56 protein-coding genes, 1 tRNA gene, 1 other RNA gene and 1 riboswitch (2 of these 59 cut by a window edge) are annotated in these 56714 nt (G+C 51.9%); of the genes, 26 read left to right on the top strand and 32 right to left on the bottom strand.

Annotated features, from left to right (window positions below):
• The 3 genes from B152_RS0102775 to B152_RS0102785 all read left to right on the top strand — a co-directional run.
• Positions 1 to 676 carry the 3' end of a leucyl aminopeptidase family protein gene (locus B152_RS0102775; RefSeq protein WP_020590855.1) on the top strand. Its footprint begins 701 nt before the window's first position, so the window shows 676 of its 1377 coding nt (coding positions 702-1377); the start codon falls outside the window, past its left edge; the stop codon is at positions 674 to 676.
• Positions 677 to 796: 120 nt separating this feature from the next.
• Entirely contained in the window at positions 797 to 1243 is a 447-nt protein-coding gene (locus B152_RS0102780) for a universal stress protein (RefSeq protein ID WP_020590856.1), read from the top strand.
• Positions 1244 to 1317: 74 nt separating this feature from the next.
• Positions 1318 to 1662: a MarR family transcriptional regulator gene (locus B152_RS0102785; RefSeq protein ID WP_020590857.1), complete on the top strand. Its 345-nt coding sequence runs from the start codon at positions 1318 to 1320 to the stop codon at positions 1660 to 1662.
• 50 nt (positions 1663 to 1712) lie between these two features.
• Here B152_RS0102785 and B152_RS0102790 read toward each other — a convergent pair whose 3' ends face one another.
• From B152_RS0102790 to B152_RS0102820, 7 genes are all read right to left on the bottom strand, one after another.
• Positions 1713 to 2642: a 2-hydroxyacid dehydrogenase gene (locus B152_RS0102790; protein ID WP_020590858.1), complete on the bottom strand. Its 930-nt coding sequence runs from the start codon at positions 2640 to 2642 to the stop codon at positions 1713 to 1715.
• A gap of 112 nt (positions 2643 to 2754) precedes the next feature.
• A complete protein-coding gene (locus tag B152_RS0102795) occupies positions 2755 to 4416 on the bottom strand; it encodes an ABC transporter ATP-binding protein (protein WP_020590859.1) in 1662 nt (553 codons plus the stop codon).
• Complete coding sequence (locus tag B152_RS0102800; RefSeq protein ID WP_020590860.1) at positions 4413 to 5480, bottom strand: ABC transporter permease; 1068 nt, start codon at positions 5478 to 5480, stop codon at positions 4413 to 4415. The genes B152_RS0102795 and B152_RS0102800 overlap by 4 nt, the downstream gene beginning before the upstream one ends.
• A 2-nt stretch (positions 5481 to 5482) precedes the next feature.
• A complete protein-coding gene (locus B152_RS0102805) occupies positions 5483 to 6580 on the bottom strand; it encodes a microcin C ABC transporter permease YejB (protein WP_020590861.1) in 1098 nt (365 codons plus the stop codon).
• A gap of 3 nt (positions 6581 to 6583) precedes the next feature.
• Positions 6584 to 8683, bottom strand: a complete 2100-nt coding sequence (locus B152_RS0102810) for an extracellular solute-binding protein (protein ID WP_020590862.1) — start codon at positions 8681 to 8683, stop codon at positions 6584 to 6586.
• 163 nt (positions 8684 to 8846) lie between these two features.
• Positions 8847 to 9644 (bottom strand): histidinol-phosphatase, encoded by a 798-nt coding sequence (gene hisN / locus B152_RS0102815; protein WP_020590863.1) that lies wholly within the window; start codon positions 9642 to 9644, stop codon positions 8847 to 8849.
• A gap of 110 nt (positions 9645 to 9754) precedes the next feature.
• Positions 9755 to 10297, bottom strand: coding sequence for a c-type cytochrome (locus tag B152_RS0102820; protein ID WP_020590864.1), 543 nt, complete (start codon positions 10295 to 10297; stop codon positions 9755 to 9757).
• Positions 10298 to 10581: 284 nt separating this feature from the next.
• On the opposite strand from B152_RS0102820, the gene B152_RS0102830 reads away from it, so the two are divergent.
• A complete protein-coding gene (locus B152_RS0102830) occupies positions 10582 to 11334 on the top strand; it encodes a 3-deoxy-manno-octulosonate cytidylyltransferase (RefSeq protein ID WP_020590866.1) in 753 nt (250 codons plus the stop codon).
• Positions 11335 to 11460: 126 nt separating this feature from the next.
• Positions 11461 to 12321: a prephenate dehydratase gene (locus B152_RS0102835; protein ID WP_020590867.1), complete on the top strand. Its 861-nt coding sequence runs from the start codon at positions 11461 to 11463 to the stop codon at positions 12319 to 12321.
• Positions 12322 to 12378: 57 nt separating this feature from the next.
• Here B152_RS0102835 and B152_RS0102840 read toward each other — a convergent pair whose 3' ends face one another.
• Together B152_RS0102840 and nudC are read right to left on the bottom strand one after the other, a co-directional pair.
• The gene (locus B152_RS0102840; RefSeq protein WP_020590868.1) at positions 12379 to 12696 is read right to left on the bottom strand and encodes a DUF2834 domain-containing protein; all 318 of its coding nucleotides are present in this window, start codon (positions 12694 to 12696) and stop codon (positions 12379 to 12381) included.
• A gap of 88 nt (positions 12697 to 12784) precedes the next feature.
• Entirely contained in the window at positions 12785 to 13693 is a 909-nt protein-coding gene (gene nudC, locus B152_RS0102845) for an NAD(+) diphosphatase (RefSeq protein ID WP_020590869.1), read from the bottom strand.
• A gap of 138 nt (positions 13694 to 13831) precedes the next feature.
• Here nudC and ffs point away from each other — a divergent pair.
• From ffs to B152_RS0102870, 6 genes are all read left to right on the top strand, one after another.
• Positions 13832 to 13929: signal recognition particle sRNA small type (gene ffs / locus B152_RS25740), an RNA gene on the top strand.
• Positions 13930 to 14080: 151 nt separating this feature from the next.
• On the top strand, positions 14081 to 16000 hold the full coding sequence (locus B152_RS22265) for a DNA polymerase III subunit gamma/tau (RefSeq protein WP_020590870.1): 1920 nt from the start codon (positions 14081 to 14083) through the stop codon (positions 15998 to 16000).
• Positions 16000 to 16323, top strand: a complete 324-nt coding sequence (locus B152_RS0102855; protein WP_020590871.1) for a YbaB/EbfC family nucleoid-associated protein — start codon at positions 16000 to 16002, stop codon at positions 16321 to 16323. Before B152_RS22265 ends, B152_RS0102855 begins: the two co-directional genes overlap by 1 nt.
• 13 nt (positions 16324 to 16336) lie before the next feature.
• Positions 16337 to 16933, top strand: a complete 597-nt coding sequence (gene recR, locus B152_RS0102860) for a recombination mediator RecR (protein ID WP_020590872.1) — start codon at positions 16337 to 16339, stop codon at positions 16931 to 16933.
• Positions 16934 to 17077: 144 nt separating this feature from the next.
• Complete coding sequence (locus B152_RS25930; RefSeq protein WP_157230783.1) at positions 17078 to 17638, top strand: hypothetical protein; 561 nt, start codon at positions 17078 to 17080, stop codon at positions 17636 to 17638.
• Positions 17639 to 17811: 173 nt separating this feature from the next.
• The gene (locus B152_RS0102870; RefSeq protein WP_425402022.1) at positions 17812 to 19176 is read left to right on the top strand and encodes a DUF4139 domain-containing protein; all 1365 of its coding nucleotides are present in this window, start codon (positions 17812 to 17814) and stop codon (positions 19174 to 19176) included.
• A 97-nt stretch (positions 19177 to 19273) separates the two neighbouring features.
• Here the strand turns inward: B152_RS0102870 and B152_RS0102875 are convergent, their stop codons facing one another.
• On the bottom strand, positions 19274 to 20791 hold the full coding sequence (locus tag B152_RS0102875) for a DNA recombination protein RmuC (protein WP_020590875.1): 1518 nt from the start codon (positions 20789 to 20791) through the stop codon (positions 19274 to 19276).
• A gap of 234 nt (positions 20792 to 21025) precedes the next feature.
• Between B152_RS0102875 and def the strand changes: the two genes are divergently transcribed.
• The 3 genes from def (at position 21026) to truA (ending at position 23405) form a co-directional block, all read left to right on the top strand.
• Positions 21026 to 21535, top strand: a complete 510-nt coding sequence (gene def, locus B152_RS0102880) for a peptide deformylase (protein WP_020590876.1) — start codon at positions 21026 to 21028, stop codon at positions 21533 to 21535.
• 125 nt (positions 21536 to 21660) lie between these two features.
• Positions 21661 to 22608: a methionyl-tRNA formyltransferase gene (fmt, locus tag B152_RS0102885; protein ID WP_020590877.1), complete on the top strand. Its 948-nt coding sequence runs from the start codon at positions 21661 to 21663 to the stop codon at positions 22606 to 22608.
• Complete coding sequence (gene truA, locus B152_RS0102890; protein WP_020590878.1) at positions 22608 to 23405, top strand: tRNA pseudouridine(38-40) synthase TruA; 798 nt, start codon at positions 22608 to 22610, stop codon at positions 23403 to 23405. Before fmt ends, truA begins: the two co-directional genes overlap by 1 nt.
• A gap of 18 nt (positions 23406 to 23423) precedes the next feature.
• Here the strand turns inward: truA and B152_RS0102895 are convergent, their stop codons facing one another.
• The 6 genes from B152_RS0102895 to B152_RS26605 all read right to left on the bottom strand — a co-directional run bounded on the left by B152_RS0102895 (position 23424) and on the right by B152_RS26605 (position 28360).
• On the bottom strand, positions 23424 to 23999 hold the full coding sequence (locus B152_RS0102895) for a hypothetical protein (protein WP_020590879.1): 576 nt from the start codon (positions 23997 to 23999) through the stop codon (positions 23424 to 23426).
• Positions 23996 to 25153: a succinyl-diaminopimelate desuccinylase gene (gene dapE / locus B152_RS0102900; protein WP_020590880.1), complete on the bottom strand. Its 1158-nt coding sequence runs from the start codon at positions 25151 to 25153 to the stop codon at positions 23996 to 23998. Before dapE ends, B152_RS0102895 begins: the two co-directional genes overlap by 4 nt.
• 38 nt (positions 25154 to 25191) lie before the next feature.
• The gene (gene dapD, locus B152_RS0102905; RefSeq protein ID WP_020590881.1) at positions 25192 to 26034 is read right to left on the bottom strand and encodes a 2,3,4,5-tetrahydropyridine-2,6-dicarboxylate N-succinyltransferase; all 843 of its coding nucleotides are present in this window, start codon (positions 26032 to 26034) and stop codon (positions 25192 to 25194) included.
• Between the two features lie 137 nt (positions 26035 to 26171).
• The gene (locus B152_RS0102910; RefSeq protein ID WP_020590882.1) at positions 26172 to 26843 is read right to left on the bottom strand and encodes a pyrimidine 5'-nucleotidase; all 672 of its coding nucleotides are present in this window, start codon (positions 26841 to 26843) and stop codon (positions 26172 to 26174) included.
• A gap of 103 nt (positions 26844 to 26946) precedes the next feature.
• Positions 26947 to 27957: a phosphoethanolamine transferase gene (locus B152_RS26170; protein ID WP_211212097.1), complete on the bottom strand. Its 1011-nt coding sequence runs from the start codon at positions 27955 to 27957 to the stop codon at positions 26947 to 26949.
• A gap of 22 nt (positions 27958 to 27979) precedes the next feature.
• Positions 27980 to 28360: a phosphoethanolamine transferase domain-containing protein gene (locus tag B152_RS26605; protein ID WP_211212098.1), complete on the bottom strand. Its 381-nt coding sequence runs from the start codon at positions 28358 to 28360 to the stop codon at positions 27980 to 27982.
• Between the two features lie 432 nt (positions 28361 to 28792).
• On the opposite strand from B152_RS26605, the gene B152_RS0102920 reads away from it, so the two are divergent.
• Together B152_RS0102920 and B152_RS0102925 are read left to right on the top strand one after the other, a co-directional pair.
• The gene (locus tag B152_RS0102920; protein WP_020590883.1) at positions 28793 to 30523 is read left to right on the top strand and encodes a sensor domain-containing diguanylate cyclase; all 1731 of its coding nucleotides are present in this window, start codon (positions 28793 to 28795) and stop codon (positions 30521 to 30523) included.
• Positions 30524 to 30558: 35 nt separating this feature from the next.
• The gene (locus tag B152_RS0102925) at positions 30559 to 31803 is read left to right on the top strand and encodes a DUF2336 domain-containing protein (protein ID WP_026261229.1); all 1245 of its coding nucleotides are present in this window, start codon (positions 30559 to 30561) and stop codon (positions 31801 to 31803) included.
• A gap of 126 nt (positions 31804 to 31929) precedes the next feature.
• On the opposite strand, the gene argB is transcribed toward B152_RS0102925, so the two are convergent.
• The 6 genes from argB to rpmH all read right to left on the bottom strand — a co-directional run bounded on the left by argB (position 31930) and on the right by rpmH (position 36478).
• On the bottom strand, positions 31930 to 32838 hold the full coding sequence (argB, locus tag B152_RS0102930; RefSeq protein WP_020590885.1) for an acetylglutamate kinase: 909 nt from the start codon (positions 32836 to 32838) through the stop codon (positions 31930 to 31932).
• Between the two features lie 134 nt (positions 32839 to 32972).
• Positions 32973 to 33665, bottom strand: a complete 693-nt coding sequence (gene yihA, locus B152_RS0102935; RefSeq protein WP_020590886.1) for a ribosome biogenesis GTP-binding protein YihA/YsxC — start codon at positions 33663 to 33665, stop codon at positions 32973 to 32975.
• A gap of 164 nt (positions 33666 to 33829) precedes the next feature.
• Positions 33830 to 35620 carry a membrane protein insertase YidC gene (gene yidC, locus B152_RS0102940; RefSeq protein WP_020590887.1) on the bottom strand — a complete coding sequence of 597 codons (1791 nt, stop codon included), beginning with the start codon at positions 35618 to 35620 and terminating at the stop codon, positions 33830 to 33832.
• A gap of 11 nt (positions 35621 to 35631) precedes the next feature.
• Entirely contained in the window at positions 35632 to 35901 is a 270-nt protein-coding gene (gene yidD / locus B152_RS25745; protein WP_245549925.1) for a membrane protein insertion efficiency factor YidD, read from the bottom strand.
• A gap of 27 nt (positions 35902 to 35928) precedes the next feature.
• The gene (gene rnpA, locus B152_RS0102945; RefSeq protein WP_020590888.1) at positions 35929 to 36339 is read right to left on the bottom strand and encodes a ribonuclease P protein component; all 411 of its coding nucleotides are present in this window, start codon (positions 36337 to 36339) and stop codon (positions 35929 to 35931) included.
• 4 nt (positions 36340 to 36343) lie between these two features.
• Positions 36344 to 36478, bottom strand: a complete 135-nt coding sequence (gene rpmH / locus B152_RS25750) for a 50S ribosomal protein L34 (RefSeq protein WP_083921781.1) — start codon at positions 36476 to 36478, stop codon at positions 36344 to 36346.
• A gap of 436 nt (positions 36479 to 36914) precedes the next feature.
• Here rpmH and B152_RS0102950 point away from each other — a divergent pair, with 436 nt between their 5' ends.
• The 3 genes from B152_RS0102950 to B152_RS22275 are packed head-to-tail and all read left to right on the top strand — an operon-like array spanning position 36915 to position 40565.
• On the top strand, positions 36915 to 37649 hold the full coding sequence (locus B152_RS0102950; RefSeq protein ID WP_051082940.1) for a TVP38/TMEM64 family protein: 735 nt from the start codon (positions 36915 to 36917) through the stop codon (positions 37647 to 37649).
• A gap of 42 nt (positions 37650 to 37691) precedes the next feature.
• Positions 37692 to 39107, top strand: a complete 1416-nt coding sequence (locus B152_RS0102955; RefSeq protein ID WP_020590890.1) for a dihydrolipoyl dehydrogenase family protein — start codon at positions 37692 to 37694, stop codon at positions 39105 to 39107.
• Positions 39108 to 39140: 33 nt separating this feature from the next.
• Positions 39141 to 40565 (top strand): sensor histidine kinase, encoded by a 1425-nt coding sequence (locus B152_RS22275; protein WP_020590891.1) that lies wholly within the window; start codon positions 39141 to 39143, stop codon positions 40563 to 40565.
• Here the strand turns inward: B152_RS22275 and B152_RS0102965 are convergent.
• Together B152_RS0102965 and B152_RS0102970 are read right to left on the bottom strand one after the other, a co-directional pair.
• Entirely contained in the window at positions 40550 to 41035 is a 486-nt protein-coding gene (locus B152_RS0102965) for a GNAT family N-acetyltransferase (RefSeq protein ID WP_020590892.1), read from the bottom strand. The genes B152_RS22275 and B152_RS0102965 overlap by 16 nt on opposite strands.
• A gap of 23 nt (positions 41036 to 41058) precedes the next feature.
• A complete protein-coding gene (locus B152_RS0102970) occupies positions 41059 to 42264 on the bottom strand; it encodes a class I SAM-dependent rRNA methyltransferase (protein ID WP_020590893.1) in 1206 nt (401 codons plus the stop codon).
• On the opposite strand from B152_RS0102970, the gene B152_RS25935 reads away from it, so the two are divergent.
• Together B152_RS25935 and panC are read left to right on the top strand one after the other, a co-directional pair.
• Positions 42251 to 42505 carry a hypothetical protein gene (locus tag B152_RS25935; RefSeq protein WP_157230785.1) on the top strand — a complete coding sequence of 85 codons (255 nt, stop codon included), beginning with the start codon at positions 42251 to 42253 and terminating at the stop codon, positions 42503 to 42505. The genes B152_RS0102970 and B152_RS25935 overlap by 14 nt on opposite strands.
• A 35-nt stretch (positions 42506 to 42540) precedes the next feature.
• Positions 42541 to 43398, top strand: coding sequence for a pantoate--beta-alanine ligase (gene panC, locus B152_RS0102975; protein ID WP_020590895.1), 858 nt, complete (start codon positions 42541 to 42543; stop codon positions 43396 to 43398).
• 30 nt (positions 43399 to 43428) lie between these two features.
• Here panC and gpt read toward each other — a convergent pair whose 3' ends face one another.
• A complete protein-coding gene (gene gpt, locus B152_RS0102980; protein ID WP_020590896.1) occupies positions 43429 to 43905 on the bottom strand; it encodes a xanthine phosphoribosyltransferase in 477 nt (158 codons plus the stop codon).
• A 122-nt stretch (positions 43906 to 44027) separates the two neighbouring features.
• Complete coding sequence (locus tag B152_RS0102985; RefSeq protein WP_020590897.1) at positions 44028 to 44783, bottom strand: TSUP family transporter; 756 nt, start codon at positions 44781 to 44783, stop codon at positions 44028 to 44030.
• A 215-nt stretch (positions 44784 to 44998) separates the two neighbouring features.
• On the opposite strand from B152_RS0102985, the gene B152_RS0102990 reads away from it, so the two are divergent.
• Complete coding sequence (locus B152_RS0102990; RefSeq protein WP_020590898.1) at positions 44999 to 46591, top strand: gamma-glutamyltransferase family protein; 1593 nt, start codon at positions 44999 to 45001, stop codon at positions 46589 to 46591.
• A gap of 74 nt (positions 46592 to 46665) precedes the next feature.
• Here B152_RS0102990 and B152_RS0102995 read toward each other — a convergent pair whose 3' ends face one another.
• Entirely contained in the window at positions 46666 to 47811 is a 1146-nt protein-coding gene (locus B152_RS0102995) for a hypothetical protein (protein ID WP_020590899.1), read from the bottom strand.
• A 299-nt stretch (positions 47812 to 48110) separates the two neighbouring features.
• On the opposite strand from B152_RS0102995, the gene B152_RS0103005 reads away from it, so the two are divergent.
• Positions 48111 to 48187, top strand: a tRNA-Arg gene (locus B152_RS0103005).
• Between the two features lie 114 nt (positions 48188 to 48301).
• On the opposite strand, the gene B152_RS0103010 is transcribed toward B152_RS0103005, so the two are convergent.
• Genes B152_RS0103010 through B152_RS22280 form a run of 3 tightly spaced genes read right to left on the bottom strand, consistent with a single transcriptional unit; the run spans position 48302 to position 51115 of the window.
• Complete coding sequence (locus B152_RS0103010) at positions 48302 to 49345, bottom strand: FecCD family ABC transporter permease (protein WP_020590900.1); 1044 nt, start codon at positions 49343 to 49345, stop codon at positions 48302 to 48304.
• A 17-nt stretch (positions 49346 to 49362) separates the two neighbouring features.
• Positions 49363 to 50325, bottom strand: a complete 963-nt coding sequence (locus B152_RS0103015; RefSeq protein WP_020590901.1) for an ABC transporter substrate-binding protein — start codon at positions 50323 to 50325, stop codon at positions 49363 to 49365.
• Positions 50312 to 51115 carry an ABC transporter ATP-binding protein gene (locus tag B152_RS22280; protein ID WP_020590902.1) on the bottom strand — a complete coding sequence of 268 codons (804 nt, stop codon included), beginning with the start codon at positions 51113 to 51115 and terminating at the stop codon, positions 50312 to 50314. Before B152_RS22280 ends, B152_RS0103015 begins: the two co-directional genes overlap by 14 nt.
• Before the next feature lie 172 nt (positions 51116 to 51287).
• Positions 51288 to 51498, bottom strand: a riboswitch (cobalamin riboswitch).
• A gap of 203 nt (positions 51499 to 51701) precedes the next feature.
• Between B152_RS22280 and B152_RS22285 the strand changes: the two genes are divergently transcribed.
• Entirely contained in the window at positions 51702 to 52148 is a 447-nt protein-coding gene (locus tag B152_RS22285; protein WP_020590903.1) for a response regulator, read from the top strand.
• Positions 52149 to 52271: 123 nt separating this feature from the next.
• Positions 52272 to 53363, top strand: a complete 1092-nt coding sequence (gene rfbB / locus B152_RS0103030; RefSeq protein ID WP_020590904.1) for a dTDP-glucose 4,6-dehydratase — start codon at positions 52272 to 52274, stop codon at positions 53361 to 53363.
• Between the two features lie 74 nt (positions 53364 to 53437).
• Here rfbB and B152_RS0103035 read toward each other — a convergent pair whose 3' ends face one another.
• Positions 53438 to 53836: a helix-turn-helix domain-containing protein gene (locus B152_RS0103035; RefSeq protein WP_020590905.1), complete on the bottom strand. Its 399-nt coding sequence runs from the start codon at positions 53834 to 53836 to the stop codon at positions 53438 to 53440.
• Positions 53837 to 54333: 497 nt separating this feature from the next.
• On the opposite strand from B152_RS0103035, the gene B152_RS0103045 reads away from it, so the two are divergent.
• Positions 54334 to 56076 (top strand): putative bifunctional diguanylate cyclase/phosphodiesterase, encoded by a 1743-nt coding sequence (locus B152_RS0103045; RefSeq protein WP_157230786.1) that lies wholly within the window; start codon positions 54334 to 54336, stop codon positions 56074 to 56076.
• A gap of 174 nt (positions 56077 to 56250) precedes the next feature.
• Here B152_RS0103045 and phaR read toward each other — a convergent pair whose 3' ends face one another.
• Positions 56251 to 56714, bottom strand: partial view of a polyhydroxyalkanoate synthesis repressor PhaR gene (phaR, locus tag B152_RS0103050; RefSeq protein ID WP_020590908.1) — the 3' portion only. It continues 139 nt past the right edge of the window; the window shows 464 of its 603 coding nt (coding positions 140-603); its start codon lies beyond the right edge, outside the window; it ends in the stop codon at positions 56251 to 56253.

Raw genomic sequence — 56714 nt, forward strand, 5'->3', positions numbered from 1 at the left:
GCTGGATCTGAAACCTGCCGCGGGCATGCTGTTGATGAAAAAGGATATGGGAGGGGCAGCCCATGTTCTGGGACTGGCGGCTGCAATCATGCAGAGCAACCTGCCCTGCCAGCTGCGGGTCCTTATACCTGCTGTGGAAAATTCCGTGTCAGGAAACGCCTTCCGTCCTTCAGACGTGATCAAGACACGCAAGGGTTTGACAGTGGAAATTGGCAATACTGATGCAGAGGGACGTCTGGTTCTCTGCGACGCACTTGCCGAAGCAGATCGTACCAAACCTGATCTTATTCTGGATTTTGCCACCTTGACCGGGGCTGCCCGGGTTGCGCTTGGCACTGATCTTGGTGCGATGTTCTGTAATGATGATGATCTGGCAGAGAAGCTCCGCAGACATTCTGTAGAGCAGGGCGATGAAGTCTGGCGCCTGCCTCTACATAAGCCCTATCGTAAATTGCTCGACAGCAAAATTGCTGATCTGAACAATGTCTCAGGTGGGCCCTATGCGGGGGCAATCACCGCGGCGCTCTATCTCTCAGAGTTTGTTGAGAAAGAAACTCCCTGGGCGCATTTTGATATCATGGCCTATAATATGTCTGCCCGACCTGGCCGACCTGAAGGTGGGGAGGCCATTGGTTTGAGAGCTGTTTATGCCATGATCAAAGAGATGGTCAGCTAGACCCCTGATATTTCTGCAGCTCTGGATTGTCGACAGAGATTGGGAAAATTCTCTTATCTTGTGATAGTCTCAATCTGGATGTGGTTATTGAAATGCCAAAACTAAAAATGGAGTATGGCAATGTTTGAAAAGATCCTGTGTGCCGTTGATGGTTCCGCCCATAGCATGCGCGCTGTTGAAAAAGCAGCCGCTCTGGCTGTCAAGTTCGAGGGTGAAATCATTTTCCTGACTGTCGCCAAGGCCGTAAAAATGAACGAAGGCCTGCGTCGTTTCATGGAAGTTGAGCATATCTCCGGCCAGGATGCCCAATATGTTCTTGATTCCTTCAGTCAGGAAGTGCTGGCAGAGGCCAAGGGAATTGCGAAAAAAGCAGGGGTCAAGAAAATCAAAACCGAAGTGAAAATCGGTCAGCCTGCGCGCTCCATTGTTGAGTATGCTGATGGCAACAAAGTTGATGTCATCGTCATGGGAAGTCGTGGCCATGGGGATCTGGAAGCCCTGTTGCTTGGTTCTGTTTCTCATAAAGTGGCGAGCCTGAGCAAGGTAACCTGCGTTACTGTTCGCTAAACCAAAGTTTGACTTGAGCTGTCCTCTGGTTTCGTTCTAGAATCATTACGAATGCGAAACATTCGGAGCGAACAATGGATATTGCGGCCAAGCAAGCGCTTGAATTATGGCGGGGTGTGATGGTTCTGGCTCTGCAGAGAGACTTGCCAGACCTCACCTCACGTCAGTTTACCTTGTTGCTGCACGTCTATCTGAAGGATCAGGCCCATACGGTTCGGGGGCTGGCTGAAGAGTTGAACATGTCCAAACCTGCGGTAACCCGGGCACTTGATCGCTTGGGCGGTCTGGATTTTGTCCGTCGTAAAACTGATGACAGGGATCGTCGCTCCATTCTGGTGCAGCGCACGGTTAAAGGATCTGTTTTTCTGAGAGAGTTTGGCGACATGGTGGAGATCTATGCCGCCGAGGTTTCAGGCTAGATCCGAATGCTGCGCTGCCGAGATTTGATGATCCGGTTGGCGGAAGAACCTCAATAACCGCGTTTCATATCCACACTGTTTAGCAGTTTCTCGCCCTTTTTATGCCTTTTGATCCCCTCGGCAATAATCCGTGATCCCGAAACCGGTTGGGTGAAACTGGCGGCATGGGGTGTGACGGTTATTTTGGGGTGGTTCCAGAAAGGATGGTCCTGATCGAGCGGCTCATGGCGGTAGACATCGAGGGTAGCCTCGGATAACTGGCCATCGTCAAGTGCAGCAACCAGATCTTCCTCGACCATATGCTTGCCACGGGCCGCATTGATGATGCTGGCCCCTTTGGGAAGCTGGTTGAACAGCTCACGGTTGAGAATATTGGTGGTCTCTTCGGTCAGCGGCAGGAGGCAGACAAGGATTTCTGTGTTTTTAAGAAACGCGGGAAGCTGCTCTTTTCCTGCGAAAGTCTTGATCCCCGGACGTTCCCGCCTGCTCCGGCTCCAGCCGGAAACATCAAAACCCAAATAGCTCAGCTTTTCAGCTGCATCTGATCCAAGCACACCCATACCCATTATACCAACCCGGCGATCCCAGGCGGCCGGGGGAATATGAGGCAGCCATTCTTTCTTTGCCTGCTGTTGTTGATAGACCCGCATGCCCTTGTGGTGATTAAGCACATTCATCACCACATACTCGGTCATGCCCGAGGTCAGAGCCGGATCAACCATACGAATGACGGGGATCTGGAGGGGGAGTTCAGGGTCGGAGGCAAGATGGTCTATTCCAGCGCCGATGGAAAAGATCACCTTGAGATTGGGCAGAGTTTTAAGTAATCCCGCTGGTGGCTGCCAGACCAGGGCATATTCGATATCTTCCGGGTTACCGATCTCGGGCAGGAGCCGCAGGTCCAGGTCAGGTATCTCGCGTTCGAGATGCTCTCGCCAGGAGGTGATACGATCCAGATCGGAAATGAAAAGCAATGCCATTAGTTCAGCCTGAACAGGAAGAAGACCAAATCAGTTTAGGGGATCAGACAGAGATCATGCAACTGTAACAGGGGTTTATTTTAAAGATGAATTCTGGTTGTCTTGCGAGATGTTAACTGCTTACAGCCTCAAGATGAACGGTTTTCAGGTCAAAGGCTGCCTTGATCAGTGCCTGGGTATAGGGCGTTTGCGGATGGTCAAATATCTGCTGTGCGGTACCGATTTCGACAGCTTGCCCATCGCGCATGACAATAACATCATCAGCCAGGGTACGAACGACCTTGAGGTCGTGGCTGATAAACAGATAGGTCAGGTTGTGGGTTTTCTGCAAGGCCCGGAGCAGGTCGACAATCTGGGCCTGAACTGACATATCGAGCGCGGATGTTGGTTCGTCCAGTACCAGAAAGCTGGGCTTGAGCACCATGGCCCGGGCAATGGCGATGCGCTGTCGTTGCCCACCGGAGAACTCATGAGGGTAGCGATGGCGGCTTTCGGGGTCGAGACCAACTTCGCGCAGTGCCTCGATAATCATCACTTCCCGGTTGCTTTTGTTCCCGCCGAGTCCGTGAACCTTGAGCCCTTCTTCAATAATCTGTCCAACAGAGAGGCGAGGGCTGAGAGAACCATAGGGGTCCTGAAAGACAATCTGCATTTCCTGGCGGAGCGCGCGGAGTCTGCCGCCGCTGATACCGTTGATAGTCTTGCCGTTGAACCTGATGTCACCCCGGCTGGAGATCAGACGCAACAGGGCGAGACCAAGAGTTGTTTTTCCCGAGCCGGACTCCCCGACAATTCCGATGGTGTGTCCCTGCCTGATTTTCAAAGAGATCCCGTCGACGGCTTTGATATGGTCTACGGTACGGCGAAGTACGCCGCGTTTTATCGGGAAATAGACCCGGATATTCTCACAAGCCATAATTTCTGGTGCATCTGGATCAGCAGAGGAAGGGTTCCCCTTTGGCTCTGCGGCAAGCAGATGTTTGGTATAGGGATGCTGGGCCTGGGTGAAAATGGTTTCCGGATCGCCCTTTTCGACAATCTGCCCCTTGGTCATGACACAGACATAGTCCGCCATCTTGCGGACAATGCCCAGATCGTGGGTGATCAGCAGGATCGACATACCGAGTTTTTTCTGCAGGTCTTTGAGCAGATCCAGAATCTGGGCCTGAATGGTGACGTCGAGGGCCGTTGTCGGTTCGTCCGCTATCAGAAGATCGGGCTCGTTTGCCAGTGCCATGGCAATCATCACCCGCTGGCGCTGTCCACCCGAGAGTTCGTGGGGGTAAGAGCGAAGTCGCTTTTCGGGAGCTTTGATCCCCACTAGGGTTAAAAGCTCGAGAGTCCGCTTGCGGGCTGCTTTGGCGTCCAGTCCCTTGTGGAGCAGCAGCACTTCGTTGATCTGTTTCTCTACCGTATGTAGAGGATTGAGCGATGTCATGGGTTCCTGAAAGATGATCGAGATCTTGTTGCCGCGGATATCGCGCAAGACCTTCTCATCAGCACCGATCAGTTCGGTTCCACGAAACTTGACCGAGCTGCCCTGGGGGTGATGTGCCAGGGGATAGGGCAGGAGTTGGAGGATGGAAAGTGCGCTCACTGACTTACCCGAACCGGATTCTCCCACCAGAGCGACAGTCTGTCCTTCCTTTATCTGATAGGTAATGCCTGCTACCGCATCGACGGTTCCACCTTCACCACGAAACTGGGTGGAAAGGCTGGTGATATCCAGCAGCGGTGTTTCTTCCTGTGCCGAGTGATCGACCAAGACTGTCATGATCGACCTCCATCAAAGAGTTTTCGGGGATCAAAGGCATCGCGTACCGCCTCGCCAATGAAGACCAGCAGGCTGAGCATGACCGCCAGAGAAATAAAGGCTGTTGCGCCCAGCCAGGGCGCCTGAAGGTTCGCTTTGCCCTGGGCAAGCAGCTCACCCAGGGAGGCGGAGCCAACAGGGAGTCCAAGCCCGAGAAAATCCAGAGACGTCAGGGCGGTGATGGAAGCCGTGAGGGTAAAGGGCAGGAAGGTCAGGGTTGCGACCATGGCATTTGGCAGCACATGGCGATACATGATCACAAAATCACTGACACCAAGAGCTTTGGCAGAGCGGATATAATCAAAATTGCGCACCTTGAGAAACTCGGCCCGCACCACACCAACAAAGCCGATCCAGCTGAAGAGCATCAGGATGCCCAGAAGAGTCCAGAAACTGGGAACCAGTACAGAGCTGACGATAATCAGGATGTAAAGTGTCGGTAGTCCACCCCAGATTTCAATAAACCGCTGGGCAATCAGATCCAGCTTGCCACCAAAATAGCCCTGTATTGCTCCGGCTGTAACACCAACAACGGCACTGATTGCAGTTAAGAGCAGGCCAAAAATAATTGATACCCTCATCCCGTAGATCAGGCGGGCAACCACATCTCTGGCCTGGTCATCTGTCCCGAGCCAGTGATCAAGATCCGGGGGTGTTGGAGCAGGGGCAGGCAGATCATAGGCAACAGTCTGGTAATTGTAGCGGATAGGAGGCCAGACCATCCAGCCTCTGTCTGTTATCAATTTGTCAACAAAGGGATCTCGGTAGTTAGCTTCGGTTTTAAACTCTCCGCCAAAGGTGGTTTCCGGCAGGGCCTGGACGATCGGAAAATAGGGTTTGTTATCGTAAACAATGAGAATTGGCTTGTCGTTGGCGAGAATTTCAGCGAGCAGGCTCAGGCCGAACAGGAGAATAAAGATCCAGAAGGACCAGTAACCCCGGCGGTTTTTTGTAAAGTTCTTCAGCCGTTTTTTGCCCATGGGGCCGGTTTCCATGCCGAGGAAGGTTGTGTGGTCGGATAGCATCTTCAGACCTCCCGGCTTTCGAAATCAATCCGGGGATCAACCAGCATGTAGGTCACGTCCCCAACGATGTTCATCAACAGCCCCACCAGGGTAAAAAAGTATAGCGTTCCGAACATAATGGGATAGTCCCGGTTAAAGACAGCCTCGAAGCCAAGTTTGCCCAGACCATCAAGCGAGAAGATCACCTCGATCAGCACTGACCCGGTAAAGAGAACACCGATAAAACTGGCGGGAAAAGCTGCGATCACAATCAGCATGGCGTTGCGGAAAACATGGCCATAGAGGATACGTTTTTCTGTCAGTCCCTTTGCTCTGGCTGTAACCACGTATTGCTGTCCGATCTGGTCGAGAAACGAGTTTTTGGTCAGCATGGTCAGACTGGCAAAACCGCCGACAACCATTGCGGTAACCGGCAAAATGATGTGCTGAAGATAATCCAGCACTTTTTCCAGCGGGGGAAGGTCGTTCCAGTTTTCCGAGGTCAGGCCACTGAGAGGAAGAATGGTGAGATAGCTGCCGCCGGCAAAAAGAACCAGCAGCAACACGGCAAAGATAAAGCCGGGAATGGCATAGCCGACAATGACAATACTGCTGGTCCAGATATCAAAAGACGATCCGTCCCGAACCGCTTTGCGGATACCGAGGGGGATCGAAATCAAATATACAAGCAGGGTGGTCCAGAGGCCCAGCGAGATCGAAACGGGCATTTTGTCCAGGACGAGATCAACTACTTTTCGATCCCTGAAAAAGCTCTCGCCAAAATCAAAGGTAAGATAGTTCCCCATCATGATCAGAAACTGTTCATGCAGCGGTTTGTCGAGGCCAAACTGGGCTTCAAGTTCTTTTATAAGGTCCGGGTCCAGGCCTTGTGCGCCCTTGTAGCGACTGTTGGTTGATACCTGGCTTCCGACGGAACTTCCGAGATCATCCCTGTTTTGAGTGATCCTTTCGGAAATTTCCGATCCCTGACCGCTGAGTTTTGACAGCACCTGTTCCACCGGGCCACCAGGGGCGAGCTGGATGATGGCAAAGTTGATAATCATGATACCCAGCAGCGTAGGGATCATCAGGAGCAGGCGGCGGATGATATAAGCCAGCATATCTTAGTTCTCCTCTACCCTGTTGCGCCGTCTGCGTCGCGCCAGCAGGAGCAACAGCAGCAGAGTTGCCGTCAAGGCATAGGGACGCCAGTTATCCTTCTGGAAAAAGGCTTCCGGATCGGTGAAAAGCTGAAAGGTGAAAAAACCCCGTACTTTTTCTGGTGGCAGTCCGAGCTCTTCCAGTCCGGCAAGGAAAGCATCAATAATTGCGGGGTTGAAGAGTGGTTCGCTGATGGTTTCTGGCGCGGCAGTTTCTGTTCCGTCCTTGTTATCTTCTGACAGACGGTTCCTGGCCATGTTTGTCGCAAGGGCTTCGGCTTTTTCCTGATCAAACCACCAGTAGGCTGTGCTGGTGCCGCGCCAGGGAGTGATCTCGGGGCGGGAGAACTTGTCCCAATAGAGTACACGGTCATCTTCGGTATGAAACTGGGGGATGACATAAAATCCCCAAAGCAAAGCACGATCCAGTGCTCTGACACTGGCGACCAGATCCTCACGATCTTTGGCACTTACAACGCGCTCGACCAGCGCATCTATGGCAGGGTCGTGGATGCCGGAAAAATTGCCACTGCCCTTGCGATCTGCTGTTTCACTGGTCCAGAAACCCCGCTGCTCGGTGCCGGGCGAAATACTTGCGGAAAGCTTTATAATGACAATATCAAAATCAAAATCGCTGATCCGGTTATAATATTGAGACTGGTCCACCAGTCGTGTGCGAACATCAATCCCAAGCTGTCGCAGGTTGTTGACGAAAGGGAGAACTGTTCGCTCCATACCTTTTGAAGCCAGCAGCATTTCGAAGGTCATCTGCTCGCCAGTCTGGGCGTTAACCAGCTTGAGATCTCGGACAATCCACCCGGCTTCTTCCAGAAGGATAAAGGCCTTGCGAAAGTTGTCACGGGGCCAGCCCATGCCGTCAGTTGTGGGGATGGTAAAGGGGTCGGTAAAAAGACGCTCGGGAAGCTGGTCTTTGTATTGTTCAAGAATTTCCAGTTCTCTGCCTTCGGGAAGACCTGTCGAAGCGAGCACGGAATTGCCAAAAAAATTGGTGGATCGGGTCAAAAGTCCAAAGGAAAGTGCTTTGTTACTCCATTCGAAGTCATAAACATACCCCAGGGCTTCGCGCACTTTAGGGTCTTTGAAAATCTCGCGGCGGGTATTGAGAAAAAACCCCTGAATGCCCTGTGGTCTCTTGTGCGGAATGGATTCCTTTTTCAGCCAGCCTTTTGCAATGGCCGGGACATCGTAATCCTGAGCCCAGGCACTGGAAGAACGCTCGTTTCTATAGTCAATCTCGCCTGACTTGATCGCCAGTTTGATGACGTCATCATCCTGATAATAGGTTGTCCGGATACTATCGAAATTGTCCTGTCCCCTGTTCACGGGCAAATCCTTGCCCCAGTAATCTTTTACCCGTTCCTGTATGACGTAGCGTCCCGCCTCAAAATCCTTGATTCGGTAAGGGCCGCTTTGTAGGGGGGGCTCCAGGGTGCTCTTGGCAAAATCCCGGCTTTCCCAATAATGCTTGGCAAGTATGGGCAGGGAACCTGCTGTGATCGGGAACTCTCTGTTGCCGATTTCTGCAGAGTAGAACCTAACCTGACGATCTCCAACTTTCTCGACGCTTTTGATAATGGCAAAAGCATTTTGAACATAGGGATCTGCCTTGGTGGAGATCGTCTCCAGCGAGAAAATCACATCCTCGACAGTGATGGGTTGTCCGTCGTGCCAGCGGGCTTCGGGGCGGAGCGTGAAGGTCACCCATGCACGGTTTTCCGGCCATTCAAGCGACTCTGCAATCAGACCGTATTCGCTGGCTGCTTCATCAGCACTGGCAGCTAATAGTGCTTCAGGCTGGAAACCGGGTCCGGCAACGCCTTTGATGATATAGGGGTTGAAGCTGTCGAATGTTCCCTCGCTGGCAAGACGCAGTTCTCCCCCTTTGGGGGCAGCGGGATTGACGTAGTTAAAATGAGTGAAGTCCGCGGGGTAACCGGGCTCCCCATGAATGGCTATTCCATGAGATTTTTGAGTTGTTTCGGCCAAAGCAGACAGCGGCAGAAATGCGCTAAGGACAAAGCTGACCAGAATGAAACTACGCATCTTCTCGACAAAACCCCCGGAGTCTTTAAAGGGACAAGGAATAGATCCCCAGCTGAGCCAGTTTGAGGGCTTTTGCTAAGACGGGCAAGAGCTGGATTCCTCTCTGGTCAGCAGAAAGAGCAGTCTCGCAGTCTTGTGATGAAAAATGGTTAATAAAATCGGATCAGCTGTTAAATAGTTCGAGGACTTCTTGGTGTAATCTGTGATCACCCGAGGTAATGACCTTGCCGTCGGAATGCATGCCCAGAGGTTTTCCCTCCCAGTCACTCATGATGCCACCTGCACCTGTAAGTATGGGAACCTGGGCCAGATAGTCGTAGACGCCCATACCTGCTTCGATGGTCAGATCAATGGAGCCGCTGGCGACCAGGCCATAGTTATAACAGTCGCCACCAAAGAGGTTCATTTTTGCCCTGGCTCTTGCAGCGTCGTACTTGGGAAACTGATCCGGCTTGAACAGTAGGGGAGAGGTCGTCGCCAGAGTCGCCTGGGCCAAAGCTGGACAATCTCTCACCCGGACTTCACTGGAGCCCCGGTGATCGCGAAAGAGCGTGGGTTTTCCAGCAGCACCGATCCAGCGTTCGTTGATCACGGGCATGGAGAGGATACCCATGACGGGCTGGTTGTTCCTCAGAAGGGCAACGAGGGTACCAAAGATGGCGTGGCCCGAGATAAAACTTTTGGTGCCGTCAATCGGGTCGAGAACCCAGACAAATTCTGCATCCTGTTTTTCACTGCCGTGTTCTTCACCAATGATTCCGTGATCCGGGTAGCGTTTGTTGATCATCTCGCGCATTGCAGTTTCTGCTGAGCGGTCCGCAATGGTTACAGGTGAAGCGTCGCTTTTACCTTCAACGGTTAGTGGGCTGCGAAAATAATCCAGAATGATTGATCGTGCTGCATCGCAAAGCTCTTCGCCCAGGTTGGTATATTCCGCAGGGCAATTAAAATCTGTGACCATTGTCTGGATTCCGTTTCAGGAGGGATCGTGTTAATCAATTTCTGACAAAGAAAAGGCGACCCGGAGGTCGCCTTTTCTCAAGTCGTGTGTCCAAGGCAGAACCGGGCAGATTATTGCGGCAGGTCTGCTGGATTGTCACTCTGCATCCGCAGATAGGCAATCATATCAGCGCGGTCTTCAACTTTCTTGATCCCGGCGAAGCCCATTTTTGTACCTGGTGCATAGTCTTTTGGCTTGGCAAGAAACTCGTTCAGAGCTTCGTAATCCCAAGCTTCACTGTTCATGCCCTGTAGCGCGTCAGAATAGCTGTAGCCATCAACTGCGGCGCGCGCCCGATCAACGACACCCCAGAGGGCTGGTCCAACCTTGTTGGAGCCGCCGCTTTCCACGGTATGACAGGAAGCACATTTCTTGAAACCTTTTTCGCCCGCCGCGATATCAGCAGCTGCCAAAAGGGCACTGACAGGCTCGATAGAGGGTTCCTCGGCTCCAGCAGAGGCGACTTCGACGCCACTGTCAGAAACTTCAATCTTAAAGGCGTTCTCTTCCAGGTCTTTTGGATGGTAGAGAGACTTGGCTGCAAAACCTGAAGCCATTAAGAGAATGCCGGCAGTTAGGACTGAGGCAAAGATCTTGTTGTTCTCAAGAGACATTCTTCCTGACCCTTTGGGCTTATTGTAAATTTCGGCCCGACAATACCGCTCTCGGGCCTTGCATTCAATAGCTGGAATTGATTTTTGACAAGTTTGCTCAGTATCTTTGTGTTTTTTCTTGCAGAAATCCCGCAGAAATTACATGGAAATCACTTTGATTGTTGAAAAACGTTCAAATGTGTTATGGCCTGATGCCAAACATTCTCCGGACAATATCATGGCATCTGCTGCGCCTGAACTGTCGGGGAGCTATAGTCTAGTGCAGTTATAATTTGAGGCTTCTCATGTCCTTGCCACTTAATCCTGTTGTCCTGATCCCCGCGCGGATGGCTTCTTCGCGTCTCCCCAACAAGCCGCTGGCGGATATCTGTGGCCTGCCGATGATTGTGCAGTGTTACAGGCGGGCTGTTGAAGCCGGTCTTGGACCGGTTGTTGTTGCCTGTGCCGAGCAGGAAATTATCGAAGCGGTGGAAAAAGCCGGGGGCAAGGCAGTACTGACTGATCCGGCACACCCCTCCGGGTCTGACCGGATTCACGAGGCTTTGCAGCTTTTTGATCCCGAGGGGAGCCACGATGCCGTGGTCAATGTCCAGGGAGACCTGCCGACTGTTGAGCCGCGCCTGATCCAGGCTGCCTTTGACGTTCTCGATAATGAGGACGTGGATATTGCGACGCTTGCAGTTGAAATCCGGGATGTGGAAGAGCGGCACAATCCGAATGTTGTTAAGGCCGTCGCTGGCTTTGAACCGGGGCAGACAGTTGCCCGGGCACTTTATTTCAGCCGCAGTACTGCCCCCTGGGATGATGGGGATGTTGCCAAGTCGCTCTATCACCACATCGGGCTTTATGCCTATCGACGGCAAGCACTGGAACGTTTTGTGGCCCTGCCAGCGTCACCCCTTGAAAAGCGGGAAAAGCTGGAACAGTTACGAGCGCTGGAAGCAGGCATGCGGATTGATGTGGCGCTCGTTGACACTGTCCCTCTGGGCGTCGATACTCCTGCTGATCTTGAACGGGCGCGCCAGCTTCTTTCCTGATACTCCCAGCTTATGCGCAGGAAAAGCACGCCATTCGTTCAAATGATCATCACAACAATTCTTGACCATAAATGATCTGTATAATTTAACTGATCTATATAATTTTTAGGATAAGGCCTGACTCTCATGACAGACGTCGATCATATTATCGCCTTTCAAGGTGCCAAAGGAGCAAACTCTGACCTCGCGTGTCATGCAGTGTTTCCCGAGATGGAATCCCTGCCCTGTTACTCTTTTGAAGATACCTTTGCTGCGGTACATGAGGGCAAGGCACGTCTGGCCATGATTCCAATCGAAAATTCCAGTGCCGGGCGGGTGGCGGATAACCATCACCTGATGCCTGAATCCGGGCTGCATATTATTGGTGAACATTACGAAAAGATCGAACATCGGCTGCTGGCGCCCAAGGGGGCGTCTCTTGCGGGTCTGAAACAGGTTCACAGTCACGTGCATGCCCTGGCTCAATGCCGAAAGTTTCTGCGTGCCCATAACATTGAACCGATTGTCGCTGCAGATACGGCGGGGGCCGCGCAGCAGATCGCCAAGTTGAATGACCCTTCAGTTGGGGCGATTGCGACCTCACTGGCAGGAAAGATCTATGGCCTGGATACTCTGAGCAGCGAAATCAGCGATGCAGAGGACAATACAACCCGCTTCCTGATCATGTCCAAGGACCCGATTGATCCGGATCCAGCCAAGACAAAGGTGATGATGACATTTGTCTTCAGGGTTCGCTCTGTTCCGGCTGCGCTTTACAAGGCTCTGGGCGGTTTTGCGACCAACGGTGTGAACATCACCAAACTCGAGAGCTATATAACGGATGGCAGTTTCTCTGTTGCGCAATTCTATGCCGACATCGAGGGACATCCCAATGAACGCCTTGTTCGTTTAGCGCTGGAGGAGCTGAGTTTCTTTTCCAAGGAAGTCAAAATCCTTGGGGTCTATCCAGCAAATTCTTTCCGCGAACGTGGCGTGGCAGCGGAATAGACTATAGCCCTAACTTGATCACAGAGGGCGAGCTGAAGCCGGGTTGGGAAACGGGCTTCAGCTTGATCTTTTCGGGGCTTCTTCTCGCAAAAACAAGTAGAGAGGGAGGGCGAGTGACAAACCGACACAAAAACCTGCAAGAATAACTGTCCACCATTTCGACACGTCGTGTGCTTTGCTATCAAAAAAAGACCAGACCCAAAAAACGGTAAGTGATATAAGAACATCGGCAGAAAAGCCGCTGGCAGCATCATTTGCAAAAAGTTGGGTCACGAACTTGATAACGTCGAAGCCGCTTGTGTTATAAAATGACCCGAAAAAAATCCACGGAACGATGGTTCCAACAATAGCTGAAATCAGATAAAAATTTCTCACTGATATCCCTCGATAGTGTTCATAAAAAATGCGGGGACCGGGTTGGTTTTTGCAAGTTGATCAGAGGGGATTCCAAACCAGGCTTGAATCAGGTCTCCTGAAGCCAATCCTCGACAAGAACACGTGAGATCGAATCCTTGCGGGGCAGGTTAAAGCTGTCGTTTTCAGGAGATGCCCTAAGCTCATCCCGATGGAACCAGCGGGCAGATTCAATCTCCTTGGGGTCAAGAACCAGAGGGTCGTGGCGATTACCCTCGGCTGTAAATCCAACCATCAGTGACGCCGGAAAAGGCCAGGGTTGTGAGGAGTGGTACCTGACGTTGCGAACGGTAATGCCGACCTCTTCCCTGACTTCACGGATGACGGTTTGTTCAAGGCTCTCCCCGATCTCGAGGAAGCCTGCCAAAACCGAATATCCTCCTGGTCGCCAGCCAGCATTTCGGGCGAGCAGGCACCAGTCGCCGTCTGTCACCCGCATGATCACAGCAGGGTCTGTTCGGGGAAAGTGCAAACGCCCGCAGCTCTCGCCAGTGCACTGGCGCACATGGCCGCCTTCGACAGATCTGGTTGGATTGCCACAGGAGCCGCAGAAGCAGTGCTGGCGATGCCAGTGAGCTAGTCCTCTGGCATAGGACATGATTGCGGCATCGTCTGGGTCGAGAAGGCTCCAGTGATCGCGTAAATCAAGGAAGACACCGTTCGCGAGGAGAGGAGGAGTCTCTGATTGCGGCAGGATGGCTCCGAGAATCGGCTGCTCGCCCTTTAGGCCAAGAAAGATGATCTCTTCAGCAAGCTTAAAAATTTCGCTGGCATCTGCTCCGGAAAGAAACAGGGGAGCAGGAGTCGTTTCAGATATAAATAGTCCCTGATGCCCCCAGACTGTCGTGACAAGGCTTTCCGGGGCACAGCGATAGCTTTGCAGCTGTTCGGGGAGCACACGCAGATGTGCCGCACGATCAAGTTTTTCAGTGGTATAGATATGCAATTTTCCGCTCATGGGCAGAGCGTGACCCAGAGTGACGTTTCTGTAAATATCCGGATGGAAATAAATTGGGGAAATAACCTGACAGGATAGAGGTGAATAAATGCTGGAAAAGGGGTTGCCTTCTGGTCCAAGAAGTCCGATATAAGGGGCGAGAGGTTGGCTACGGGCGTGGCGCTCGCCAACCCGGTCAGATCCGGAAGGAAGCAGCCGTAACGAGTTAGCTGCGGGTCGTGGTTCAGCCTCTCACTTAGATATGTCCAGGCTAATGGATTGAATTTACGGGCTTATGGCTCGTTTTTTTATATCAAAATTTTCCTTTCCTTCTTCTCTTTTCACAGCGTTTGCCTTGTTGCAGCAATGGGGTAAAGTGAGGTGAAACAGGAGAAAATCAGCAACTGCATGACCGATAATTCCACAAACAAACCAATTCAAGAGGGCGAATCCGCAGCTGCCTATCAGGTGCTGGCGCGGAAGTATCGCCCCTCATCTTTTCGCGATCTTTTCGGACAGGCGGCGCTGGTCCAGACCATTACCAATGCCCTTGAAAGCGGGCGGCTGGCCCATGCCTTTGTTTTGACTGGTGTGCGGGGAGTCGGAAAGACCACTTCAGCCCGGATTATTGCCAAGGCACTGAACTGTATCGGCGCCGATGGCAAGGGGGAACCGACAGCGGACCCCTGTGGCGTCTGTGAAAGCTGTGTCTCGATTGCCCAAGACCGCCATGTTGATGTCATGGAAATGGATGCGGCCAGTCGTACCGGTGTGGGTGACATACGCGAGCTGATCGAGAGTGTGCGCTATCGCCCGGTCTCTGCGCGCAAAAAAGTTTATATCATCGATGAGGTTCACATGCTGTCCAACAGCGCGTTCAACGCGTTGTTGAAGACCTTGGAAGAACCGCCAGAGCATGTGGTGTTTATCTTTGCCACGACAGAAATTCGCAAGGTGCCGGTCACAGTTCTTTCGCGCTGTCAGCGTTTTGATCTCCGCCGGTTGGAGCATCAAGAGCTGATTGCGCTTTTTAGCAAGGTGATGGGCAGCGAGGGTATCAGCTTCGAGGAAGAAGCTCTGGGGCTGTTGGCACGGGCTGCTGACGGTTCTGCAAGAGATGGTCTGTCTCTTCTTGATCAGGCCATTGCGCTGGGCGGCGGTGATGCTATCAAGACCGAGCCGGTTCGCCATATGCTCGGGCTTGCGGATCGCACCCGGATCTTTGATCTTCTCGATGTTTTGCTGCGCGGAGACTGTGCCGCTGCCCTGGAGATTCTGAGTGATCTCTACCATGGCGGAACAGAGCCTGTTGTGGTGATGAAAGACCTGCTGGAGCTTTGTCACCTTCTGACCCGAGCCAAGCTGGTGCCAAAAACACTGGAATCGCCTGGAACACCAGAGGCCGAACGGGTTCGTGGTGGGGAAATGTGCAGTAAGCTGACCATGCCCTTGCTGGCCCGGGCCTGGCAAATGTTGCTCAAAGGACTGGGAGAGATCCAGAACGCACCGCATCCGCTTCAGGCCGCTGAAATGGTTCTGATCCGTCTGGCCTATGCCAGTACGCTTCCGACCCCGGGGGATCTGATAAAAAAGCTCCAGGACGCGCCAGCGGGTAACGCCCCTGCTGGTGACGTCCGAAATGTTTCAGGCGATACAATACATAGAAATACATCTTCGGGTCAGGGACAGAGTGTACCCCGGTCGGGTGGTGTCGCGGCGGTAGCTTTGTCTCAGGTCGAAGATCTGTCTGACGAACAGCTACAGACCTCTCGTCCTGCGCTGGTGGTCGACAACACTGCCTCAAGATCCGCAGGAATGGAGCCGGATGCGCCCTTTGCTTCTCCCCGGACCTTTCGAGAAGTGATTGAGCTGGCGCGGGATCAGGGACAGCGTATTCTGTCAGCCTATCTGGCAAATGATGTTCACCTTATCCGCTTTGCGCCGGGTGAAATCAACTATAAGCCGACAGATCATGCTCCCCGTGATCTTTCTGCCCAGATCCAGCGGCATTTGAAGGAGTGGACGGGCAAGGACTGGAAGGTAACCGAATCTTCCCGAGAAGGTGTCGAAACCATCCGGGTTCAGGAAAAGCAGATCAATCAGGAGCTGGATGAAAAAGCCATGGAGGACACGCTGGTCAAGGCGGCCCTCCGGCTTTTCCCGGGCAGTAAATTAATTAGCCGAAAAGGCTTGATGCCGGACAACTTTGTAGTAGAAGGCATAGAAGAACAAATGATGATAGATCCGATGACTGACCCGGATATGGGAGATCCTGATCTGGATGACAGCGAGTTGGTCCGTCGACTTAATAGTGGAGATAATATCTGATGAAAAACCTTGCCGGATTGATGAAACAGGCTCAGCAGATGCAGAGCAAAATGGCTGAAATGCAGGAAGCTCTTACCGCTCTGGAAATTGAAGGTTCCTCTGGAGCCGGAATGGTCAAGGTGGTCATGAGTGGCAAACATGAACTCCGCTCGGTCAAAATTGACCCTTCGCTGATCAACCCGGACGATGTCGAAGTCCTGGAAGACCTGATCATGGCTGCGGTAAACGACGCTAAAACCAAGGTTGAAACGACGACCCAGGAAAGAATGCAGGATGTCACCGGGGGATTGAACCTGCCGGCTGGCATGAAACTGCCCTTCTAGGTCTGACGACTTTATGGCAAAGAGCGAGATAGATCGTCTGGCACAGCTGCTTTCACGCCTTCCCGGGCTCGGTCCGCGCTCGGCAAGGCGGGTGGTTCTGCACCTGATGAAAAAACGGGAAAGTTTGATGCTACCCCTGGCCAAGGCCATGATGGAGGCAGCCTCGAGCATTTCGAACTGTACGATCTGCGGCAATCTCGATTCAGAAAATCCCTGCGGCATTTGCCAGCACCCGAACCGGGACGACAGCAAAATATGTGTTGTCGAAGATGTCGGTGATCTCTGGGCGCTGGAGCGCAGTGGCGCCTTTAAAGGGCGGTATCATGTTTTGGGCGGGACACTTTCGGCATTGGATGGGCGTGGCCCGGCCCAGCTGAATATTAACGGCCTTCTGGATCGGGCTTCAGCTGATCAGGTTCAGGAAATAATCCTGGCTCTCAGCGCAACAGTAGACGGCCAGACCACCGTGCATTATCTGAGCGAATGTCTGGCAGGGCATGAGGTCGAGGTCTCAAAACTGGCTCATGGTGTCCCGGTTGGGGGCAGCCTCGACTATCTGGATGACGGTACACTGACAGCAGCCTTGAAGTCACGACGCTCCACGCGTTGAAGGGTATAGATCTGCACCAATAAACAGTTTTCCCCTACAACGGGTCCTGATTTGAATCGCACCTGATTTAGATTGCACAGGGAAGTTATTCTTCCTATGAGTGTTGATCTTTGTATTTTTATCGATCTGTGTTTGTGGGGACCCATGTCTAGAATTGCACTTCCTTTTTCTCTGTTATCCCTGATGTTTCTTGGCGCCTGCCAAACGGCAAGCAACAGCTGGAGTGACTGGGAAGGCATTCCCTACAGCGAAGCCATGTTGCAATGGGAAGCCCCGGCCCAGTCCGATCTTATGGCGCGTAAAATTTCCTATAGCGGTTCCTATCAAGAACAGTGGTTCTGGCCTGCCGGAGGGATCTTTCTGGCAAAAGCCGGGCATGCCTATCACTATCGTGAAGTCCCCAGTCCCCAGGAGTTCGGCCGGATGATGTCGGACTGGAAAAAATTCGAAATTTCTGCGGCGGGCATGAAAGCAAGCGATGTTGAGGAAGCCAGAAATAAATACGGAAAATTCTTCTTTGCTGACCTGAAAAATGACGAGGGCGAAGACTGCTGGCTTTTCCTTCAGGGGCTTCCCGGAAAAACCCCGGCTGGTTATGTCGACACTGGAAAACCCGGAGGGCTTTTCTCGGGCTATGAATGCGGCACAACGCGACAGAACAGAGAAGAGCTGCTGCAGTTTGCCCAGAATTACCGTCTGAAATAACAAGACAAGCTTGTGGCGTATTCAGGCCACTTTTTGGACCAATTCTCTTGTCAGGATCCTGGCCAAGAAATGTTGAAACACGGGGAACGGATATGAGTGAATTTTCACAAGACCTTCGCAAAAGCTGCCTGGTCTCTGCAACGGCTTTGATGCTTGGTTTGAGTAGTCTTTCTATGGCTGCTGCTGCCGAAATCTNAATCGGGGCTGACAGCAGCCAGCAGACTGAGCTGGTTTTTTATAGCGGGAATCTTGGCCAGGTCAGTCAGACACGCCGGGGAAAGCTGGAAACAGGTTCTTCCACACTGGCGCTGGAAGATGTCAGCCCCTATCTGCTGCTTGACAGTTTGTTTCTGGAGGGCAAGGACATCCGGGTGCGGGAACAGCGGCTGGATCGGGAAATCCTTTCCCCGCAGCGTCTTCTTGAAGCGTCGCTGGGAAAAACCATTACAGTAATCAAGACCAATCCGGAAACCGGAGAAGAAACCAGTGAAGAAGCGCAGGTTCTTGCCGTGAGAGAAGGGCTGGTTCTGAAGATCGGGGATCGCATTGAAACCTCGATTCCTGGACGTCTGGTTTATGATTCTATTCCCGAAGGACTACGTTCCGAACCTGCTTTGCTCGCTGTTGTCGAAAGCAACAAGGCCGGAGATCAGGATCTGTCGTTAACCTACCTGACCACGGGACTGGAATGGGGCGTAACCTATGTTGCTGAACTGGCTCCAACAGGTGATCGTCTTCAGCTTAATGCCATGGCAACCCTGACAAACCAGACGGGTGTGGACTTTAAACAGGCTGATGTCCGGTTGGTTGCGGGGGACGTGAACCGGGTTAGTGCACCGCGCTATGACATGATGCAAAAGGGGGCGATGCCCATGGCGTCGATGGCGATGGAGTCTGACGTTGCCATGCCTGAACGCCAGTCTGTTGCAGACCGGGATGTCTATTCGGTTCCGGGCAAGATTGATATTGGCGGCAACGAAAGCAAACAGATCAGCCTGCTGGAAAATTCATCCGTAGAGGTTGAGCGGCGTTTTCGCTTTCAGGGGTTGATCATGCCCTACAATGGTCAGGATGACAGTGGACGTCAGCAAGCCGAGATTGTTCTGAAAACTAAAAACACCAAAGACAAAGGGTTGGGGCAGGCGCTGCCGGCAGGAACCTTGCGGGTTTACCAGAAAGGTGATGACGAAGCTGCTGCCATTTTCATGGGCGAAGACCTTTTGCCCTCTGTACCTGTTGGGGAAGAGTTCGAACTGGTTATTGGTTCTGCCAACCAGGTCAGCGGTCAGGCCAAACAAACGTCTTATGAACAGCTTTCCCGCAACAGCTATCAGCTTAGTCAGGAAATTACCCTGAGTAACAGTGGTAAAAAAGCTGTTGTGGTTGATGTGATCGGACGACTGCCGGGGACTTGGAAAATTCTGGAAGAAAGTGCCAAGCATACAGCCGAGAGTGCCCGGAAGGTGGTCTGGTCGATCGAGGTTCCGGCGGAAGGAAAAGCCAAGTTTGACTACAAACTAAGAGTGTCCCACGAATAAGGATGTTTCGAGTTTAGAGTGGTTGAACAAAACCCCTTTCTGTCAGCGGCGGAAAGGGGTTTTGTCTTTTGGGAACTATGAGAATTTTCGAAATTTATCAGGAATCCTGATGAGAGAGCAACGTTATATGTGGGTCTTCATCATCTATGGGTTCCTCGGGAATGTCCTGATCACTTTCCAGAAGCTCCGTCAGGTTTGTCGGCAGGGACTTGCTGGTTTTTGCGCCCATTTTCTGGAGTTGATCTACCTGCCTCAGGATATTTCCACGGCCATCACTGAGTTTGTTCAGGGCATCATCGTGGCTTTTCTGGGCCTTGCCAATAAAATCGCCAACCTTGTTCAGGTCTTCAACAAAGCCGACGAACTTGTCATAGAGCTTGCCTGCGCGTTCGGCAATCTTCTGGGCATTCTGGTTCTGATCTTCGTATCGCCAGATGTTTTCAACTGTGCGCAAGGCCAGCAACAAGGTCGAAGGCGTGACAATGACAACGTTCTTTTCCAGAGCCTGCCCGACCAGATCGGGCTGTTGTTGTACGGCAATGCTAAAAGCGCCTTCGATTGGCATAAACAGCAAGACGTAATCCAGCGAGCGGATACCATCGAGCTCGTGATAAGATTTTCGCGATAGGTCCCGGACATGGTTCTGGATAGAGTTAATGTGTTCTGCGAGACAGGCGGTGGAATCTGTGTCGTCTTCCGCCGAATGCAGGCGTTCATAAGCGGTCAGGGATACCTTGGAATCAATAACGATATCCTTGCCGTTTGGCATATGGACAATCACATCAGGGCGATAGCGCTTGCCTTCTTCGTTGCTCATGGATTGCTGGACCGAGTACTCACGGCCTTTTGTCAGGCCGGATTTTTCCAGAACCATTTCCAGAATCATTTCTCCCCAGGCACCCTGCGTCTGGCTTTGGCCTTTTAGAGCGCGCGTGAGGTTGTGGGTATCTTCGCTGACCTGTTTGTTCAGCTGGGCGAGGCGTTCGACCTCCCGATGCAGGGAGAAGCGCTCCTTTGATTCCTTGTCGTAGGTTTCCTCTACCTTCTTCTGGAAATTGACAATGTTTTCCTTCAGCGGGTTGAGCAGGACCTCAAGGCCCTGCTTGTTCTGTTCGGTAAACTTGCGGGACTTTTCCTCAAGGATGCGGTTGGCCAGGTTTTCAAACTGTTCTGTAAGTTTTTGACGAGCCTCATCCAGAATCTGCAGTTTTTCGGTATGGGCTTCGCGTTCTTTCTGCAGGGTTGTTCGAAATTCGGCATCCCGGTTTTCCAGTCGGGCAATGATGTCTCTCTTGCTCGCAAGTTCAGCTTCCAGCTGGTGCTGTTTTTCCACAAGCTCGGGGATTCGAGTGGCTTTCTGTTCTTCAACTGCAGCACGGGACGCGACATCGGTCAGAGTTTCGCGGAGTTCTTCCCGGTCATCAGCAAGTTTTGTGAAAAGCTGGGCTTGTTGGCTGCGTTCGAGCAAGAGTTCTTCCTGACGTTTGCTCAGGGAACGATTTTCTGTCTGGAGCTCGGAAATCGTTGAGCGGTTTTTCAGGATGAAAATCAGGCTGATTAAAGCCGTTATGGTCAGGCCGACAAGGCCGCCGAGCAGAAGTGTGGTGAGATCCATTGAATGCCCTGGATGGTAAAATGATAGCGGGACTGCGAGTCGCTTTGTACTCTAGCATGTATGATGATCAACCGTCAGTAACGCGATCATGCTTTGTTCTAAAACATGGCTTTGGCTTGACCTTCTCGTGCCAAGGCAATACCTAAAGAGCAATGGCTGTTGATGCTGTTGCTCTGTCCCGGTTACAGAGCCAGCAAAGCCTGCGGTTTAACTTTATTTGTACAGCGAGTAATCATGGCTATTCGTGAGATCGTCATCGCACCTGATCCCGTGTTGAAGAAGGTCTGTGACCCTGTTGAAACAGTGGATGACGGCATTCGCACACTTATGGATGATATGCTGGAGACCATGTACAAGGCGCCGGGAATTGGGCTGGCGGCCTGTCAGATAGGTGTGACCAAGCGGGTGATTGTTGTTGATGTCAGCGACGACAAGGAAGAAAAACGCCCCTATTGTATGGCAAACCCGGAAATCATCTGGGAATCAGAAGAGTATTCTGCCTACCAGGAGGGCTGTCTTTCCTTGCCGGAACAGTATGCAGAAGTTGAGCGCCCCGCAGCTGTCCGGGTCTCCTATCTGGATCAGAACGGTAAAAGACAGGAGCTGGACGCGGATGATCTTCTTGCCACCTGTATTCAACATGAAATTGACCACCTGAACGGGGTCCTGTTTATCGATCATATTTCGAAATTAAAACGGGGTATGATTATGAAAAAGCTTAAAAAACTGACCTCAGGTCAATAATGGCTTTCTCACCTCCGGTCAGTAGCAAACGGGGTATGTGTTTGTTTGTTTGTTTGTTTGTCTGCAGAGTATCTGAACATAGTGATGTCTGAAAAAGACGATAACGGGAATGGAACAGAGTAGTGATGAAGAAACTTCGGATTGCCTTTATGGGAACCCCGGATTTTTCCGTTCCCTGTCTGAAGGCCCTGGCAGCTGCAGGGTATGAAATTGTTGCCGTCTATAGTCAACCACCCCGTCCGGCAGGTCGCGGACACAAGGAAAAACTTTCTCCTGTTCATGCCTATGCCGAGAGCCAGGGCTGGCCTGTGTTTACACCGAAGAGTTTTCGTCGCTCTGAAGTTCTTGAAGAGTTTGCCAGTCTTGGCGTCGATATTGCCGTGGTTATTGCCTACGGTTTGATCTTGCCGCAAGCCGCGCTGGATATTCCGCCAATGGGCTGTGTAAATGTCCATGCCTCGCTCTTGCCGCGCTGGCGGGGCGCGGCCCCTATTCAAAGGGCGATTGAGGCGGGAGATGCCCAAAGTGGTGTGGCGATCATGCAGATGGCAGAAGAGCTTGACGCCGGAGACGTTCTGCTTGAAGGCAGGGTAACGCTGAACAGCAAGACAACAGCGTCGAGTTTGCACGATGAACTCTCTGTGCTTGGTGCCGAGCTTATTACCAAGGCACTTGAAGGGATGACGGAAGGAACTTTGACGCCGCAGCCACAGCCAGCTGAAGGGCTTACCTATGCTCAGAAGCTTTCCAAAGAAGAGAGCGCTCTTGACTGGAGCCAGCCTGCGGAACAGCTGGAGCGTAAAATTCGCGCCCTTACACCCTGGCCTGGTGTTCACTTCACTTTTCACGGCGAAAAGATCAAGGTCTTGAAAGCACGCCTCTCTGATCTGGACAGCTCCGGGGCCAAGGCAGGGACACTGCTGGATGACCAGCTGAGCGTTGCCTGTGGCGCAGGCACGCTGCAGATCGAACGGCTGCAACGCCCAGGTAAAGGCGGCATGGAGACTGTGGCTTTCCTCAATGGATATCCCCTGCCCAAAGGTACCATTCTGAACGACAGCGAGCCGGGCTGATGCCACGCTACAAGTTGACCATTGAATATGACGGCAGCGATTTTTTTGGCTGGCAGCGTCAAAAAGATCAGATCTCTGTTCAGGAGGTCCTGGAAGAGGCGGTTTTCAAATTCAGCGGTGAACGGGCTCAGGTTTTTGCTTCGGGTCGTACCGATAGTGGTGTTCATGCGCTTGGGCAGGTTGCCTCGATGGATCTGGAACGTTCTTTTCCTGCTGACAAAGTGCGTGATGCCATCAATTTTCATCTGCGTCCTGCCCGTGTCGCCGTTTTGGCAACAGAAATTGTTGATGAAGAGTTCCACGCCCGCTTTTCGGCAACAGAGCGGAGTTACCTCTACCGGATTATCAACCGTCGGGCCCATTTGGTTCTGGATCACCAGCGCGCCTGGTTTGTTCCTCAGAAACTCGACGTGGCTGCAATGCATGAAGCTGCGCAGGTTCTGGTCGGGACACATGATTTTACCTCGTTCCGGGCCAAGGAATGTCAGGCGCAATCACCAGTCAAGACCATGAACCGGATTGCGGTTAGCCAGATGGGGGAGGAAATCAGAATAGAACTTTCTGCCCGTTCCTTCTTGTACCATCAGGTGCGTAATATCGCCGGGTCACTCAAGAAAGTTGGTCTGGGAAAATGGACCGGGGAAGACCTTAAACGAGTTCTCGCTGCCCGGGATCGCAGTGTTGCCGGGGAAATGGCACCTGCCTGGGGATTGTATTTTGTCTCTGTCAGTTTTGATGCAACGGAACAGGACGTTGGCCATGATCCCTCTGTGGGACCAGAACCTGCACGTCAGTAGGCTGCTTTATCAAAGGGGTTAACCCTCAAGCAGAACATTTTCGAGATTACTGAGGCTGAGTGACAGCACAATGTCCAGGAAAACCAATCCGACAGCGACATACCAGCTGCAGGGGATGACTTGTTTTATGACGTTGGTTTTGACCCAAAGTAGATAAAAGAGGGTCAACAACCCTGTCAGCGAAACCATTATCTCCGGGAACAGACCGGATTTAAGCAAAGTGTGGAGAAATACCTGAAGCAGAATGACCCAAAGCTGGAGCCAGTTTATCGCGATGATAAGTTGCCTGAAATTCTCGATCTTATTGTGCAGAACAAGAATAGCATGGATAGCAACCGGGTAAGCCAGCCAGCTGATCAAGTAGATAAGGCCCTCAATCAGCAGTACGGCAAAGCTGTCATAAACAACATCACTATCTGTCGGGTAGAGGCTGCTGAGATAGATATATCCGGGCAAACAGAGCCAGGCTGCAAAGAAGGAGTTCCAGAAACTACGGTCGCTGGTATCAATTCGTTCCAGACCAGACAGATCAAGACGCAGAAAACCGACTGTCGCTCCGAGATGGTGTTTCATCTCTGTCAGGGAAGGAATCAAACTTTAAAATATCCTTCAAGCATGGACTGATAGATACAGGACAGGTCATCGAGTTCTTGCAGGGTGCAATATTCATCAACCTTGTGGGCAGTATCGTTCAGCAGCCCGAATTCGGCAACCGTGGCATACTCTTTTATAAAGCGGGCGTCAGATGTGCCGCCCGTTGTTCCCAATACCGCATCAATTCCGGTTACGTCCTTGACTGAACGGCTGATGAGGTCACTGAAGGGGCCGGGGGGGCAGATAAAGGATTCACCAGAAACCCGACCAGCCAAATCGTAGTCAAAGCCTGCGCGGGTAAGGCGTTCGCGCACCCAGGCTTCGACCTGTTCAGAAGAATAGAGGTCATTGAAGCGGACGTTAAAATTGGCCTGTGCCTGTGCCGGGATAACGTTGGTTGCGCTGTTACCAACATCGATGGTCGTCAGCTGCAGGGAAGAGGGTGGGAAGTGTTCTGTCCCGCTGTCGAGAGGTTCCTCGAGCAGGTTATGCAGCATGTTCACCAGAGGATGGACCGGGTTACGGGCAAGTTGGGGGTAGGCTGTGTGACCCTGGATGCCGCGAACCTTGAGATTGAAGTTAACACTTCCCCGGCGCCCGATCTTGATCATGTCGCCAAGTTTGTCGTTGCTGGTCGGCTCGCCAACCAGACAGACATCCATGCGTTCGCCCTTGTCGGCCATCCAGTCGAGGACTCTGGTGGTACCGTTCACGCCAAGACCCTCTTCATCGCCAGTGATGATCAGATTGATCGAACCGTCAAGCGAAGAGCGGGAGCCGAGAAAACGGGTCAGTGCCGCGACAAAGGCACCGATAGAGCCTTTCATATCAACGGCACCACGTCCGATCAGCTTGCCATCAACAACAGCTCCGGCAAAGGGATCAACCGTCCAGGCATCTGCATCGCCGATGGGGACGACATCTGTATGCCCCCCATAGCCAAAAACAGGACCAGAAGTCCCGAGACGGGCATAGAGATTATCGACATCATAGGTTTCGCCACAGCTGAAAGGCAGCCGCTGACAGTGAAACCCCAGGGGCTTGAGCAGAGATTCCATGAGGTCGAGAGCACCGCCCTCATTCGGTGTAATCGAGGGACAACGAATCAGGGCCTGGGTAACTTCCAGGGCAGAAGACGGGTTCTCGACAGTCATGGTCAGCTCTTTCCGTGGTACATCAAGCCGGGGGTACTTCAGGCGCGCAGCAATTCGTTGATCGAGGTTTTGGAGCGGGTGCGCTCGTCCACGCGTTTAACAATCACTGCACAGTAAAGATTGGGGCCGGGCGTGCCGTCGGGCAGGGGTTTGCCAGGAAGGGTTCCCGATACAACGACGGAATAGGCAGGGACACGTCCCATGAAGATTTCGCCAGTTTCACGGTCAATGATCTTGGTAGAGGCGCCAATGTAGACACCCATGGAAAGGACGGAGCCTTCTTCCACGATAACGCCTTCGGCAACTTCCGCACGCGCCCCGATGAAGCAGTTGTCTTCGATAATCACGGGTCCTGCCTGGAGGGGTTCAAGTACCCCGCCAATGCCTGTGCCGCCGGAAAGATGTACGTTCTTGCCGATCTGGGCGCAGGAACCAACGGTTGCCCAGGTGTCAACCATGGTCCCGCTGTCCACATAGGCACCCAGGTTCACAAAACTTGGCATCAGAACCGCACCGGGGGCAATAAAGGCAGAGCGGCGCACAATGCTGCCGGGAACAGCCCGAAATCCTGCTGCCGCAAATTCTTTGCCACTCCAGCCTTCGAATTTGGAAGGAACCTTGTCCCACCAACTGGTGTTTTCGCCGGGTCCACCGGCGATCACAGACATGTCGTTGAGGCGGAAGGAGAGCAAAACAGCTTTTTTGAGCCACTGATTGACCACCCAGCCATCCGGTCCTTTTTCAGCAACGCGTCGTTGGCCAGAGTCCATCAGCATCAAGGCATTTTCAACGGCTTCGCGGACTTCGCCTTTGGTTGTTGCAGTGATCTGGTCCCGATTTTCCCAGGCATTTTCAATGACATTCCGGATATCGCTGTTCATGGTGATCCATCCCGTAGTTCGTGTTTTTCAACATGTTTGTCGTGGTTTCGTGGGACAATGCGGCAGGGCAGCAGCGCTTGTCAACGAGTCCATGGCCGAAGGGGCGATGTTATACGATTCCAGCTTTGCTGATGTTTTCAGAGATCATTGAGCCAGGCAATGAGGTCATCTGTTTCATGGTGGATAAAGGATGAGCGTTCACCCGTTTCAGAGGTGGCGCCATGAGTTGCCCATTCTGTATCGGTCCTGACCCAGACGGTTGTCATCCCCATTGCAGCGGCGGGTTCAAGGTTTTTTGCTGAGTCTTCAAAAAATACAGCGCGTTTCGGGTCGATCACATGTTTTTTAATTAGATCGTCATAGGGGAACTGTGCGGGTTTGGGCATGTAGTCAGCATCCGCAATGTCGTATATCTCTTCAAAAAGATGGAGCACACCAAGCTGGTTCATGACATTCGTTGCATGGATGTTCGAAGCATTGGTAAAGATCAGCTTTCGTCCGGGCAGCCGCTCCAGTGCTGTGCTCAAATCCGTGTTTGGGCGGATGACGCTGAAGTCGATATCATGGACATAATCCAGGTACTCGTTCGGGGCGAGACCATGGTTGACCATCAGGCCTTTCAGGGTTGTGCCATAGCGCTTGAAATAGTCTTTTTGAACGGTTTTGGCGGCAAGAGGATCAAGGTTGAGGTATTGCTCGATAAAGGAACCCATGCGCTGTTCAATCTGGTCAAACAGCCGGGACGAGGCCGGATAAAGTGTGTTGTCCAGATCAAAAAGCCAGACATCTTTTCCACCTAACAGAGCCATTGTTCTCGTTCTCTCTTGTTATCGACAATTTTTCTACCAGCCAAGGGGTAGCAGATTTTGAAGACTTGCCAAGACCGAAGTCGTAAAAAAGAGCAAGTGAAACTCAGTGGTACATATGAAAGATATCCATTTCCCGTAGATAAGCCTCACTCTCGATTTCCATCAGCCCCAGTAGCGTATGAAAAATATTATCATGTGTTATGGCTTGATCCTGCTGAGCTTGCAGGTCGGTGTTATTGAAATGGGTGAAATTATCTCCGACCCAGACGATCATCGGAACGTGACGCTGGGTTTCTGGTGCAAGTAAATTGGGCATTCCATGCAGATAAAGCCCCAGCTCCCCAAGAGATTCCCCATGATCGCTGACATAGAGCATAAGTGTTTCAAATTTAGGATCATTTTTTTTTAGTAATCCAATGACTTTGGAAAGGAAATAATCCGTGTATAAAATCGCATTGTCGTAGGCGTTATCGAGCTCTTCCTGGCTGCAATCCGATAGCTCGTTTGTGGCGCAGACGGGTTGGAATTTCTCGAATTCTTTGGGATAGCGAAGATAATAGGCGGGGCCATGGTTCCCCATCTGGTGCAGCACGATCATTATGTCTCCATCGGGATAACTATCTATATAGTCCTGCAGATCAACAAGCATGCCCTCGTCCCGGCACTCCAGATCACAAACCGGGTTTATATTCGGGTCCCGATAATTCTGGTACGGAATCCGGTCCGCGACCCCTTTAGAGCTGGAATTGTTGTCGCGCCATAAAACGTTAACTCCAGCATGAACGAGGACATCCAGTGCATTCTCTTTGTTCTTAGCTGTGTTGGTTTCATAATCCTTTTCAGTATCATTGGAAAACATGCAGGGGACAGAAATCGCCGTGGAAGTACCGCAGCTGCGAACCTGACGAAAACTGGCAACGTTAAGCTGCTCTAATAAAGGGTTGGTTTTTCTTGGATAACCGTTCAAGGAAAAACGATCTGCACGGGCGGTCTCTCCCACCACCATGATAATCAGTTCACGATCAATATCGGTCGCAGGAATCTGGGCGTCATTGCCGAGTATTTTGAGGGGCCCGCTGTCTGCTTTTAAAAGTTGACCAGCATATTTACCCACAGAGAAGAGGTAATTGATCGGGTTAAAATGTGACCGGATTTGTTTGTGTCCTCTTAGAAATGAACTGAAGAGAGGCGCTGATCATGAAGCCAAGAACAAGCAGGGGCAGCAAGATTGAAGCAATCAGTTTCAGTCGCCCCCAGATCTCCTGTCTGACTGGCTTAAAGGTAATATTTACTTGCCAGACGAACCACGAAGGAAGAAGGCCAAGGAAAATCACATAAAGCACCAGGGTTAGACTGAACAGGTCCCTTGCTTCCCCGAGATTTGTTTCCACGATATTTTCGATCATCCCCACATCGATGATGACATGGTAGCTGTCCATGAAATATGCAGTAACAGAAGTGCAGAGCAGTAGAAAAATCAGGATAGGTTTTGCGCTGTAACGGTGACAAAAAATCAACAGGATAAGAAAGAGAGCACAGTAGAACCCAAAAAATCAGAATAGCCAGAAAACCGATGTTATCCAGCGAAGGGGGATAGTCTTCCAGCAAACTGGAGAAGAATGACAGATTTGCGAACAGTATCCAGAACAGGGTCGTGAGCGCGAGCAAATTTGCCGGGCGCATTTGACGTTTACTGTTCATTCATGGAGATCCATCAAGTGAGTGTTCCATCTTATTTAGAGAGTAGAGAAAATTTTCCTGTGGAAATAAATTAAAAAGCCAACGGATTGAAAATTAAAAATCCAACGGATTGACCAAAGGGTGTGAGAAAACGATATCTCCTCGGAAGCTTTCGGGTACAAGACGGACAGACTGATCGTATTCAAATGTTTAAGCGGGTGTTAACTGGACTCGGTTAGACTTGGGGCGATGAGTTATCAGGGGTGCTTATGAAGACTTCATCAAAGCAGAAAAAAAACAATAAGAGTGGTCCATTGCCCGATATTATCGACAAGGATCACTGGGAACTGGTCGTCCCCGGTGGTCCTTTCTCTGAATTTCCTGGTGCTGTTGTGCTGGTGGTTCGTGACGGCACCGTTTCCTGTGCAAATGATCAGGCCGAGTTACTTTGTAAATTTATACGTCGAGGAGGTTCGGAAGAATATCTTGAGGCGTTGAAATCAGCCTTTAATGGTAAAGCAGCTCAGGTGAATCCTTTGTTGATCCGGGCCGAACGGGATGAAAGAAGCCGTGTTCTTGCTGCCTTTGATCTGGCGCTTCTGCCATGGGATGGTGGACAGGCAGCTTTGCTGTTGGGGCGGAATATTACCCTTGAACGCAACCTTCGTGCCGCTCTGATCGAATCCCGCCAGCGCTATCGTGATCTGCTTGAGGCGTCCTGTGATTTTGCTTGGGAGACCAATGCGGAGGGATATTTTTCTTTCGTAACTCCTGACGGCGGGCTGGGATATACCGCAGCCGAAATTTCCGGAATGCAGGCTGATGGTCTGCTGGTCGATGTACATACTCTGGTGACAAATCCCTTTTCCTGCCGGGCCCCTTGTGATGAGGAAGAAGTTTGGGTCAAAGACAGTTATGGCGACGAAAGATGTCTTCTGATCACCTCTATGCCCCTGTGGAGCGACCAGGAAGCCTGGCATGGGAACCGGGGTTTCTGTCGCGATATCACAGATCAGCGCAAGGTAGAGATGCAGCGGGCTGAGGAAATCCACCGCGAGAGGGTTTATAACCGGATTCTCGAGATTGCCCGAAGTGAAATGGTGCCGGTAAAGATGCTGGGCTCTGTTGCGACCTGTTTGATTCCGGCGTTGCCGGTTGATGCTGTGATGATCAGCCATTTTGACGGAGAGATCTGGCACGCTGTTGCCGAACAGGGATCTGCTTTGCCACTTGATGCAATCGCCAGGGTTCAGGCAGCCTTGAAAATGGGAGAGACTGTTTATCAGGAAAGCGGGTCTGACGGCGTGCTGGTGGCAGTCAGTACCAAGTTCCGGGGACAGGCCAATGGAGCGATCTGTTTATGGCGTCGGGGCGCAAATGTGGTCTGGTCGGCTGGTGAAGGAGAGCTGCTGGAACGTATCCAGATCCAGATTGGTATTTCGTTGCAACAGTATGGGCACCATCGGGATTTACAAACGCTTTCAAGTACAGATCCCCTGACCGGATTGTTGAACCGGAGGCGATTTGAATACCTGCTTACCGGGTTCATTGAAGATCATAACGGGGATGAGCACACGCACCTGCTGCTCTATCTTGATATGGATAATTTCAAGTACGTCAATGATGCTTATGGTCATCAGGAGGGCGACAAGGCCCTGCGGGATTTTGCAGAGGTACTGAAGCAGGAAACCCGCAGGCACGACTGGTTGGCCCGCCTTGGCGGGGATGAGTTTGCAATATTTCTCCCCAATGTACCTGAAGAAGAAGCCTCCTCAAAAGCAAGGGCCATTCTGATGGCGCTTGAGCCCGCTCTGGCACGGGAAGAAGATCCCGAGTGGCGTTTGGGGGCTTCTATCGGGGGGTACCTGTTTACGGCCCGGGATGGAACCAATATTGCCGATCTTTTTCTCCACGCGGACGAGGCGATGTACCGTGTAAAAAGATCCGGCAAGAATGGTATCTATGTTGTTAAAGAACAGTTGGAAGGGGCGGGATCTTGAAAGATTCGGAAAGCTCCTCGAAGGATAAAAAGCGGATGCAGACAGCCCTTGTATATGAAACTGCCAAGGAAATGGCGGAAAGTAAGGATCCAGAGGTTCGGCTGACACTGGCCAAGCGCAATGATACACGGCCAGAGTTTCTGTATTTTCTTGCAGAAGATGAAAGTCCTGAAATAAGAAAGGCTGTGGCATCCAATGCAACGACCCCCTCTCAGGCAGATTTGTTGCTGGCCAGAGATAAAGATGCCTTGGTGCGCGAACAGCTGGCTGAAAAAATCGCGAAGCTGGCGCCAGAGCTGGATTCAAAAAACCAGCGCCGTGCCCATGAGTTCGTTGTGAAGACCCTTCAGATTCTGGTCGAGGATCAGCAGGAGAAAGTACGTCAGATCCTCTCTGTGGCGGTCAAGGACCTGGATACCGTTCCTGTCGCACTGGTACGCAAACTTGCAGCTGATTCCGAAGACAGTGTAGCGGTGCCTGTTTTGCAATTTTCGCCAATTCTTACTGATGATGATCTGCTTAAGCTTATCTGGGACGGTGTCCGCGGGGCGAGACTGAAAGCGATTTCGCGTCGATCCAATCTGGGCGAACAGGTAACAGATGCAATCATCGAGACAGAGGACGGTGATGCAATCGCGGCTTTACTGGATAACCATAGTGCGCAGATCCGTGAAGAAACACTTGATATGCTGGTTGATAAGGCCCCGGCTGTGCAGATCTGGCACAAGCCTCTTGTCACGCGACCAAAGCTCTCTTCCCTGTCGATCAAACGCCTTGCGACCTTTGTAACCGAGAATTTACTGGAAGCCTTGCTCGATCGTCCGGGGATGGACCCGGAAACTGCGACGGCAATCGGGCTGGTGGTGCGGCAACGCCTGGATGAAGAAAACGTCCTTGATGACAAAGGGACAAGCGAACACGAAGAAAAGGCCCTGGTTGTTGAAGTGGAAAAACTTGACCGGGCTGGCAAGCTGACCGAAGACCGTATTACCACACGTCTGCACTGCGGAGACCGCGAGTTTGCCATCCATGCACTGGCACTTAAAGCCGCCTTGCCGCCAAAGGTGGCGCGCCGGATGATTTTGTCCCGGGCGGCAAAAACGGTAGTGGCACTGGTTTGGAAAGCCGGGTTCACAATGGAATTGGCCAGTCTGGTGCAGTTACGTCTGGCTGGAATCCCTCCACAGCAGTCAATCAAGGCTGACTCTGAGGGGCAGGTTCCTATATCGGAAAAAGAACTCGACTGGCAGGTTACGCTTTATCTGGATAACTCAGAATAACACCAGGGATACGGCTGTCAGGATATTTGCAGCAAAAATGCCGGCATCAACTTAGATCCCGGCATTTTTGCTGTGTTATTGTCTGGATAGGAAAACAAGAACATCCTGGAAGAGCTAAAGACGCGGTTACTCTTTCTTGATCAGCGTGCCGATTCCGCAATCGGTGAAGATTTCCAGCAGCATTCCGTGCGGGACCCGTCCGTCCAGGATAACCGCAGCATTGACACCACCTTCGACAGTACTGATGCAAGTCTCGATTTTCGGAATCATGCCGCCGCTGATTGTACCATTACTGCGCAGTTCCTCCGCCGTCTGGAAAGTGATTTCAGGAATCAGCACACCTTCCTTGTCAAGAACACCGGCAACATCTGTCATCATCAAAAGGCGGGAAGCTCCAACCGCTGCGGCAATCGCACCGGCAGCTGTGTCCGCATTGATGTTATAGGTTTCGCCATCTTCGCCAAAACCAATCGGAGCGATGACAGGGATCATCCCGGATTTTTCCAGTTTCTGGAGGAATTCAGGATTGATCTCGTCAGGTTCTCCGACAAAACCGAGATCCAGAATTTTTTCAATGTTGGAATCCGGATCTTTGACCGTGCGTTGTAGCTTACGCGCCTTGATCAGGCTGCCGTCCTTGCCGGAGATCCCGATTGCAGTGCCTCCAGCCTTGTTGATTGCCGCGGTGATGCTCTTGTTAATTCTACCAGAGAGAACCATCTCGACAATTTCGACAGTTGCTTCATCTGTAACCCGCAGTCCGTCAACAAATTCACTGTTAACGGCCATCCGCTTGAGCATTTCACCAATCTGCGGTCCACCACCATGTACAACGATAGGGTTGATCCCGACCTGTTTAAGCAAAACGATGTCCCGGGCGAAGATGTCGGCGAGTTCGCTATTCCCCATCGCATGGCCACCGTATTTTATTACAATGGTTTTGCCGGCATAGCGTCGCATAAAGGGCAGGGCTTCTGAAATAGTCCCTGCAGTGCGCAGCCATTTCCGTGGATCTTTAGCGTGGTTTGTCAACATCTTGGACAGCCTCAGTCATGATCAGGATAACGCGGGGCTTTCTTGCTTCTACATACGGCGAGACAGGCCCGGCCCCGCGAGAGGTAATTATATCTTTATAACGGAATCGCAAGGTCAAGGAAACAGGTGCGCCTTTAAATTCCTTGTTCGACCAGGGAAGCAAGGATTGCACGAAGCTCTGAAACACCCTGGCCCTTCATCGAGGAGGTTTTGACGATATAAGGGTGAGCAGCTGGTCGTTTTGACAGCTCTTTGGCCAGCTTGCTTTCTTCTGCTGCCAGCTCGGAAGCTTTGGTTTTGTCGACCTTGGTCATGACAATCTGGTAAGAGACTGCACAGGTATCCAGTTCGTCCATGATTTCGCGATCGCTGTCTTTGGTGCCATGTCGTGCATCAATCAGCAGCAGGATACGTTTCAGTTCTGCCCGGCCGCGCAGATAGTTCCGGGTGAGGTTGGTCCAGTAGGCAATGTCCGATTTAGAAGCCTGGGCGTAACCATACCCGGGGAGATCAACAAGCATAAGCTGCTTGCCAAGATCAAAGAAATTGAGCTGGCGTGTTCGCCCGGGGGTGTTGGAGGTTCTGGCCAGGGTTTTTCGTCCGGTCAAGGCATTAACCAGGCTGGATTTCCCGACGTTTGATCGGCCGGCAAAAGCCACTTCCGGCAAGTTGTACCGTCCGATGTGTTCGTCTTTTGTCGCGCCAAGAATGAACTCGCAGGACTGGGTAAAGAGCAATCTCCCTGCTTCGACCAACCGTGGATCGTCGCCGGGGTTTTCCAGCTTGATGCCGGATTGGGGGGATGAAACCGGGGTTTCGTCAGTCACGTGCGTCTCCTTTTATACTGGCCCATGATTAATACCTGACGGTCCGAACGGCAAGAAAGAATAAGGGGAGTCAGAAAAATGCGGATCTCGGGAGGCGGGAAAGCAGGAAAGGCCCGGATTTTTCATCCGGGCCTTTCCTGCTTTTAAAAGTAATCCTGACCGGATCAGCTCTTGCTTGGCTCTGGTGTCCGTCCAAGGGGCACACCAGCCTTTTTCATAATCACAGCTTGCTGGATGATGGAAAGAAGGTTGTTCCAGGTCCAATAGATAACCAGCCCGGCAGGGAAACTCCCTAGCAGGAAGGTAAAGAACAGAGGCATGAACAGGAATACCTTGGCCTGTACCGGATCGGTTGGCTGAGGATTCAGGCGCTGCTGCAGGAACATGGTGATCCCCATCAGAACTGGCCAGATGCCGATATTCAGGAAAGCAATGATACTGCCAGCTTCCGGAACGCCCCAGGGGAGCAGGCCAAAGAAGTTAACCAGGGAAGTTGGATCAGGAACGGAGAGATCGTGGACCCAGCCGTAGAAAGGTGCCTGATGCATTTCCAGAGTGACAAAGAGAACCTTGTAGAGCGAGAAAAAGATCGGAATCTGTACAACAATTGGCAGACAGCCAGCCATCGGATTGACCTTTTCCTGCTTGTACAGGGTCATCATTTCCTGATTGAGCTTTTGTTTGTCATCCCCGAAACGGTCGCGAAGGGCTGTCAGTTTTGGCTGAAGTTTCCGCATCTTCGCCATGGAAACATAGGATTTGTTCGCCAGAGGGAAGAGGATCAGCTTAATGACAACTGTCAGGGCCATAATGGAGAGGCCGACGTTGCCGACAATACCGGTCAGCCAGTGCAGGGCATAGAAGAAAGGCTTGGTAATGTAATAGAACCAGCCAAAGTCAACGGCGAGATCAAGGTCCTGAATGCCGAGTTCCGTATCATATTTGTCAATGAGAGGAACTTCCTTGGCACCGGCGAAGAAGTTGCTGTTGAATTCGATATTCTGGCCGGGTGTTACAGACTGTACCGCATAGAAGAAATCAGTCTGGTAACGATCAACACCGTTCTTGCCGTTGTAAAGAAAACGGGTTGTTACAGCCTGCTGCTGATCAGGGATAAGGGCTGTGAGCCAGTACTTGTCGGTGATGCCGAGCCAGCCGCCGGTCGTCGCTCCGTCAACACGCTTGTCTTCCTGGAGGTCGGAATAATCTACTTCCTGCAGTTTGCCTTCGAGGACACCAATAGGTCCTTCATGCAGGATATAGTATCCAAGGGTCTCTGGGGTGCCTGTCCGGGAAATCAGGCTGTAAGGAGCGAGATCAACAGCTTTGTTTGTTGCGTTGGAGACGCGCTGCGAGATGTTGATCATATACCCTTTGTCAATGCGCAGGGTCCGTTCGAAGGTCAGGCCCTGGCCGTTGTTCCAGGTAAGGGTGACGGGGGCCTCGGGGGTCAGGCGATTACTGCTTGCCTGCCAGACCGTATCGTTCCCTGGTACGGGCAGGGTCCGGTCCGAAGAGATCCAGCCAAAGTCGGCATAGTAGGGGTTGGCAGTTCCAACTGGCGAAAGCAGCGTGACATTGGGGCTGCCGTCGTCAATGGATTCCTGATAATTTTTCAGAGTCAGGTCATCTATCCGCCCACCGGTGAGCGAGACACTGCCTCGGATGGTCGGGGTATCAATGATAACCCGTTCCTGTGTTGCCAGAACCTGTTCGCGGGGAAGCCCCTCGCTCAGGCTGAGCATGGCATCCAGGTTACCGGGAAGTTCAGGAATACTGGATTCTCCGGTAGAGGCTGCCTGAGTCTGGGACTGCTGTTGCTGAGCCGCTTGCCGGGCTGCAATCTGTTCCGGAGTTGGCGGAAAGAAATATTCCTGCGCGAATGTCCAACCAAAAAGTATGACTGCTGAAAGGACTACAGCGAGAAGAATGTTACGTTGATCTTCGTTTTGCATCAGTGATCGGCTCAACGGTTGTTTGGGACATGACAGTCAGCATGCTGACTGCAGTCAGGTGATTCGGGTACGGGGTCATAACCATGGCCACCCCAGGGGTGACAACGGCCAAGACGTTTAAGAGCCATCCATCCACCCTTCACCACGCCATGTGCAACAAGAGCGTCGCTGGCATATTGTGAGCAGGTTGGGTGATAACGGCAGCCCGCGGGAGTATAGGGAGAGATACCGTACTGGTACAGCTTTATGAGGCCAAGCAGGAGTACACGTAATATTTTCAATATTGTGGCCTCTCTTTTCCCGGTTTCTCAGTTCTGCTGTCTTGTCTGGCCTGGGGCTCTGGAACGGTCTGTTTTTACTCTTTGCAGAGCGGATGACAGATCTTGTTTCAGGTCATCATAGGCGCGAAACAGGGTTGTTTTGCGCCCGATCAGGACATAGTCATGCTCTGCTTTTCCATGCTGGGAAAGCAGTTCGGCTGCAACAGCGCGCAATCTGCGCTTTACCCGGTTTCTGATTACGGCGTTGCCAACTTTTTTGGTAACGGTAAAGCCAATGCGAATAGCGCCAGACCCACAAAGTTCTTCCGAGTTGGAAGAACTTTCAGGCTGGCGCCGCATGGCCTGAAGAATCAGACCTGGGGTGACCCATTTGTTTTGCGTCGCTGCTACCCGAAGGAATTCGGATCGCTTTTTGAGCTTTCCGATAACGGGCATCATGACCTTAAGCAGATAGACGCTTACGGCCTCTTGCGCGACGGTTAGCTAGGACGCGGCGACCGCCTACGGTAGCTTTACGGGCGCGAAAGCCATGGCGGCGTTTACGAACCAGTACGCTCGGCTGAAAAGTGCGCTTCACAGTATTTCTCCGTTAATCGGGAGGTTGTCGAAAATAGTGGTGGGTGTATAAGCGGGCACCAGGCGTCTGTCAACGCCTCTTCACCAGATTCATTGGATTCCCTCATGGATTCCTTGAGGATTTTCCGAAAATGGGCAGAAACTCGGTGGGAGTCTTTGACGCAAATGGAAAATTATGAGGTCTTCGTCTCAAGGTTTTCCAGGGCAAAATCATCGTTGCGCTGTTCTTATCAAGCTTTCTCCCCAAAGGACAGAAGGAAATCTTGCAAGGGTAAAAAAAGGTTTGTGATCAAGCGATTTATTGGCAGGAAAATCTCAAGGGACCGGTATTAACAAGACCTCTCGGTTGATCACAACCTTGTGTGAAGCGATTGATTGACTTGATTTTTTGCGGCTACCCACAAAACTATAGTTTCATGATGACTGTAGATGAAACAATGAATTCAAAGAACAAAACACTTCCGGTCAAAGGCTCCAGGTTGAAGCGCCTGCTTCCTTTGCTGGTGCTATTGATTGGCCTGACTGCGGTCTATGTCATGGGATGGCATCGCTATCTTAATTTCGAGGTGTTACAGGAAAACCGTGAAAATCTAATCGGATTCGTACAGAACCAGCAGGCGGTTGCTGCTCTGGCTTTTCTGGTCCTCTATGCTGTTGCCATTGCCTTCTCAATCCCTGGAGGGTCATTTCTGACCATTGCGGGCGGGTTTATGTTTGGCACCTGGCTGGGTGGACTCTACGCTGTAATGGCAGCAACAGTTGGTTCAACACTTGTCTTTCTGGCTGCGAAAAGTGCCTTAGGAGATATCCTGCGGCAGAAAACCAGCGGATACCTTCAGAAGATGGAAGCCGGGTTCAAGGAAAATGAGCTGAGTTATCTGCTGGTTTTGCGCTTGGTGCCGCTGTTCCCTTTCTGGCTGGTGAATCTCGTTCCGGCTTTTGTTGGTATGTCACTGCGCAATTATGTCATTGGGACCTTTATCGGGATCATTCCGGGAACATTTGTCTATGCCAGCGTTGGTAACGGTCTGGATGCCCTGTTCCGGAGCAACGAGACGCCTGACCTCGGTATTATTCTGCGCCCGGAAATCCTTCTGCCTATTCTCGGCCTGGCCTTGTTGTCTCTTGTGCCAGTTCTCTACAAAAAATATTGCAAGGAAAAACAGGCCTAGATACCCGCCTGTAATTCGGAAATTGCTTCATCGGGGAAGAGCATGATTAAAACGGATATCTGCGTTATCGGTGGCGGTTCAGCGGGGTTGTCTGTTGCGGCTGGAGCAGTCCAGATGGGGGCAGTTACAGTTCTGGTCGAATCCGGGAAAATGGGCGGGGACTGCCTGAATTATGGCTGCGTTCCCTCAAAAGCACTGCTTGTTGCGGGTCGGGCGGCCAGAGCAGGCAAGAAAGCACAGGATTTTGGCGTTGAATATGAAGCCCCCAGGGTCAATTTTCGGGCTGTACACGATCATGTAAAAGCTGTCATTGCCGGGATAGAGCCTCACGATTCTGTCGAGCGCTTTGAGAAACTTGGAGTACGGGTTGTGCAAGGGCATGGCAGCTTTCTGGATCGAAAGCGCCTCCAGGTCGGAGATCAGGTGATCGAGGCCCGTCGTTTTGTTATCGCGACGGGGTCTCGGGCCATGATCCCGCCGATCGATGGGCTGGAGACTGTCCCCTATCTGACAAATGAAAGTGTATTTGACCTTACAGACCTGCCCAAAAAACTGATTATTGTCGGAGGCGGGCCTATCGGGTGCGAGCTTGGCCAGGCCTTTCGCAATCTGGGCAGTGAAGTCACACTCGTCGAAATGGCAACAATAATGCCCAAGGACGACCCGGATCTTGTCAAGGTTGTGCGGTCGCGTCTGCTTGCGGACGGTCTGGATGTTCGGGAAAAGACCAAGGTTATTACCGCCCGCAACGATAGCGGTAACGTGGTTCTGCAGGTTGAGCGGGAGGGACAGCGAGAGGATATCTCTGGCAGTCACTTGTTGCTGGCAGCGGGGCGGGTGCCAAATCTGGACCAGCTTAATCTGGAAGCTGCTGGCATCGCTTATGGTCGCGGCGGCATCACAGTTAGCCGGGGGCTGAAAACCAGCAATCGGAAGATTTATGCTGCAGGAGATGTGACGGGGGGCTATCAGTTCACTCATATGGCGGCCTATGATGCGGGGATCATTATTCGCAATGCTTTGTTCCGGCTTCCTGCCAGGGTGAATCACATTGCAGTTCCCTGGGTGACTTACACGGATCCCGAACTGGCCCAGGTTGGCCTGAGCGAGGTTCAGGCGCGGGAAAAGGGAGAGAGGCACCGTGTCTTGAGCTGGTCTTTTGCTGATAATGATCGGGCTCGGGCAGAGCGCCGGACAGAGGGGCTGATCAAGGTTGTGACAACACCCAAAGGTAACATACTGGGAGCATCGATTGTCGGGCTTCACGCGGGCGAGCTGATTCTCCCCTGGGGGCTCGCAATCTCAAAGGGTCTTAAAATTGGAGATATGGCGAGTGTCATTGCGCCTTACCCGAGCCTGTCAGAAGTAAGTAAACGTGTGGCCGGGAGCTATTTTACCGAGACCCTGTTCAGTGACCGGGTCCGAATGATTGTTCGTTTCCTCGCAAAATTCGGATGATAAGGCCTGATTGGGCTGTGGTATGATTTTCTTATGACCCCAAAACTGCACTTGCCCCCTTTTATTACCAGCCTGTCTGCCAAACTCCTTATTCTGACGACAATGTTTGTGCTTCTGGCCGAGATCCTTATTTTTGCACCGTCAATCGGGCGCTTCAGGTTCGTCTCGCTTCAGGAACAGCTGGCGGATGCCCATCTGGCAATCCTGGCCCTTGATGCGACAGACGACATGATGGTGAGTGAGGATCTGGAGAAGGAACTTCTCAGGCATGTGAATGCCCTCGCGGTCGCTCTGACACGTCCCGGGCAAGGCAAGCTGATGCTGATGGATGGTGCAGACGTTGTGGTTGATGCGACCTACGATTTGCGCGAAGAGAGCTTTTTTGGCCTGATCAGGGATGCTTTTGTTTCCTTGGGGCAGGATCGTCACCGAGTGTTGCGGATTATTGGCCCTTCACCGAAAGATCCGCGGGTTCTGGTCGAGGTCGTGATGAGCGAAACCAGACTTCGTATGGAGATGTTCGACTATTCCTGGCGTATTTTAGCACTTTCCCTTGGCATTGCCCTTATGACTGCGGCGCTGGTCTTCGTCAGTCTACACCGGTTGTTGGTCCAGCCCATGCGAAGAATTACCAGCAGTATGATCGTATTTCGGGACGCTCCTGAAGATGTCGGCAGGATCATTAAACCCTCTCGCAGAACGGATGAAGTTGGTGTTGCAGAACAGGAACTGGCTTCCATGCAGCAGTCGCTACAGGCCTCTCTGGGGCAAAAGAACCGGCTTGCGGCACTGGGCACTGCCGCGGCCAAAATCAATCATGATCTGCGTAATGGTCTTGCGACAGCACGTCTGATTTCTGATCGCCTGAAACGCAGTGACGATCCGGAGGTCCGGGAAGTTGCGCCAGTTTTGCTGGCGGCCATTGACCGGGCGGTACATATCTGTGGGCAGATGTTGAATTTCACCAAGGAAGGAGCGCCGCGACTCGATATTACTCACTTTGATTTACATGACCTCGCCGGCGAAGTTGTCGACACGATTTCTGCTGCTGAAAGTGTCAGTCTGCTGGTGCAAAACCATATCCCGCCGGGTATGGAAGTTTCGGGGGACTGGGAGCAGCTCTACAGAGTTTTTGAAAATCTCGCCCGGAATGCCGAACAGGCAGGGGCATCGGTCGTCGAGATTCGTCTGCAACAGGAGCCGGATTGTCTGATCGTAACGGTGGCAGACAATGGCCCGGGCGTGCCAGCGGAAATCCGGAGCAACCTTTTTAAGCCTTTCAAGGGCTCAACCCGGCAAAACGGATCTGGTCTGGGGCTGGCGATTACACGGGATCTGATGCGGGCCCATGGGGGAGACATATGGCTTGATGTTTCGGAGCTGGGGGGAGCCTGTTTCTGTCTTGAACTGCCGCTTGGGGACAGTGTAACGACGCGATCAGATCAGCTGTTCGGTTGATCAGAGTTCGTCTGAAGCTCGATATTCATCAGGAAATAGTGGGTTCTCTCTTCCATAAAACGGCTGGCGACCTGCCATCCCATGGCAGCGTAGACCTCGGGAGAAGAACTATAGAGAAACAGTCGCTGGTCGCCTCTTCTCCGGGAAAAGTCCATGACAGCATCAATCAGTGCCCGGGCAATCCCCTGACGCCGATATTCAGGCCGGACATAAAGTGCGGCCAGCCAGGGGCGGTAATGGGAAAACCCCGGATGATCACAGTCAATCAGCAAGGTTGTGCCAAGCGCTGTATCCCCGGAAAAGGCAACAAAGGCCTGTTCCGGGTTTTCAGGATCTGCAAGTTCCCTATAGGCATCGAGAATGTCAGCCGCGGATATTCCGCGTGCCTGCCCCCAGCTTTCGTGGTTCCAGCGGGCGCAGGTCTCTATGAAGCGGGGCTGGTTCCTCAGCAGGTCAATTTTTATAGCCATTGATCCAACCCTGCTGTCAGTACTCAATCCAGACTATAGAGCTGCAGCTTCAGATATTCAGACTCTGGCAGGAAGGGATGAACCGGATGATCCGGTCCGGCGCCGCGAGTATAGAGCAGGCGGGACTGACGCGTTGCATCAAGCAGGCCTTTGCGGACCTGTTCGGCAAAGTTCTCGATATCCATGTGGTGTGAACAGGACGCGATCACAAGATATCCGCCGGGGCTGACCAGCTGGGCAGCGAGGCGGGCGAGCTTTCGGTAGCCCTTGGCGCCTTGTTGCAGGTCTTTGCGGTTTTTGACAAAGGCTGGCGGGTCGACAATGACAAGATCAAAAGTTTTTTGTTCCTGTGCGAACTTTGCCAACTGGCTGAAGACCTCTGCCTTGATGAAATTACAGCGATCAAGCACACCGTTTTCTGTTGCAGCCATGGTTGCCAGATCCAGCGCGGACTGGCTGCGATCGACTGTTGTTACAGATTTTGCCCCTGCCAGCGCAGCCTGTACTGTAAAGCCGCCGGCAAAGGAATAACAATCCAAGACATCAGCATCGCGGGCGAATTGAGCAGCAAGAACCCGGTTGTCCCGCTGGTCAAAAAACCAGCCGGTTTTCTGACCATCCTGCAATTCGGCAAAGAAGGTCGCCTTGTGTTCAATGACCTTGATCGGGCCAGATAGTTCTCCTTTGACGACCTTGTCATAACACTCCAGACCCTCCTGCAGGCGTGAGGGAGTGTCGTTGCGGAGCAGAACGTTTGTCGGGGCAAGAACCCGATCGAGTGCGCTTAAGAGAGCAGGGAGAAGATTCTCAATGCCTGCGGTGTTAACCTGGAGAACCAGCGTGTCACCATAACGGTCGATAATGGTGCCGGGAATGCCATCTGCTTCTGCATGAATCAGGCGATAGAAGGGAGCCTCAAACAGCTTTTCGCGCAGCGACAGGGCCCGGGATAGAATGGCGGCAAAAAAATCCTCGTCGATGATCGCCTTGGCGTTGTTCGACAACAGCCGGGCAGAAATCAGCGGCAGACGATTATAGATGGCGGTGCCAAGGGACTGGCCGTCGTGAGCTTCGATGCGGACGACTGTTCCAGCCGGGAGTTCTTTTGTGCCGGGTGTGACCTCGATCTCGTTGGAAAATACCCAGGGGTAGCCGTTGAGCAATCGCCGTTGTGATTTTGGCTTCAGGCGGATTGTCGGGCGGAGTTTTAGATCAGTGGCAGAACTCATCACAGTACCTTTAACTGCTGTCTGTATGGATGCGCGCAGTCTAGCCATATCAGGGCCTGCTGCAAGCCTGACCTTGATTCGAAGGGCTTTAAAAGTATCAGCTTATGATTATCTTGTCTTTATTGCAGTGCAAAACGGCTTTGTCAGGTTCCCCCCAGACTTGAAAGATGCTTTGGATAAAGCTTGTCCAAATCCTGGATTGTCTGGCTGGAATGCCTTGTTTATAAAACCAGTCGCATGACTGGATCGTGAAACGGAAGTCCAAAGGGACAAGAAATGCAGATCGTTAAGACCCGAAAAGAACTGAAGAAACTTCTCGCCAGCTGGAAAGCGGCTGGAGAGGAACTTGGCGTTGTGATGACCATGGGGGCGCTTCATGCGGGACACCTGGGGCTGGTCGAGGCTGCAAGCAAAGATAATGACAAGGTCATCGCGACCATCTTTATAAATCCAAAACAGTTCGATAACAAAAATGATCTGGCAAGTTACCCTATTGATACCGATGAAGATTTAAGGAAATTGAAGCAGGCTGGTGTCGATGCCGTTTACCTGCCCCAGGCAGGTGAGATGTACCCCGAAGGGTACAGCACAACAGTTTCTGTCGCCGCGATGCAGGACTGTCTTTGTGGTGCGACACGTCCGGGGCATATGGATGGTGTGACCACTGTGGTAACAAAGCTCCTGATCCAGATTTCACCCGACCGGGCCTATTTTGGCCAAAAGGATTTCCAGCAGTATCTTCTGATCCAGCGGGTTGTCCGTGATCTTGATCTGCCTGTGGATATTATTGGCGTGCCGACCTACCGCGAAGAAGGTCGTCTGGCGATGTCTTCCCGCAATCGCCGGCTGAATGAAGCCCAGCGGAAAATTGCACCGACGCTGTTTCAGGTCCAGAACACGATTCGTGATCTGGTTCTGCAGGGCGAGTCTGTCGATCATGTGCTGGAATGGGGAGAGAAGGTTATTCTTGAGGCCGGATTCGACAAGATCGATTATCTGGAACTGCGCTCAGAAGAAAATCTTACTCTGATAAGCGAGACAGCAACCCGCGAGGCTGTAATGGGCAGCCGGATTTTTGTCGCGGCATGGCTCGGCACTACGCGGCTGATCGATAATCTTTCAATCAGCCGGTAAGGCAGAACCAACAATCGCAAAGGACCCGGATTAGCCCCGGCTGCGAATCAACGGTGGAACAGTTTGCAAGCCAAGGTCCCAGGGGAAATAGATCCAGGTGTCCTGGCTGACCTCTGTGATGAAGCTGTCAACAATCGGACGCCCTTCGGGCTTGGCATAAATTGTAGCAAAGTGTGCATGAGGCATCAGTTCGCGCACTGCGCGGGCAGTTTTACCTGTGTCGACCAGATCATCGATGATGAGCCAGCCTTCGCTTTCAGTTGGCGGTGCTTTGAGAACCTGGAGGTCACCACGTTTGTTGTCTTCGCTGTAGCTTACGATACAGACGGTATCGATCAGACGAATATCAAGTTCACGGGCAATGATTGCTGCTGGTACCAGGCCGCCACGGGTGATGGCGAGGACACCCTTGAAAGGCCCCTTTTCCATCAGGCGCCATGCGAGGGCCTTGGCGTCGCGATGCAGCTGTTCCCAGGATACAGGAAATGTTTTTGGCTCTTCAGACACAGTTCTCGACTCCGGTTTTGGATGATGCGGGAATAAAGCAGAACTGACGGGAATTCTCAACCTCTAGAACAAAATGCGGTTGAGAAAGAGGAATCCCTTTGGGTCAGTCCGATATGACGGGATCAGTGTAGCAGGGGCCCGGCGATAGATGAAACCGAACTTATTGCAAGGATACCAAAGGCTATGGATCGCAGGCGTTCAGTCGAAAAAGCATGGCCGATCTTGACGCCAAGATGTGACCCCAAAGCGATCAGGGGAGAAAAAGCCAGGCCATAAAACATCGGCGTCAGGATTTCATCACCGAGAACGAGGTAAAGCACGACAGCATTGACGGGAACGGTGGTCAGGAAGCTGGCAAAAAGAAAGCTCCGGATCTGTCTATTGGTCCATTCATGCGCCATAACCCAGAGAACAATCGGCGGGCCGCCAACCGCAATCATTCCGGCGATAAAGCCACTGGCGGAAAAGGCAAGCCAGGTCCAGAAGGCGTGGAGATTTTGCTGGGGGGCAGGCCGAATGATGATCTGGGTCAGGACGATCAGGAAGATCAGAGCGCCAACGAGTTGCTCGATTTGGGATTTGTCGATTGTTGAAGTGAGATATCCCAGTGCGATAATTCCCAGGGGAAGGGTAATGTAGCGAATCGCAGTTCCTTTTATCAGGGGGGGATACTGGATATGATCTCGCAGCTTGATAACACCAACAAGCAACTGGGCGAGGCCGGATGTGAGAAGCAGCGGCACAGAGGTTGTCAGCTCCAGTCCGAGCAGCGTCAGAAAGGTTAGGGCAAAAAGGCCAAAAGCAAAGCCGACTGCCCCTTGAATCAGGCTGGCAATAAAGAGAATCAGGGCAATGGCGGGGAGAAGCTCTGGCGGCACAGTTGTCAATCCGGTCAAATAAATCAGGCGCTATACTTCTCTCGCGCTTTCGAGGTGGTCAAGCCTAGATTGGGTGAGGCAGATCTGTGTATACTGCAGACCTTCGCCTGCCCGGGAGCTCATGGGGTTTCCGAAAAATCAAAGAATTTGTCCGTTGTTCCTGATCCGCTCCCCAGTGGGGCGAGCAGAGTCGTATTTTTCAATAGGAGAGCCTCATGCTCAACACACCTCAGTCTTACCGGGGGATGGTTACCTCGCCACATCATCTGGCTTCACAAACAGGTCTGGCCGTTCTTCGTGATGGCGGGAATGCGATTGAGGCGGCTGTTGCGATGGCGGCTACCATTGCTGTGGTCTATCCCCACATGACGGGGATAGGGGGCGATGCTTTCTGGCTAGTGCATGAACCGGGCCAGACACCTTTTGCGCTCGAGGCCTGTGGTCGTGCCGGTGGCAAAGCGGAGCCGGAGTTCTTTCGTAAAAGAGGTCATCAGGCGATGCCGCAGGTTGGCGCCCTTTCAGCCAACACGGTTGCGGGAACAGTTGGCGGGTGGCAGGCAGCACTGGCTGTTTCGGAACAATGGGACGGCAAGCTATCTCTGGGACGATTGCTTGAGGAAGCGATCTATTATGCCGAGGAAGGGTTTAGCCTGACATCCGGGCATGTCGCGGCCTTGCATAAAAGAAAGCCGTTACTTGCTGAGCAACCGGGATTTGCTGCTGGATACCTTAAAGAGAAGGGAGAAATTCCTGAAGTTGGTGCCTGTCAGAAACAAGCGGCTCTGGCCGTGACCTTGCGGCGTCTGAGAGATGCCGGACTGGACGATTATTACCAGGGAGAGATTGCAAAAAGGATTTGCGCGGACCTTGCCCGACTGGATTCCCCGGTTGAACTGACTGATTACCAAGGTTTTCAGGCGAGCCGTGTAACACCTCTTAGCAGCGAGCTCTCCTGCGGTACAATCTATAACCTTCCTCCACCGACGCAGGGGCTGACATCCTTGATGATTCTTTCTCTCTTTGATCGAATGGCGGTTAAGGAAGCCGAGGGATTTGATTTTCTGCATGGTATGGTTGAAGCCACCAAGCAGGCGCACCTTGTTCGAGATCGTGAACTTGCGGATCCGGCCCGGATGGCGCGAAAGGCGGAAAGTTATCTGAGTGAGGCAGCCTTGCGGGAAAACCTGTCCGCGATTGACCGGAAAAAGGCACGGCCCTGGCCTGTTGATGCGCAATCGGGAGATACAATCTGGCTTGGCGTTGTTGACAGGCAGGGGCGGGCTGTCAGCCTGATCCAGAGTACCTACAAGGCGTTTGGTTCTGGTGTGGTTTTACCCGAGACCGGGATCATCCAGCAGAACAGGGGCAGCAGCTTTGTTCTGGAGGAAGATAGTCCCCGCTGTATCGGACCGGGGCGTTTGCCGTTCCATACATTGAATCCTGCGATGGCTGTCCTTAACGATGGTCGGGTCATGACCTATGGCTGTATGGGAGGGGACGGGCAGCCCCAGACCCAGGCAGCTCTCTTCAGCCGCTATGCGCTTTATGGGCAGGGATTGCAGGCTGCTGTAACGGCCCCACGCTGGTTTGTCGGACGATGCGAGAAAGCGGATTTCGCTGAACTGAGGCTTGAGGGACGCTTCCCGGAAGCTGTACTGCAACAGATGCGTGAGGCCGGGCATCAGCTGGATATACTGGAGGAGTTTTCTTCCGAGATGGGACATGCAGGTGCAATTGTCTTGCATCCTGACGGACGAATGGAAGGGGCAACAGATCCACGGAGCGATGGGGCTGTTGCTGGGTTCTGAGATCCGGCGGTGTGTTTTGAGATAAAAAAAGCGGTACAGAAAATCTGTACCGCTTTTTTGATTTCTTGCCGAAACTAGCGAACGTAAACGTGCACTTCAGGAACCTGCGCACCAGGATTACTGGTGGAGGAAAGGGTGACATGCGATGCTGGCAATCCGAGTTTGGTCAGCGAGCGCAAGACATCTTCACCGTATTTACGTGACTTGCTTGTCGCCAGTGCGATCTCGGCTGAGTTTCCACGTGCCGGGGCAACAGTGACCAGATCGAAGGCTGCGTTTGAGCGGCGCTCCAGTGTCTGGCTTACGGCAGTAAAGAGAGCCTGCTCGTAATTCACGTTTGGCTGATCAAAACGAATGATTGCCAGCGGTGGCTGTCTGCCGACAAGGCCAGCTCCCCCACTTGGTGGAGGCGGAACCGGAACGCCGAAAGTCCGGCTGCTCAGGCTGCTGCCGATGAACTCACCGTTATCAACGGCAACCTGTAGCGCAGTTAGATTTGAGCGCTCGGCCGAGAAGTAGTTCTGTGTCCGGGCAACATCTTCTGTAAGCTCGTTCATCAGGCGGTCGAGAATAACCACAGTCTGGTTGGCTTCGTCTTCGAGAACAGCCAGCTGAAGATGATCTTCATCCAGCGCGCCGCGCAGCTCGTAGGTGGCTCGCGCCGAATCCAGAACAAAAGCGGCCAAGGCAGAAGTTGACCCTGCTTCGTTCGCCAGACTGTTCAGACTGGTGATGCTGGTGCCGACATGTTCCAGTTCCTGCTGCGCCTGATTCCAGCTGTTCACCATCTGCGGGTTGCCCGGCGTGGTGCCAATCTGGAGACGGGTGTTCATCGCCGCGATAATGGAATGGTATGTTCCAGCACTGCTCCGGGCGTTGTTCCGCTGTGTCTGCAGGGTTGTATTATGATGGATCAGACGGGCCTGCAGGCGAGAAAGGTCGCTACGCAACTCTTCTACTTTTTTGCCTACATGCGTTCCTGTCGGCTGACCCGGTGTGACACCGGGAGCCTCGAAGACCGTCGAGCCAAGCAGAGGCAGTCCGGAAACCCCAGGGGTTACCGTATCTGGTACGACAGGAGCACCTGCCGTAACACCATCCTCAGGAGTACCTTCGCCCACGACCGATGGCCACAGGGCTTCTTCGGTGAAGGAGCATCCGCTTAAAAATACAACCGTAGCCAGAACGGATACGGTATTACGCAAAACAGAGGATTTCATGGATCCCATTGAAAAGTCCGCACTGTTGATCGTGGTCAGTCTCTATACCCCGGGAATAGCCGAAAATAAGACAAAAAGGTAGAAAAGAAGACCAACCCCCCAAAATACTAAGGGCAGATACTACTTGAAGGGAGTCGGAGGGACAAGGGTTTTCCCATCTTTTCCACTCGATGGAATAGCGCCGGGGAGACGGAGCAAAAAAAAATCAGTCAGGAGTGATTTAGTGCTTGCGTACCTCAGTAAGCCGGAGTAAGTTCCGCCTCGTTTTCAGGGGATTGAAACCTTGAAGACAACTTGATGCACCCGTAGCTCAATTGGATAGAGCACTTGACTACGAATCAAGAGGTTTCAGGTTCGAGTCCTGACGGGTGCACCACTCTCAAAAAAGCCTGGCCTAAAGCCAGGCTTTTTGCGTATCTGATCTTCCGTCTTTATCTAGCTATTTAACAGGCTTCTGTTTGAACCCGGGATTCGCCTTTAGGGCCAAGAGTCAATTTTGGCGCTTGAGTAACAGCCCGACAAAAAACACCCCTCCGAAGGCCGCGGTGATGATACCAATCGGCAATTCCTGGGGCGAGAGCAGCATGCGGGCGAGAACATCGACCCAGACAAGGAAGATGGCGCCAATTCCGGCACAGAGTGGCAGGACGCGCCGGTTGTCTGATCCAAAAATCTGGCGAACGATGTGGGGAATCATCAAGCCGACAAAGCCGATTGCGCCACTCAGGGCCACGATAATGCCGGTTATTACAGCACAGCAGGTGAAAAGGTAAAGCCGATGCCTTTTTACATCAATCCCCAGCGTAAGGGCTGATTCTTCGCCCGTCATGAGGGCGTTGAGTACGCGGGCTTGTAGCAGGAGATAGGAAAAGCCGCCGATAAAAAACAGGGCGGGAATCCAGAGTTGGCTCCAGCGCGCCATCCCCAGACCGCCCAGCATCCAGAATACGACGGAGTGGGCCGCGCGTTGATCGCCCTGGAAAATCATGAAATTTGTCAGGGACATAAGGATAAAAGAAACAGATATGCCAGCAAGAATCAGGCGATCAGACGTAAGCTGACTGTCACGGCTGCTAAGCAGCGCGACAAGCAAGAGAGAGCAGAGAGCTCCGATAAAAGCTGCTATGGGCAAGCTATAGAGACCGGCAAAAGACCCGAGATGGACAATAACGGTGACAGCCCCGAGTGCCGCCCCGGAAGAAACTCCAAAAAGATAGGGGTCTGCAAGGGGGTTTCGGGTGGTCGCCTGCAACACGGCACCGACGGTCGCAAGGCCCGCGCCGACAATGACCCCAAGCAAAACTCTGGGAAACCTGATGTCCCAGATAATATTGGCCTGACCTTTGCTCCAGTTTGTTTCCAGCAGATCAGGGAAGATCTGCTGGAAAGCAATCTGCCAGACTTTTTCAAGAGGCACGGAAACCGGCCCGACAGCCACAGCGACAGTCATGCTGAGCAAGAGAAGGATGCTCAGGGGCAGGAAAATAATCCCGAGCGATTTGTGGCGCAGTTTGTGATCTGGTCTGTCGGACATGAGAGGCTCGGTTTATCTTAGTTGATCAGCTCGGGGTGGAGAGCCCTGGCCAGTTTCCGGATGGCGGAAATGTTATTCGGCCCCGGGGTGATCTCTGTGTAATTGAGGACAAGAAATTTGTCGTTTGCGATGGCTTTGACATCTTTCAGGGGGGGGAATTTTTTGAGGAATTCCCGGCTTTTCTCCCAGGAGTTATCGGCGTAACCAACCAGAATAATGAATTCCGGATTGCGTTCGACAATGCTTTCCCAGCCAACGCTGCCCCAGCTTGTTTCGACATCATCCATAATATTCTGCCCGCCTGCAGCTTCGATCAGGGCCGTTGGCATGCCGAACTTCCCGGCGGTAAGGGGCTTTTCTTCACCGCTGTCGAACAGAAATACTGTCACAGGAGCAGCTGAAGAGAGATTCCGGGTGATGCTGTCGATATCCGTTTTGTATTGCTCGACCAGGGCCCGGGCTTTTTCTTCTACGCCGAAAATTTTTCCAATACTGAGGGTATCCTGATAAAGGACGTCAAGGCTGGCCCGGGGACGGGTCTTGTCGATGTGGATACAGGATTCGGTCAGTTCATAAACCGGGATGTCATATTCAGCGAGGGTTTGCGGGGTGATGTCGCCACCGGGGTTCATACCGTAATACCAGCCCGCAAAAAAGAAATCGGGATCGACACCGAGCAGGGTTTCCAGATTGGGGTTCTTGGGGGCAAGTTCGGGAATATTACCGCGTTGCTTGTCAAATTCTGCTGTGGATTTGTACCAGCCACTGATGCCGGTCACGCCAACCATCTTTTCCTGAAGGTCGAGACTGAACATGATTTCGCTGATATTCATGTCGTGGCTCACAGCCCGGGATGGTGCCTGCTCAAAGGTGATCTGTCGGCCACAGCTTTCGACAGTAACCGGAAAACCAGAGGCATTGGCGAGAGAGACGCAGCCGAAAGTGGCTGCCGCAATCGTGGCGAGACTAATGTACTTCATAAACTGTTCTTTCCGTGTGATTGAAGCGCGGATGATTGAAAGTGATGCGTGGGTGGCCTCTGGCCGGGTGTTGGTCTACGAGGCTGTCGATGCCGTAGAGGGCCTGTATCAGCTTGTTGGTCAGAAGTGTTTCAGGTGTGCCCCGGGCGATGAGCTGTCCATTTTGCATGGCATAGATTTTTTCACAGAATGTCGCGGCCAGGTTCAGGTCATGCAGAACCAGTAGCACGGTGATTCCCAAAGACTTTACCAGTTCGAGAATTTCGTATTGTTGCAGAATATCCAGATGATTTGTCGGCTCGTCCATCAATAGGATTTTGGGAGTCTGTGAGAGGGAGCGGGCAATCAATGCCCGTTGTTTTTCCCCACCGGAGAGGGTTGAGAAGGCTCTGTCTTCCAGATGTGTGATACCTGTACGGGCCAGACTTTCTCGTGCCAGTGCGAGATCTTCTTTCCTGTTGCCCCCAAAAGTCGGTTTGTGGGGAATGCGCCCGAGTAATACTGTCTCCAGGACCGTCAAGCCGAGGTCGCTGGTCTGGCTTTGCAGAACAACCGCGAGGTTTCTGGCAAGGGCTCTGCGGGTGAAGCGGTGGCTTTCCTGCCCATTGAGCAAAACGCGTCCGTTACCGGGTAAAACCGCGCCGTAAATACAGCGCAACAAACTGGATTTTCCACAGCCGTTCGGACCGATAATGCCGGTAACCTGGCCGGCCTTTGCGGTCAGGCTCATATTTTTTAAAATCTGCTTCTTGTTCTGGAAGAGATCTAGATTTTCAATGCGGAGTTCCATCGGGTCGATTCTGTCATAATAAATATGTTATGATATAACATATCATATTTTTAATTGAGCAAAGCAACCACCTTTGCCAAAGCAAAATGGGATTGCGAATAAAAAATAGGGACAGCTAAGTCGGTCGTATACAGGCCATGTTCTTCACCTTTCGGGCACCCCGCCCTGGTTGTTGGTTACATAGGACATGGCAGGTCTCCTGGCTTGCAGCTTATTCATCACATGCCGCCTTCCCGGAAAACCAGTGGCGAAAGGCATGGACTAACTGCTTACAGTTGCGGGGGCAGCCACAGTTAGAATCCCCTAATGGGTAAACTCCTCTGTGTTCCCTTTTAATCTCCATCGTGTTTCACGACGCGAGAACCATCCCGTAACATAATATGTTCTGGATTGATTGTGCAAGACTGTCATCCGTTAGATTGACAGAGAGATACTGGTGCCGCAAAAAAGTGATAAGTTACTTTTGGTCATTTGTATTTAACCACTCTTGGGCTATACCAAGTTACTCAAACCGAGCGAATCAAGCCGGGAAACGGCCTAATAGTCGTGTGGTGTTCTTTATGTGCTGCGGAAAGTGTAAACAAGAGTGTCTGGTTATGATCTCTCTGCCCTGAATGTTATGGTGATTGATGATAATGTGCATATGCTGCGTATTGTTAAGACCATTTTTCATGCGATGGCGATTTCGCGGGTTCGCTACTTAAGCAATGCAAAGGATGCCTATGCAGAACTGCGCAGGGCACAGCCTGATATTATTATCACCGATTGGGAGATGAAGCCGGTTAATGGTCTGGAGTTTACCCGCCAGCTTCGTAGCAAAGGAGGGTATTATAGCCGGGTGCCGATTATCCTGCTGACCGGACATACCGAATATGAACGGGTGATGGAGGCGATACAGTCTGGCGTGAGTGATGTTCTGGCCAAACCGGTTTCTATTGAAATTCTCTATCGGCGACTTTGCCGTATCGTGGATATCTCTGCGGTGTCCGGGGCGGATGATGACAACGATGATGAATATATTGATATTGGCTGAGCAACACACCCGAAGGCCGTGCCCATGAGCAATCTGTTGACCTGATCCGGATATTGCCGGACATTAATTTCTAGATTTCTTCCAGATTGTTCCCGGGAATAAGGATCAGGCTAGAGTGATAGAATGGCGCTAAACAAAAGATTTTGGCAGAAGAAAAGCGTCCTGGTCACCGGTGGGGCAGGGTTTATAGGTTCCGAAATTGTCCGGCAGTTGCAATCTGTTCCGGATATTCGGATTACCATTCTGGACAAGATGACCTATGCCGCTGATCTGCAGCGAATTAGCGGCTTGGGCCAAAAAGAATTGCCATTGTCTGTCTCTGTTGAGAAAGCCGCTCTCGAGGATGCGGCTGCCGTTCAGAAAATTCTGGAACGTATCAACCCGGATTATATCTTGCACTGTGCTGCAGAAAGCCATGTGGACCGGTCCATTGAAGGGCCCTCGAATTTTCTGGAAAGTAATGTCGTCGGTACATTCAACCTGCTTCAGGCCGCGCTGCGGTTATGGGAGGGCAGAGGAAAAGATAGCTCTTTCAGGCTTTTGCACATTTCCACTGATGAAGTTTATGGCTCGCTTGGTGAAGAAGGAGTGTTTTCGGAAGAGAGCCCTTATGATCCCCGTTCTCCCTATGCGGCAACCAAGGCAGCATCTGATCATCTGGTGCGTGCCTGGTGCCATACCTACGGACTGCCCGTTTTATTGACGAACTGCGGTAATAACTATGGGCACTGGCAGTTTCCCGAGAAACTCATTCCCCTGATGATTTTAAAATCCCTGAAAGGGGAGCCTCTGCCTCTTTATGGGTCCGGTAGGCAGATTCGTGAATGGATTCATGTTTCTGACCATGTACGTGCCTTATTGGCTGTGCTTGAAAAAGGGCAGATCGGGGAGACTTATTTGATCGGCAGCGGAGCCGAACTGGAAAATCGAACCGTTGTCGAGAAGATCTGTCGGCTTATGGACCAATTTCGTCCTGAACAGGGGCCGCATGCCCGTTTGATAACACATGTTGCTGACCGCCCGGGGCATGATAAACGTTATGCTCTGGACGCAGGTAAAGTCAGACGGGAAACGTCCTGGCAGCCAGAGATCTTTTTTGATGATGGATTATCGGCCACAGTCAGCTGGTATCTGGAGCAAGAACAGTGGTGGAAAGAATTGGAGCGGGGAGGATATGCTGGAGCCCGCCTTGGACTGAGGGGCTCCGCGATATAAGGATGGGAGGGAAGTGCCCGGTTCCTGATAACATCTTTTAATAACAAGTGTTTTTGGTGTGTTCTCTAGCTGCTTTAAGCTGCGCCAACTTCGGTTTTTTCCTGTTCAGACAAGACGCGGCAAAGTGTGCTGATGGCATCTTGATGCTTCTCGTTTCTAATCCGGGTGAAGTTACGGGCAAGATCAAGACACATGCGCTGTCTCTCGTTCATAATCTCTCCAGACGTATCCAGCTCTTCATAGAAGAAATTTATTTCAACTCCCAGAACCTGGGCTATCTCAAAGAGGCGTCCGGCTGATACGCGGTTGATCCCTCTTTCGTACTTGTGGGCCTGCTGGTAGGTGACGCCGATAAGATCGGCCAGCTGCTGCTGTGTCAGCCCTAGCATGGTTCTGCGTTCTCGTATCCGTTGTCCTACATGGCGTTCGATATGATGTGTTTTCGAAGAATCTCTGTTCACATTTGTCACCAATCACACTAACCCTTCCTGGGTAATGAATTTCAGCTGTAAGTTTCATTCTTTTTTTGTGTGAAATAAAGGGTTTTATCAGTTATTTCAATAGAAGTTTAAAAAAAATTGCCTGAATATTTTCATTGTTTTGAAATAAAGGCCGTTAATTTTTTGTTTACCAATATTAACGAACATTTTCTTCTTCATCCTTCATCGCGTTACAAGACAAAGTCTTTCGGTCAATTTCGCCTTTTCGGTTATTTTACAATATTGATTTATTTACTGTTTACGACTTGTGCTGTTCTGAGTTTGAATTTATATAAGCAATCGTTTTTATATCGTTTCGGTTGTGGAGAACTGCCAACTGGCTTTGTCGCCAATAGAGGGTGATGCAACCATTTAATTTGACAGGATTCAGGTTTCGTTAAGGGATTGAAGCCTATTCTTGGTATTGAAATCTAAGGTGGAAATGCTTTGTCATTTCTGGTTTTTCGCTTCAGGTAGGAGTATGAAAGACCGTGCAACGGTCCCCTCGCAAAGATAACGCTCTAGCTCAACTTGACCAGATGGCTGCCGCATTGGATGCCTCTGGAGATGTCATGTACGAATGGGACTTGGCAACTGATAGTTTAGTGTGGCTCGGTCGTTCCTCATCACTTTTTGGTCTGGATGACAAGGTTGTTCCTGTCTCGGGAGAGACATATCACAACCGGATCAATCCTGAGGACCTGCCTGCACGCATGCGCAATCTCACGGATCACTTTGCCGGAGAGGCCTATTACGATTGCGAATACAGGGTGCGTGACGGTAGCGGTAATTTTCAGTGGGTACATGATCGCGGTGCAGTCGAAGTTTCAACAACCGGGGCACCGACACGTCTGACCGGAGTCTTGCGCCCGGTAACCATCCGTAAGCAGGCCGAGGCCCGGCTGGAATATCTGGCGAGTTATGATGAGCTTTCCGGCCATTTTAACAAATTGAGACTGCGTGAATCACTTGATTTCTCGCTAGAACAATCCATCCGCTACAAATACGAAGGCGCTTTTCTTGCTGTCGGGGTCGATCATCTGGGGATGATTAATACCGCTTACGGGTTTGAAGCTGGAGACAGCATCCTTGTCGAGGTCGGGGAGCGACTGGATAAATGTATCCGTGGTGCTGATATTGTTGGCCGGTTGGGTGGTGATCGTTTCGGAGTGATCATGAGTGTGGCCTCGAACGAGGAAGCTGACGCAATCGCGGATCGTATTTTGCAGACAGTTCGCGAAACGCCGTTTGAGGTAAACGAGCAGCGGATCTATGTCACAGTTTCCATTGGACAGGTTTTCTTTCCCGAGCAGACAAAAACCAGTTTTGATGCTTTTGCCAAGGCCGAAAGCGCTTTGCTGGGGGCAAAGTCTAACGGTAGGGACTGCGTAAAACCTTACAAACTGACGATTGAACAATGCGAAAACTACCGAACAAGTATGGTTATCGGCGAAGAGGTGAAGCTGGCTCTTAAAGAAGATCGCCTCGCTTTGGCATATCAGCCGATCGTCAATGCTGATACACACGAGATGGTTTTGGTCGAGGCCTTGTTGCGAATGTACGACCGCAACGGAGATATTGTCCCTGCGGGAGTGTTCATTCCGGTTGTTGAGCAGTTGGGAATGATGCGGGTCATTGATCGTCGGGTTCTTGAGCTTGCCCTTCAGGACCTGGCTGCTAATCCTGATATTACCATGGCCTTGAATATCTCTGGTTTAACGGCTTCGGATCGAGGCTGGCTCCGGGCGCTTTCGTCCAGGGTAAAAGCCAGGCCAGATCTGGCTGAGCGGTTGATTGTGGAGATTACAGAAACAGCAGCTCTTCATGATCTGGAGGAATCCGCACGTTTCGTTTCTTCTGTGCGTCAGTTGGGTTGTAAGGTTGCAATTGATGATTTCGGGGCGGGTTATACGACCTTCCGTCATCTCAAAACCCTGACGGTTGATATTATCAAGATCGATGGATCATTCATTTCGGGTATTCTTGAGAATGAAGAAAACCAGATTTTTGTACGTAACCTGTTGAGCCTGGCGAAGGCACTTAATCATACAACAATTGCAGAGTTTGTTGAAACGGCTGAAGAAGCCGAGTTCCTTGCACGTGAAGGGGTAGACCTCTTGCAAGGATATCATTTCGGGAAACCGGAAATCTCGCCGGACTGGCTGGAAAAAAACAGCAAACAAAGTGAGCTGAAAGTTGTCTCTGCTCAAGGGAAGGCAGCGATACCTGCCTGATTGGGAGGTGCGGTTCAGCTCTGTCGGACGGCTGTTCTCCCCGGGCTCACTTAACCCGGAATCTGTTTAAGAATATAGCGCCTGTCAGGCCTTGCTGTTCAAAATACCTGCAAGGCCCTCACCACAGGAAGCTGTGTGAAGGCCTTGGAAATTTCATTCTTTGGTATGAAAGTATTATTTGGTCTGATTTTTACTCAGGGCGTCGAGCTGTCTTTGCAACTGTTCCATCTGGGTTTTCAGATCATTCAGACCGTTCCCTTCGGTTTTCTTTGCCGTATCAGAAGTCGAATCAGTCTTTGTTGCTGCGGCGGATGCTATTGGCGAGAACATACGCATGGCATTTTCAAAAAGAGCCATGTTCTGTTTATTCATGTCGTCGAGATTGCCAAAAGGGAAAATACCACCAAAGGTTTCCTGCATTGACTGGCGCATCTTGTCCTGATTTTCCGAAAATCCGTCCATCATGTGTTCAAGATACCGGGGGACCACCCACTGCATGGAATCGCCATAGAGACTAATAAGCTGACGAAGGAAGGTAATGGGGAGCAAATTTTGCCCCTTGGCTTCTTCTTCGACAATTATCTGTGTCAGAACAGAACGGGTAATGTCATTCCCTGATTTGGCATCGTATACGACAA

Origin of the sequence: Kiloniella laminariae DSM 19542 (assembly GCF_000374005.1) — a bacterium.
In the GTDB taxonomy this organism is placed as follows: domain Bacteria; phylum Pseudomonadota; class Alphaproteobacteria; order Kiloniellales; family Kiloniellaceae; genus Kiloniella; species Kiloniella laminariae.

Bases quoted from the DNA above. Each gene is read 5' to 3' on its own strand.
- B152_RS0102990 (WP_020590898.1), top strand. From the start codon at position 44,999: ATGCTCAACACACCTCAGTCTTACCGGGGGATGGTTACCTCGCCACAT.
- B152_RS0102830 (WP_020590866.1), top strand. From the start codon at position 10,582: ATGTCCTTGCCACTTAATCCTGTTGTCCTGATCCCCGCGCGGATGGCT.
- B152_RS0102925 (WP_026261229.1), top strand. From the start codon at position 30,559: ATGCAGACAGCCCTTGTATATGAAACTGCCAAGGAAATGGCGGAAAGT.
- B152_RS0102965 (WP_020590892.1), bottom strand. From the start codon at position 41,035: ATGGCTATAAAAATTGACCTGCTGAGGAACCAGCCCCGCTTCATAGAG.
- B152_RS0103010 (WP_020590900.1), bottom strand. From the start codon at position 49,345: ATGTCCGACAGACCAGATCACAAACTGCGCCACAAATCGCTCGGGATT.
- B152_RS0102950 (WP_051082940.1), top strand. From the start codon at position 36,915: ATGAATTCAAAGAACAAAACACTTCCGGTCAAAGGCTCCAGGTTGAAG.
- B152_RS22265 (WP_020590870.1), top strand. From the start codon at position 14,081: ATGACCGATAATTCCACAAACAAACCAATTCAAGAGGGCGAATCCGCA.
- B152_RS0102795 (WP_020590859.1), bottom strand. From the start codon at position 4,416: ATGACAGTCTTGGTCGATCACTCGGCACAGGAAGAAACACCGCTGCTG.
- nudC (WP_020590869.1), bottom strand. From the start codon at position 13,693: ATGAGCGGAAAATTGCATATCTATACCACTGAAAAACTTGATCGTGCG.
- panC (WP_020590895.1), top strand. From the start codon at position 42,541: ATGCAGATCGTTAAGACCCGAAAAGAACTGAAGAAACTTCTCGCCAGC.
- B152_RS0102805 (WP_020590861.1), bottom strand. From the start codon at position 6,580: ATGCTGGCTTATATCATCCGCCGCCTGCTCCTGATGATCCCTACGCTG.
- argB (WP_020590885.1), bottom strand. From the start codon at position 32,838: ATGTTGACAAACCACGCTAAAGATCCACGGAAATGGCTGCGCACTGCA.
- B152_RS0102800 (WP_020590860.1), bottom strand. From the start codon at position 5,480: ATGCTATCCGACCACACAACCTTCCTCGGCATGGAAACCGGCCCCATG.
- rfbB (WP_020590904.1), top strand. From the start codon at position 52,272: ATGGCGCTAAACAAAAGATTTTGGCAGAAGAAAAGCGTCCTGGTCACC.
- def (WP_020590876.1), top strand. From the start codon at position 21,026: ATGGCTATTCGTGAGATCGTCATCGCACCTGATCCCGTGTTGAAGAAG.
- yidC (WP_020590887.1), bottom strand. From the start codon at position 35,620: ATGCAAAACGAAGATCAACGTAACATTCTTCTCGCTGTAGTCCTTTCA.
- B152_RS0102785 (WP_020590857.1), top strand. From the start codon at position 1,318: ATGGATATTGCGGCCAAGCAAGCGCTTGAATTATGGCGGGGTGTGATG.
- B152_RS0102875 (WP_020590875.1), bottom strand. From the start codon at position 20,791: ATGGATCTCACCACACTTCTGCTCGGCGGCCTTGTCGGCCTGACCATA.
- B152_RS0102810 (WP_020590862.1), bottom strand. From the start codon at position 8,683: ATGCGTAGTTTCATTCTGGTCAGCTTTGTCCTTAGCGCATTTCTGCCG.
- B152_RS0102920 (WP_020590883.1), top strand. From the start codon at position 28,793: ATGAAGACTTCATCAAAGCAGAAAAAAAACAATAAGAGTGGTCCATTG.
- hisN (WP_020590863.1), bottom strand. From the start codon at position 9,644: ATGGTCACAGATTTTAATTGCCCTGCGGAATATACCAACCTGGGCGAA.
- B152_RS0102790 (WP_020590858.1), bottom strand. From the start codon at position 2,642: ATGGCATTGCTTTTCATTTCCGATCTGGATCGTATCACCTCCTGGCGA.
- B152_RS0102955 (WP_020590890.1), top strand. From the start codon at position 37,692: ATGATTAAAACGGATATCTGCGTTATCGGTGGCGGTTCAGCGGGGTTG.
- fmt (WP_020590877.1), top strand. From the start codon at position 21,661: ATGAAGAAACTTCGGATTGCCTTTATGGGAACCCCGGATTTTTCCGTT.
- B152_RS0102910 (WP_020590882.1), bottom strand. From the start codon at position 26,843: ATGGCTCTGTTAGGTGGAAAAGATGTCTGGCTTTTTGATCTGGACAAC.
- dapD (WP_020590881.1), bottom strand. From the start codon at position 26,034: ATGAACAGCGATATCCGGAATGTCATTGAAAATGCCTGGGAAAATCGG.
- B152_RS0102995 (WP_020590899.1), bottom strand. From the start codon at position 47,811: ATGAAATCCTCTGTTTTGCGTAATACCGTATCCGTTCTGGCTACGGTT.
- B152_RS0102835 (WP_020590867.1), top strand. From the start codon at position 11,461: ATGACAGACGTCGATCATATTATCGCCTTTCAAGGTGCCAAAGGAGCA.
- B152_RS22280 (WP_020590902.1), bottom strand. From the start codon at position 51,115: ATGGAACTCCGCATTGAAAATCTAGATCTCTTCCAGAACAAGAAGCAG.
- recR (WP_020590872.1), top strand. From the start codon at position 16,337: ATGGCAAAGAGCGAGATAGATCGTCTGGCACAGCTGCTTTCACGCCTT.
- B152_RS0102855 (WP_020590871.1), top strand. From the start codon at position 16,000: ATGAAAAACCTTGCCGGATTGATGAAACAGGCTCAGCAGATGCAGAGC.
- B152_RS0103015 (WP_020590901.1), bottom strand. From the start codon at position 50,325: ATGAAGTACATTAGTCTCGCCACGATTGCGGCAGCCACTTTCGGCTGC.
- B152_RS0102970 (WP_020590893.1), bottom strand. From the start codon at position 42,264: ATGAGTTCTGCCACTGATCTAAAACTCCGCCCGACAATCCGCCTGAAG.
- B152_RS25930 (WP_157230783.1), top strand. From the start codon at position 17,078: ATGTCTAGAATTGCACTTCCTTTTTCTCTGTTATCCCTGATGTTTCTT.
- B152_RS22275 (WP_020590891.1), top strand. From the start codon at position 39,141: ATGACCCCAAAACTGCACTTGCCCCCTTTTATTACCAGCCTGTCTGCC.
- truA (WP_020590878.1), top strand. From the start codon at position 22,608: ATGCCACGCTACAAGTTGACCATTGAATATGACGGCAGCGATTTTTTT.
- B152_RS0102820 (WP_020590864.1), bottom strand. From the start codon at position 10,297: ATGTCTCTTGAGAACAACAAGATCTTTGCCTCAGTCCTAACTGCCGGC.
- rnpA (WP_020590888.1), bottom strand. From the start codon at position 36,339: ATGATGCCCGTTATCGGAAAGCTCAAAAAGCGATCCGAATTCCTTCGG.
- dapE (WP_020590880.1), bottom strand. From the start codon at position 25,153: ATGACTGTCGAGAACCCGTCTTCTGCCCTGGAAGTTACCCAGGCCCTG.
- B152_RS0102780 (WP_020590856.1), top strand. From the start codon at position 797: ATGTTTGAAAAGATCCTGTGTGCCGTTGATGGTTCCGCCCATAGCATG.